This is a genomic window from Treponema primitia ZAS-2 (assembly GCF_000214375.1).
Lineage (GTDB): Bacteria > Spirochaetota > Spirochaetia > Treponematales > Breznakiellaceae > Termitinema > Termitinema primitia.
Window position 1 is genome coordinate 922102 of the sequence record NC_015578.1, and the last position, 57671, is coordinate 979772.

Annotated in this window: 46 protein-coding genes (2 of these 46 only partly in view); 22 read left to right on the top strand and 24 right to left on the bottom strand. The window is 55.1% G+C overall.

Going from position 1 to position 57671, the window contains the following annotated elements:
* A protein-coding gene (locus TREPR_RS04155) for a Holliday junction resolvase-like protein (RefSeq protein WP_015707036.1) crosses the window boundary here: on the bottom strand, positions 1–364 show its 5' portion. Its footprint begins 71 nt before the window's first position; only the first 364 of its 435 coding nucleotides appear in the window; the start codon lies at positions 362–364; its stop codon lies off the left edge, out of view.
* Between the two features lie 194 nt (positions 365–558).
* Between TREPR_RS04155 and TREPR_RS04160 the strand changes: the two genes are divergently transcribed.
* The 3 genes from TREPR_RS04160 (at position 559) to TREPR_RS04170 (ending at position 5429) form a co-directional block, all read left to right on the top strand.
* The gene (locus tag TREPR_RS04160; RefSeq protein WP_041611007.1) at positions 559–1569 is read left to right on the top strand and encodes a cadherin-like beta sandwich domain-containing protein; all 1011 of its coding nucleotides are present in this window, start codon (positions 559–561) and stop codon (positions 1567–1569) included.
* 156 nt (positions 1570–1725) lie between these two features.
* A complete protein-coding gene (leuS, locus tag TREPR_RS04165; protein WP_015707039.1) occupies positions 1726–4215 on the top strand; it encodes a leucine--tRNA ligase in 2490 nt (829 codons plus the stop codon).
* Positions 4216–4238: 23 nt separating this feature from the next.
* Entirely contained in the window at positions 4239–5429 is a 1191-nt protein-coding gene (locus TREPR_RS04170) for an MFS transporter (protein WP_015707040.1), read from the top strand.
* Between the two features lie 252 nt (positions 5430–5681).
* On the opposite strand, the gene TREPR_RS04175 is transcribed toward TREPR_RS04170, so the two are convergent.
* Together TREPR_RS04175 and aroF are read right to left on the bottom strand one after the other, a co-directional pair.
* The gene (locus tag TREPR_RS04175) at positions 5682–6548 is read right to left on the bottom strand and encodes a prephenate dehydrogenase (RefSeq protein WP_015707041.1); all 867 of its coding nucleotides are present in this window, start codon (positions 6546–6548) and stop codon (positions 5682–5684) included.
* Positions 6549–6560: 12 nt separating this feature from the next.
* Positions 6561–7586, bottom strand: a complete 1026-nt coding sequence (aroF, locus tag TREPR_RS04180; protein ID WP_015707042.1) for a 3-deoxy-7-phosphoheptulonate synthase — start codon at positions 7584–7586, stop codon at positions 6561–6563.
* A gap of 797 nt (positions 7587–8383) precedes the next feature.
* On the opposite strand from aroF, the gene TREPR_RS04190 reads away from it, so the two are divergent.
* Positions 8384–10966: a prolyl oligopeptidase family serine peptidase gene (locus tag TREPR_RS04190; RefSeq protein WP_081468632.1), complete on the top strand. Its 2583-nt coding sequence runs from the start codon at positions 8384–8386 to the stop codon at positions 10964–10966.
* Positions 10967–11318: 352 nt separating this feature from the next.
* Here TREPR_RS04190 and TREPR_RS04195 read toward each other — a convergent pair whose 3' ends face one another.
* From TREPR_RS04195 to TREPR_RS04235, 9 genes are all read right to left on the bottom strand, one after another.
* Positions 11319–12389, bottom strand: coding sequence for an ABC transporter ATP-binding protein (locus TREPR_RS04195; protein ID WP_015707045.1), 1071 nt, complete (start codon positions 12387–12389; stop codon positions 11319–11321).
* Positions 12379–14166, bottom strand: a complete 1788-nt coding sequence (locus TREPR_RS04200) for an ABC transporter permease (RefSeq protein ID WP_015707046.1) — start codon at positions 14164–14166, stop codon at positions 12379–12381. The genes TREPR_RS04195 and TREPR_RS04200 overlap by 11 nt, the downstream gene beginning before the upstream one ends.
* A complete protein-coding gene (locus tag TREPR_RS04205) occupies positions 14136–15182 on the bottom strand; it encodes a thiamine ABC transporter substrate-binding protein (RefSeq protein ID WP_015707047.1) in 1047 nt (348 codons plus the stop codon). Before TREPR_RS04205 ends, TREPR_RS04200 begins: the two co-directional genes overlap by 31 nt.
* Before the next feature lie 328 nt (positions 15183–15510).
* Positions 15511–16224 (bottom strand): nickel pincer cofactor biosynthesis protein LarB, encoded by a 714-nt coding sequence (gene larB, locus TREPR_RS04210; RefSeq protein WP_015707049.1) that lies wholly within the window; start codon positions 16222–16224, stop codon positions 15511–15513.
* Positions 16205–17611, bottom strand: coding sequence for a nickel pincer cofactor biosynthesis protein LarC (larC, locus tag TREPR_RS04215; RefSeq protein ID WP_015707050.1), 1407 nt, complete (start codon positions 17609–17611; stop codon positions 16205–16207). Before larC ends, larB begins: the two co-directional genes overlap by 20 nt.
* Positions 17612–17620: 9 nt before the next feature.
* A complete protein-coding gene (gene larE, locus TREPR_RS04220) occupies positions 17621–18451 on the bottom strand; it encodes an ATP-dependent sacrificial sulfur transferase LarE (protein ID WP_015707051.1) in 831 nt (276 codons plus the stop codon).
* Positions 18452–19025: 574 nt separating this feature from the next.
* Positions 19026–20231, bottom strand: a complete 1206-nt coding sequence (locus TREPR_RS04225) for an MFS transporter (protein WP_015707052.1) — start codon at positions 20229–20231, stop codon at positions 19026–19028.
* Positions 20231–20710: a DUF3842 family protein gene (locus TREPR_RS04230; RefSeq protein WP_148257230.1), complete on the bottom strand. Its 480-nt coding sequence runs from the start codon at positions 20708–20710 to the stop codon at positions 20231–20233. Before TREPR_RS04230 ends, TREPR_RS04225 begins: the two co-directional genes overlap by 1 nt.
* Positions 20694–21218: a nitroreductase family protein gene (locus tag TREPR_RS04235; RefSeq protein WP_015707054.1), complete on the bottom strand. Its 525-nt coding sequence runs from the start codon at positions 21216–21218 to the stop codon at positions 20694–20696. The genes TREPR_RS04230 and TREPR_RS04235 overlap by 17 nt, the downstream gene beginning before the upstream one ends.
* A 262-nt stretch (positions 21219–21480) precedes the next feature.
* Here TREPR_RS04235 and hisG point away from each other — a divergent pair, with 262 nt between their 5' ends.
* From hisG to TREPR_RS04280, 9 genes are all read left to right on the top strand, one after another.
* Positions 21481–22335, top strand: a complete 855-nt coding sequence (gene hisG / locus TREPR_RS04240; RefSeq protein ID WP_015707056.1) for an ATP phosphoribosyltransferase — start codon at positions 21481–21483, stop codon at positions 22333–22335.
* A 37-nt stretch (positions 22336–22372) separates the two neighbouring features.
* Positions 22373–22999, top strand: coding sequence for an imidazoleglycerol-phosphate dehydratase HisB (gene hisB / locus TREPR_RS04245; RefSeq protein ID WP_015707057.1), 627 nt, complete (start codon positions 22373–22375; stop codon positions 22997–22999).
* Positions 23000–23012: 13 nt separating this feature from the next.
* Complete coding sequence (gene hisH, locus TREPR_RS04250) at positions 23013–23642, top strand: imidazole glycerol phosphate synthase subunit HisH (protein ID WP_015707058.1); 630 nt, start codon at positions 23013–23015, stop codon at positions 23640–23642.
* A 27-nt stretch (positions 23643–23669) separates the two neighbouring features.
* Positions 23670–24470, top strand: a complete 801-nt coding sequence (hisF, locus tag TREPR_RS04255; RefSeq protein WP_015707059.1) for an imidazole glycerol phosphate synthase subunit HisF — start codon at positions 23670–23672, stop codon at positions 24468–24470.
* On the top strand, positions 24464–25780 hold the full coding sequence (gene hisE, locus TREPR_RS04260) for a phosphoribosyl-ATP diphosphatase (protein ID WP_015707060.1): 1317 nt from the start codon (positions 24464–24466) through the stop codon (positions 25778–25780). The genes hisF and hisE overlap by 7 nt, the downstream gene beginning before the upstream one ends.
* Entirely contained in the window at positions 25777–26838 is a 1062-nt protein-coding gene (gene hisC, locus TREPR_RS04265; RefSeq protein WP_015707061.1) for a histidinol-phosphate transaminase, read from the top strand. The genes hisE and hisC overlap by 4 nt, the downstream gene beginning before the upstream one ends.
* 41 nt (positions 26839–26879) lie before the next feature.
* Complete coding sequence (gene hisD, locus TREPR_RS18120; RefSeq protein WP_015707062.1) at positions 26880–29048, top strand: histidinol dehydrogenase; 2169 nt, start codon at positions 26880–26882, stop codon at positions 29046–29048.
* Between the two features lie 2 nt (positions 29049–29050).
* Positions 29051–29551 carry a Cys-tRNA(Pro) deacylase gene (gene ybaK / locus TREPR_RS04275; RefSeq protein ID WP_015707063.1) on the top strand — a complete coding sequence of 167 codons (501 nt, stop codon included), beginning with the start codon at positions 29051–29053 and terminating at the stop codon, positions 29549–29551.
* Positions 29552–29872: 321 nt separating this feature from the next.
* Positions 29873–31069, top strand: coding sequence for a hypothetical protein (locus TREPR_RS04280; RefSeq protein WP_015707064.1), 1197 nt, complete (start codon positions 29873–29875; stop codon positions 31067–31069).
* 72 nt (positions 31070–31141) lie between these two features.
* Here the strand turns inward: TREPR_RS04280 and radA are convergent, their stop codons facing one another.
* The 4 genes from radA to htpG form a co-directional block, all read right to left on the bottom strand.
* Positions 31142–32506: a DNA repair protein RadA gene (gene radA / locus TREPR_RS04285; RefSeq protein WP_041611011.1), complete on the bottom strand. Its 1365-nt coding sequence runs from the start codon at positions 32504–32506 to the stop codon at positions 31142–31144.
* A gap of 631 nt (positions 32507–33137) precedes the next feature.
* Positions 33138–34313: a pre-peptidase C-terminal domain-containing protein gene (locus TREPR_RS04290; RefSeq protein ID WP_015707067.1), complete on the bottom strand. Its 1176-nt coding sequence runs from the start codon at positions 34311–34313 to the stop codon at positions 33138–33140.
* A 122-nt stretch (positions 34314–34435) separates the two neighbouring features.
* Positions 34436–35104, bottom strand: a complete 669-nt coding sequence (locus tag TREPR_RS04295) for a cyclase family protein (protein ID WP_015707068.1) — start codon at positions 35102–35104, stop codon at positions 34436–34438.
* A 1-nt stretch (position 35105) separates the two neighbouring features.
* Positions 35106–37013 carry a molecular chaperone HtpG gene (gene htpG / locus TREPR_RS04300; protein WP_015707069.1) on the bottom strand — a complete coding sequence of 636 codons (1908 nt, stop codon included), beginning with the start codon at positions 37011–37013 and terminating at the stop codon, positions 35106–35108.
* Between the two features lie 275 nt (positions 37014–37288).
* On the opposite strand from htpG, the gene TREPR_RS04305 reads away from it, so the two are divergent.
* The 3 genes from TREPR_RS04305 to ccsA are packed head-to-tail and all read left to right on the top strand — an operon-like array spanning position 37289 to position 41227.
* The gene (locus TREPR_RS04305) at positions 37289–39724 is read left to right on the top strand and encodes a response regulator (RefSeq protein ID WP_015707071.1); all 2436 of its coding nucleotides are present in this window, start codon (positions 37289–37291) and stop codon (positions 39722–39724) included.
* A 2-nt stretch (positions 39725–39726) separates the two neighbouring features.
* A complete protein-coding gene (locus tag TREPR_RS04310; RefSeq protein ID WP_015707072.1) occupies positions 39727–40437 on the top strand; it encodes a cytochrome c biogenesis ResB family protein in 711 nt (236 codons plus the stop codon).
* Positions 40438–40441: 4 nt separating this feature from the next.
* Positions 40442–41227, top strand: a complete 786-nt coding sequence (gene ccsA / locus TREPR_RS04315; RefSeq protein ID WP_015707073.1) for a cytochrome c biogenesis protein CcsA — start codon at positions 40442–40444, stop codon at positions 41225–41227.
* A gap of 45 nt (positions 41228–41272) precedes the next feature.
* Here the strand turns inward: ccsA and TREPR_RS04320 are convergent, their stop codons facing one another.
* Both TREPR_RS04320 and TREPR_RS18125 read right to left on the bottom strand, forming a co-directional pair.
* Entirely contained in the window at positions 41273–43702 is a 2430-nt protein-coding gene (locus TREPR_RS04320) for a radical SAM protein (protein ID WP_015707074.1), read from the bottom strand.
* A complete protein-coding gene (locus TREPR_RS18125) occupies positions 43699–43905 on the bottom strand; it encodes a hypothetical protein (RefSeq protein WP_015707075.1) in 207 nt (68 codons plus the stop codon). Before TREPR_RS18125 ends, TREPR_RS04320 begins: the two co-directional genes overlap by 4 nt.
* A gap of 131 nt (positions 43906–44036) precedes the next feature.
* On the opposite strand from TREPR_RS18125, the gene ptsP reads away from it, so the two are divergent.
* The 4 genes from ptsP to TREPR_RS04345 are packed head-to-tail and all read left to right on the top strand — an operon-like array spanning position 44037 to position 48964.
* The gene (gene ptsP / locus TREPR_RS04330) at positions 44037–45776 is read left to right on the top strand and encodes a phosphoenolpyruvate--protein phosphotransferase (RefSeq protein WP_015707076.1); all 1740 of its coding nucleotides are present in this window, start codon (positions 44037–44039) and stop codon (positions 45774–45776) included.
* 8 nt (positions 45777–45784) lie between these two features.
* A complete protein-coding gene (gene der, locus TREPR_RS04335; protein WP_015707077.1) occupies positions 45785–47362 on the top strand; it encodes a ribosome biogenesis GTPase Der in 1578 nt (525 codons plus the stop codon).
* 1 nt (position 47363) lies between these two features.
* The gene (locus TREPR_RS04340) at positions 47364–47705 is read left to right on the top strand and encodes a MerR family transcriptional regulator (RefSeq protein ID WP_015707078.1); all 342 of its coding nucleotides are present in this window, start codon (positions 47364–47366) and stop codon (positions 47703–47705) included.
* The gene (locus tag TREPR_RS04345) at positions 47705–48964 is read left to right on the top strand and encodes a small ribosomal subunit Rsm22 family protein (protein ID WP_015707079.1); all 1260 of its coding nucleotides are present in this window, start codon (positions 47705–47707) and stop codon (positions 48962–48964) included. Before TREPR_RS04340 ends, TREPR_RS04345 begins: the two co-directional genes overlap by 1 nt.
* A 203-nt stretch (positions 48965–49167) precedes the next feature.
* Here the strand turns inward: TREPR_RS04345 and TREPR_RS04350 are convergent, their stop codons facing one another.
* The 6 genes from TREPR_RS04350 to TREPR_RS04375 form a co-directional block, all read right to left on the bottom strand.
* Entirely contained in the window at positions 49168–50013 is an 846-nt protein-coding gene (locus tag TREPR_RS04350) for a metal ABC transporter permease (RefSeq protein ID WP_015707080.1), read from the bottom strand.
* Entirely contained in the window at positions 50010–50879 is an 870-nt protein-coding gene (locus tag TREPR_RS04355; protein ID WP_015707081.1) for a metal ABC transporter ATP-binding protein, read from the bottom strand. The genes TREPR_RS04350 and TREPR_RS04355 overlap by 4 nt, the downstream gene beginning before the upstream one ends.
* On the bottom strand, positions 50876–51853 hold the full coding sequence (locus tag TREPR_RS04360; RefSeq protein WP_015707082.1) for a metal ABC transporter solute-binding protein, Zn/Mn family: 978 nt from the start codon (positions 51851–51853) through the stop codon (positions 50876–50878). The genes TREPR_RS04355 and TREPR_RS04360 overlap by 4 nt, the downstream gene beginning before the upstream one ends.
* Position 51854: 1 nt before the next feature.
* On the bottom strand, positions 51855–53123 hold the full coding sequence (locus TREPR_RS04365) for an acyltransferase (protein WP_245534785.1): 1269 nt from the start codon (positions 53121–53123) through the stop codon (positions 51855–51857).
* 153 nt (positions 53124–53276) lie between these two features.
* On the bottom strand, positions 53277–54224 hold the full coding sequence (locus TREPR_RS04370; RefSeq protein ID WP_052299695.1) for an HAD family hydrolase: 948 nt from the start codon (positions 54222–54224) through the stop codon (positions 53277–53279).
* A 2-nt stretch (positions 54225–54226) separates the two neighbouring features.
* Positions 54227–55660, bottom strand: a complete 1434-nt coding sequence (locus TREPR_RS04375) for a glycosyltransferase family protein (protein WP_015707084.1) — start codon at positions 55658–55660, stop codon at positions 54227–54229.
* Positions 55661–55823: 163 nt separating this feature from the next.
* Here TREPR_RS04375 and TREPR_RS04380 point away from each other — a divergent pair, with 163 nt between their 5' ends.
* Both TREPR_RS04380 and TREPR_RS04385 read left to right on the top strand, forming a co-directional pair.
* Complete coding sequence (locus TREPR_RS04380) at positions 55824–56711, top strand: hypothetical protein (RefSeq protein ID WP_015707085.1); 888 nt, start codon at positions 55824–55826, stop codon at positions 56709–56711.
* Between the two features lie 176 nt (positions 56712–56887).
* A protein-coding gene (locus tag TREPR_RS04385; protein WP_015707086.1) for an adenosylcobalamin-dependent ribonucleoside-diphosphate reductase crosses the window boundary here: on the top strand, positions 56888–57671 show its 5' portion. It continues 2747 nt past the right edge of the window; 784 of the gene's 3531 nt are visible here — the first part of the coding sequence; it begins with the start codon at positions 56888–56890; its stop codon lies off the right edge, out of view.

A 57671-nucleotide genomic window follows, 5' to 3' on the forward strand; every position in this document is an offset into this window, starting at 1 on the left:
CGTTCAGGTTTTTCCCGGTCCCGCTTTTCACTTCCAGAAAGATAACTTCGGTAATGTTCTTTTCATTCATCCCCCGGAACACAATGAAGTCCACAGGCTTCCCCACAAAGCGGCAATCCCCGGGGTCGAAGGGGAAATCCGGCAGCATGGGCGCTATCTGTTCCGAGACCAGCCCCCCCAGCACCGCCCGGGACGCCTTGAGCCGAGCCTTGACTATCCCCGCAAGTTTGCCCGACTCCCAGTCCGCCCGTTCCTGCCGCCGCCCCTGGCTGAGCCCCATGCGCCGGCCAATGAGGAGGAAGAGCAGGCAAAAAAGGGCAAACACGCAGAGGAGGAGGATGGTTTGGGGGCTCAGGGTTTTCATGGTTGCTTAAGTATACTGAACAAAGGGCGGTATGCCTACAAATTCTGGAAGGGAGGGGGCTTGGGGGGGGCTTTGGTAGACAGAACAAACTCTTGACATTTGTATTATTTACATTTTTATAAGGTTAGGTTCTGTTTATTCTACAAATGAAAGTTACATCCATATGCTTTTTAACAGAAATTATAGAGGTAATTATGAAAAAAAGGTTCAGGCTTTCCGCTGTCCTTGGGGCTGTAGTCATGATTTTGGCTATGGCGGGGTGCGAGGAATCAGGCGAAACGGTAAAAGATTTTAACGCAGCCCTTAGTGCGATTTCGGTAACCGGAACAGGGGAGGTGGCCCTTCCTTTTACGAGTGCATTTGCCAAGGGTAACCTATCTTACACATTAAACGTTCCTATTGGTACAAATGCCATTCAGATAAATCCCATACCGAGCAACACTAAATCAAGCTTTAGTGTTAATCTTCCAAACCCTATCAATAAACCAGATGGAAATATATCCACCATCACTATTGTGGTCACTGCGGAAAATGGAACTACGCAGGTCTATACGATTACTGTTAACTGGGACGTTAACAATAACCAAGACAGCAATGAAAACCAAGACAGCAATGAAAACCAAAACAGTAATGAAAACCAAAACAGTAATGAAAACCAGGACGGTAACGACAACCAAGGTGGCAGTGGCGGAGCAATCGCACTTGTTGGGCAATGGGCCTTATACGGTACTCCGTTTTATGAATTTACATCGAATGGAAAGATACTGATAGCTGGTATTGATATATCAACGACTTATACGGTGGCTACCAATAATACCATAACAGTAAAATCTTCCGGTTATACACGAGGAACGGTCACATGGTCCGTTTCCGGTGATGTGCTGACATTGTCAAATGCAGGAACCTCAGGTATTGTCCCCGGTACATATACTAAAATAACAGGTTCCAGTGGTGACCATGGCGGTACTTCCACTAATTTTATTGTAGGGACTTGGCATGGTTATTTAGGAATAGCGATTGTTACATTTACGTTTACATCTGATGGTTGGAGTATGAGTGGCAGGTCCGGTACCTATACCATGACAGATGAAGGCACTGCAGAATTAGAAGAAAGCGGCGATACGATCGGTTCCGCTATCATTTCAGGGGGTATCCTGAAGGTATCGTTATACGACGGCAGGTCCGGTTCTTTCGTTAAGTATTAAGTAGTTCCTTCTTTGTTTGCTGAATTGAGGCAGCGGTTCCAAATCATCATTTTGGAACCGCTGTTTTTTTCGGTACATCCACCGTGGCCTTTAACCCTTGAAAAAGACCCCTCCCGCCGTATATGATACCCTCATACGACAAGGAGCCTGAGAATCATGGCAAAAAAAGCCGGGGTCAAATACCCCTTTGAGACAATCGAACCCAAATGGCAGAAGTATTGGGCGGATCATCAGACCTTTAAGGCCGTTGAAGATCCGTCTTTCCCCAAGGATAAGCGCCGGTATGTGCTGGATATGTTCCCCTACCCATCGGCCCAGGGGCTCCATGTGGGGCATCCCGAAGGCTATACCGCCACGGATATCTACTGCCGTTACCTGCGCATGAACGGCTACAATGTGCTCCACCCCATGGGCTTTGACGCCTTTGGGCTGCCTGCGGAGAACTACGCCATCAAGACCGGGACCCACCCCTCGGTGACCACTGCGGCGAATATCAATCACTTCCGCACCCAGATTAAGTCCCTGGGCTTTTCCTACGACTGGGACCGGGAAGTGGACACCTCCAATGAAAAGTACTACCGCTGGACCCAGTGGATCTTCCTCAAGCTCTTTGAAAAGGGACTGGCCTACGAGGCGGAAAGTCCCATCAACTGGTGCCCCTCCTGCAAGACCGGGCTGGCCAACGAAGAGGTGAAGGACGGCTGCTGCGATCGCTGCGGGACCAAGGTGTCCCGGAAGCGGATCCGCCAGTGGATACTGAAGATCACCGCTTACGCCGAGCGGCTCCTGGATGATCTGGACGGCCTGGACTGGCCTGAGCCGGTAAAGCTGATGCAGCGGAACTGGATAGGCCGATCGGAAGGGGCGAATGTCATCTTTAAGATCGATGGGCATAGCGAAGCCCTGGAAATTTATACCACCAGGCCGGACACCCTGTTTGGGGCGACCTACATGGTCCTTTCCCCGGAACATTCCCTGGTGGAGAAGATCACTACGCCGGATCAGAAGGCCGCAGTAGGCGCCTACCTGGATGCGGCGGCTAAGAAGAGCGATCTGGAACGGACTGACTTGGCAAAGGAAAAGACCGGGGTTTTCTCCGGGGCCTATGCCGTCAATCCGGTGAACGGCGCCAAGATACCCATCTGGATCGCCGATTACGTGCTCATCTCCTACGGAACCGGGGCCATCATGGCGGTCCCTGCCCACGATGAACGGGACTGGGACTTTGCCAAAGCCTTTAACTTGCCCATTATTCAGGTTGTTTCCCCAGTTCCGCCTGGTGGAGAATCCGCAGGATTCTCCGATGGAAATACCGAAGGTATTTCCACGTGTACGGTTGCTGATGGGTGGTCGGTAAACTCTGGGGACTTTACCGGGCTTCCCACAACAGAGGCGAAAGAAAAAGTAACTGCCTGGGTTGAAGCCCAGGGCTTTGGAAAAAAGACCGTGAACTACAAGCTGCGGGACTGGATTTTCAGCCGCCAGCGTTACTGGGGGGAGCCGATTCCGTTAGTCCACTGCGAGCATTGCGGTATAGTACCCTTGCCTGAAACTGAACTGCCCCTGCGGCTGCCCGATGTCCAGTCCTATACTCCCACGGGCACCGGGGAATCCCCCCTGGCGGGGATCACCGATTGGGTGAACACCACCTGTCCCGTCTGCGGCGGTCCGGCCAAGCGGGAGACCAACACCATGCCCCAATGGGCGGGTTCCTGTTGGTATTACCTGCGCTATCTGGACCCTGACAACGATACTGCCTTTGCCGCAAAGGACAAGATCGACTACTGGGCGCCGGTGGACCTCTATGTGGGCGGTGTTGAACATGCGGTGCTGCACCTTCTCTACAGCCGCTTCTGGCACAAGGTCCTCTACGACCTGGGCCTGGTCAATACCAAGGAGCCCTTCCAGCGCCTGGTTAACCAGGGGATGATCCTTGGGGAAGATAACCTGAAGATGAGCAAGAGCCGGGGCAACGTGATCAACCCCGACGATATTGTAAAGAGCTTTGGCGCCGATTCCATGCGGGTCTACGAGATGTTCATGGGCCCCCTGGAGGTTACCAAGCCCTGGCTCACCGCAGGGCTCGTTGGGGTGTCCCGGTTTCTGGAACGGCTCTGGGCCATTGCCGAAAAGCCGCTTACTGAAAAATCCCCCACAGAAGCCCTGGGCGCGGAGCAGGCCGAAGAACTGGTACGCTTACAACACAAGACTATCAAGAAGGTGAGCAGGGATACTGGGTCCCTGGACTTCAACACCGCAATCAGCCAGATGATGGTCTATTCCAACGAGCTGGCCAAACTTGCCGAGCTCCCCCGGAGCCTCTGGGAACCCCTGGTACTGATGGTCAGCGCCTACGCCCCCCACCTGGGTGAGGAGCTTTGGGAGAAATTGGGCCACAGCGGTTCCGTATCCAAGGCGGCCTGGCCGGTCTGGGAAGAAAAGCTCACCGCGGATAACGAAGTAACCGTGGTGGCCCAGGTCAACGGCAAGATCCGGGACAAGTTTACTGCGGCAGCGGGGACGTCAAAGGAAGAGCTTGAAAAGATCGCTCTGGCCCTGCCGGGGGTGCTCAAGTGGCTGGACGGGCAGACCGTAGTAAAGGTAATCGCTGTGCAGGATAAGCTTGTTAATATCGTGGTGAAATAATACCCTCAGGATTGGTTACATAATTGGCAACATTGTTACTGTGCATTATCTATCTCGCCTTCATCAGCCTGGGCCTGCCCGATTCGCTTCTGGGGTCCGCATGGCCGGTGATGCACCGGGATTTCGCGGTCCCCCTCTACTTTGCGGGGATGGTTTCCGCTGCGGTCACCGGGGGGACCGTTATATCCAGCCTGCTCAGCAGCCGGGTGATACGCCGTTTCGGGACCGGCCGGGTAACGGCGCTGTCCGTAGCCTTGACCGCCATTGGGCTTTTGGGGTTCAGCCTCATGCCGTCTTTTTACTGGTTTGTCGTTTTTGCCCTGCCCCTGGGATTGGGTGCCGGGGCCATAGACACGGGGCTGAACAATTTTGTGGCCCTCAATTACAAAGCCCGGCACATGAACTGGCTCCACTGCTTCTGGGGCATAGGGGCGGGCTTGAGCCCGGTGATCATGTCCTGGTTCATTTCTGAGGGGGAACAGTGGCGTCACGGGTACCGGACGGTTTCCTTCGTCCTGATGGGAATAGCCCTGGTATTGAGCGCCACCCTTTTCCTCTGGAAGCCCTTTGAAGCAAAACATCAGGCAACAACGGAAGGCCCGGGGGCGCCGGGGCAAAAAAACATTTTCCGTATACCTGGAGTTAAGGCCGCGCTTCTGGGTTTCTTTTCCTACGTGTCCATGGAGGGGATCATCGGCGTTTGGGGGCCCACGTATCTGGTTATGCGCCGGGGGATAAACCCCAATACCGCAGCCCAATGGCTGTCCCTGTACTTTCTGAGCCTCACCATAGGCCGGTTTTTATCAGGATTTGTGAGCGCCTTCCTCAATAATATAAAACTGATCTACCTGGGCTGCCTCTTTATTGCCCTGGGGGTAATCTTTCTTGCCCTGCCCCTGCCGCCGGTCTTTTTGCTCCTTGCCTTTCTGCTCATCGGCTTCGGTTATGCGCCGGTTTTCCCCTCCATGCTCCACGAAACCCCCCGGCGTTTCGGCCCTGCCGTTTCCCAGGCCATCATGGGCTGGCAGTTCGCCCTGTCCTACATCGGCGCTTCCTGTACTCCCATGCTCACCGGTTTGATCATCTCCCGGATCAGCATGGGGCTCTACCCCTTTCTGTTCGTGATCTACCTGGCCGTGCTGGCGGGAAGTACTGCGTTTATCGGGGTGCTGGAAAAACAGGGGAAACTGGCAAATAAACTTGACCCACAATAAGCAGTAAGAAGAATTTCACCACGAAGGGACACAAAGGTGAATAGGAAAAGATCAGAGGACTACAATCCAGTATTTTTTTGGGACTGAGTATACGCTACGTGCAACGCAGTTCCCCGCGCTACTTGCAACGTAGTTCCCCGCGCTACTTGCAACACCGACTTTAGTCGGCAAGTTCCCCGCGCTACTTGCAACGCAGTTCCCCGCGCTACTTGCAACGCAGTTCCCCGCGCAGTTATTCCACCCTGATAAACTCTACCCGTTCATGGCGCTTCGCCTGTCCCTCACCGCAGCCAGCCTTTGTTCCAGCCCTTCTCCCTGCCCGCCAGTGATAAGCGCCTTCAGGGAGTCCAGGCTCCCTTCAAACTGCTCTATGCGCTGCAGTAATTCTGTTTTATTTTCCAGGAATAGTTCTGCCCACATGGGTGCGTTGAGCATGGCGATCCGGGTGAGGTCCTCAAAACTGCCGCCCCCGAAGCGGGTGATTTCCGTGTCAGCCTCGCAGTCTATCAGGGCTGCGGCGATAACATGGCAAAGCTGGGAGGTAAAGGCTATCTTCCGGTCGTGTTCCTCCGGCGTAGTCTCAGTAATCCTGCCGAAACCCATGCGGTGAATCAGGGCTTTCAGGAATTCCAGGTTTTCCGGTTTGTTCTGCGCCAGGGGGGTGAGGATGTAGTTTTTCCCCTGAAAGTTACAGTGTTTCGCGTTGGCAAAGCCCCCTTTCTCGCTGCCCGCCATGGGGTGACCGGGGATAAAGTCCAGGTCCGGCCGCAAGGTCCTTTCCACCGCTTTGACGATGTTGCCCTTAATACCCGCAATATCCGTGATGAGGGCGCCTGGGCGGAAGGCTGCCATCCAGGTTTCCAGGAACCTGAGCAGGGTGGAGGGATTGAGGCAGAGGAAGACCAGATCGCACTGCCCCAGTATTATTGTGGGGTCGTCTTTCCCCATGAGCAGCCCCTGGTTGATGACCCCCTGAGCTTTAGCCGCCTCCAGGGTTTCGCCGTCCGCCTCCAGTGCCAGGATGCGCCGGGGCCCCAAGGGCCTGAGCGCGAGAGCTATTGCGCCGCCCATGAGGCCTAATCCCACGATACCCACAGTACAGTCTTCGATAAGTTTCATTATCGTTCCTTTTTATATTATTTTTTCTTCCAGGGCTGCATATTTCCGCAGAACTGTCATGAGCGAATCGAAAGCGTCCGGGGTAATGGACTGCTCCCCATCACAAAGCGCCTCCTCAGGGTTGTTGTGCACCTCGATGATGAGCCCGTCCGCCCCTGCCGCAATGGCCGCCTTTGCCATGGTGGGAACCATCCAGGCAAGCCCTGTGGCATGGCTGGGGTCCACGATCACCGGGAGGTGGCTCTTCCGTTTTAAGGCCGGAATGGCGCTGAGGTCCAAGGTGTTCCGGGTAAAGTTATCAAAGGACCGTATGCCCCGCTCGCAGAGGATTATCTGATCGTTACCCCCGGCCATGATGTATTCCGCAGCCATGAGCAGTTCAGTGATAGTACACGCATAGCCCCGCTTGAGGAGTATGGGTTTGTGGCAGCGGCCCAGTTCTTTGAGCAGGGTGAAGTTCTGCATGTTCCGGGCCCCTACTTGGACAATGTCAACTTCGTCAAAAAGTTCCAGTTGGTGGATGGCCATGAGTTCCGTCACAATGGGAAGCCCGGTTTCTTTCTTCGCCTCCAGAAGCAGGTCCATCCCTTCGCAGCCCAGGCCCTGGAAACTGTAGGGGCTGGACCGGGGCTTGAAGGCGCCCCCCCGGAGAAAAGTGGCCCCTGACTGTTTTACCGAATTGGCTATGCCCACTATCTGCTCCCGGGTCTCCACGGAACAGGGGCCGGCCATGATCCCCAGGCTTCCCGCCCCTATGCTCCGCACCTGGCCCCCGGCAACCGGAATATCGATCCGGGTATCCAGGGGGTGAAAAGCCCGGTTAGCCCGCTTGTAGGGCTCCTGCACCCGGACAACCTTTTCCACCAGGTGGTGGGCCTGAAGGCTTTCTTCGCTGATCCCCGTGGTGTCCCCCACCAGGCCCAGGACAGTCTGGGAGGTTCCTGCCGAATAGTGAACCTTGACCCCCCGCCTTTCCAGCAGGGCGGTAAAGTTTTTGATGTCCTCCTGGGCGGTTCCCGGTTTAATGGCAATGATCATGATCTGCTCCTTGGCAATAATTTTCCGGCGGCCATACAACCGCCAGGGCGCAAAAAAAGGGAGGCCCCTTGGCAATACTCTTATTGCCCTGGAGTCTCCCTGGTTTACAGGTTATGGGTGTTTAGATCAGCTAAACACCCCAGGCTCCGCGGGGTTTGAGGACAGATAATAATAGTAGAGGTAGGCCTGGATAAGGGAGGCGGTTTTATCTGTTCGGAAAGACGCGGAACTTTTCAATATTTTTCCTTTCAGGGATACGTTATAACAGAACGGCGGAAAATGTCAATAGCCTGTTGTATTGGGCGATCTGTTTTTCACCGTACAAACCTGATAAACCCCTCATCAATACGAAGGGTCACAGTGCTGTCCTTTGGGGACAGGCTGGCCCGGGGTCCGGTTTCCACGGTGCAGGGCAGGCCTCCGGGAAGTTCCAGTTCCAGGCTAAGCCGGTCCCCGGTGAATCCGCTGCCCCGGTAAACTGCGGTACAAGCAGCTTCCCCGGAAGCCGGCAGGGCGGCGGCAGGCGGGTGAACGGTTAATGCGTCCGGGCACTTGCCACCTTGGGTGGAGGGTCCTATTCGAGTAAATCGTTTCTGACGCAGAATAGCACGATAAGCCGCTCCCTGATGGCATTCTTGAGGTAATTTTAAAATCGATTCTAGTACTAAAGTACTAGATATTTATCAGAAAACAGTACTTTGGTAACATTCGGTGCGAAAGGACAGTTTTTCCTTTCCAATAAATGTAATCCGTGGTATAATTTAACTGGTTTTAATCAAATTTATTGGAGGAAAGAAATGAAAAGAATTTGTATCGTTTTAGCATTGTTGTCGGCAGCTATTGCTGTGTTTGCTGGCCCTGCTAAGGACAACGAAAGTCGATCTGGCAGTGCAATCACCGGTATAACGGTTAATACAACCGTACACGGAGACGGGCAAAAGATTGAAAGTATCACTATTATTGCAGAAAACCAAAGGGTTTTGCAGGGACTTACCGCTGGAGATTTTAAATTCACCGGTAATACCGGCGGCTGGGGCAGTAATTTCCCCGTAGGCAGCGATCCCGCGGACCCGATGGCCTATGTAACCCTGTACGGAGCGAATCAGGCCAGCCCTGAACGGACTCCGGTTATTGAACCCTTTACGCCGGATATAAGCGGCATCGCAGTTGATGGAAATAAAATTACCCTTAGGGTGTCAAATTTTTCTCCAAAGCTTTATTATGTAAAGGATTTTACCATAGAGTGTACCAATAAGGATTTAAGCTTTTCCAACCGGATTCTGCCTGTACTTGATAATAGCGGCAGGTTTGGTAATTCCAACTCAAAAGTAACAGTGGTTACTCCCACGGCGGACGAATTTGCTTATATCAAGGTTTCCAAAAGCGGCTCGGAGCCGACGGACTATAATTACTTCCTGTTTACTCCCCGGGGAGCAGGCAGCAAACCCCTGCCCCTGGTTCTTTCGAATCATGGTTCGGGGGATCAGATGACTCTGGTTGCTAACCGGGTTACCCTTGCCTGGGCGGAACCGGGAGTTCAGGCGGAAAACCCGTCCTATGTACTTGCGCCGGTTTATCCTCAGGGGGATTACGAAAATACCCAGGTGACGACCATCGTTAGAACTATCGCCCTTATTGAACAATTAATAGCCCAGGGAAAAGTTGATCCTGCAAGAATATACATCGAAGGGAAATCCATGGGAGGGAAAAATACGGTCAAAATTGCTTCGCTCTATCCGGATTTTTTTGCCGCCGCCCTGCCCCTTTGTCCGGCCAGTATTCTTCCCAATTCATCTTCCCAGGCAGAATATGCGGATGACTATAAAAAAATAGGAACCATCCTCAAGGACCTGCCCATATGGTTTGTTGTCGGTAGAAACGATGCCCTTTCCCCTCATAGTCAGGGTTATTACAATGCCTTGACGGCGGCTGGAAGTTATAAGGCGAAACTATTGATGTACACCCCTGAACAAATGCTTGCCCGGGGTATATTCAAAGCCCATGATAATGAAATTATCAGTCTGGAAGATTCCCGGTATTCCGACTGGTTGTTTGCCCAGAGGAAGGTAAATAAACAAACCGATGCTATTGATTACATCAGACTCAATACATGGTCTGCACCCCGGGGACACACTATCAAAACCATTGATATTTATGTAAATAATCCGGCGGTATTGTCAAACATCCGCAGCCCTGCGGATTTCGGCGGGAAAATAACCGGTAACACCTACAATTACAGCAGTCGCAGTCTGCCCAACGGAGAATATCGGACTAATACGCTGGTCCCCTATGAAGCGAAGATCAATAACGTAGTCGTTTCCGGGAATAAAGTAACACTTACCCTGGATCCTATTAAAGGGTATATCGGGGATGATCTTTCACGGGGCATCGACAACGGCGTTGGAGGGTTCAAAAAGTTTTATTACGCAAAAGATATTACTCTTACCTGTACGGCAAATAATGCCCTGAGTTTTACCAGGGATCGCCGTATTGAGGAAAACACCGGCGGACTGGCGGTTAATGATATTACCACCGAAACTGCGGACAAATTCGCCCAATTCAGTTCAAAGCATACTGCGTCTTTTGATTATAATCTTTACGCTCCCGATGGCGTGGTTACCGGTTCCATAAACGATGTTAAAGCGGAACATCCTGCGCCGCTTGTCCTCGTTATGCATGGTTCCGGAGATCAGGGTACCCTTTTGGCAAACAGAATGGCTATTGCCATCGCAGAATCCCATCCGGAAGCTTATGTCCTTACGCCAATATATGTGAATCAGAATAGTGTCTCCGGAAAAACCGAAGACTCTGTGGCAAACCAATGGGTTACAACAGGGCAGTCCATTGATCTGATTAAACGTATGATTGATATTGGTTTGGTTGACAGTAAGCGGGTATACCTTATTGGTAAATCAATGGGGGGTAAAAATGTTCAGCGTACCTATGTCAGGTATCCTGATTTTTTTGCCGCGACTATTTCTCTGTCCGGCAGCATCGCCCAGGAATTTGTCAAAGGAGATCCTGATACAACTAACGCTACCGCCGCTGATGTGACGGTTCCCGGTTTTGTAGATGTGTTGAAAAACAAGCCTTTCTACATTATATGCGCAGTCGGAGATCCCATAAACAGTTCCGACACTACTCCTAACGGCGGAAAAACTACCCAATCCCGTGCCTTGAGAGACGCTATAATTGCTGCCAATGGAGGAACCGCTCCGGGTACTTTTAAATATCAGGAATATTCCGCAGAAAATCTTACCAGGGACAATTTGACAAAAGACGGCTTATCGCCTTCAATAAAACCCCATGATGTGGAAATTATTTGTATGGAAGATCCGCAGTTCCTAAATTGGATGTTCTCTCAATCACTTTCCAGATAAGCATAATAGATTATGGTGCCGGAGGCAAACTTCCGGCCCGTAATTTTTAAACGAAGAATCCCGCTGTTTGGTGGGGTTCTTCGTTTTGATTAGAAATGTTACCGGAAGTTCGGTCAAAGAAATGGCAAATAAGCAATATATTTGCTTATTGAATAAATTTCCTGTATTGACTATGATACTCCTATGTTTCTGGCAACGACAAACATAAAAGCAGACTTCCCGCGACGGCTCCCGGCTCCATTATGCTTTAGCTAAAAATCAGCAGGGTAGTTCAGTTATTAACATTTATCTGTCTGTTATTTTGTTTCAAGGGATAATTTGGCTTCAATCTGTTCCGGGGTGTATCCCTTTTTTATCGGACAAACCTGATAAGCCCCTCATCAATACGAAGGATCACAGTGCTGTCCTTTTGGGGCAGACCGGCGCGAGGGCCGGTTTCCACGGTGCAGAGCGTACCCCCGGGAAGTTCCAGTTCCAGGCTAAGCCGGTCCCCGGTGAATCCGCTTCCCCGGTAAACGGCGGTACAAGCAGCTTCCCCGGAAGCCGGCTGGGCGGCGGCAGGCGGGTGAACGGTTAATGCATCCCGGGGTACAAAGAGCAGGGACCCTGCGGGGTCCCAGGTTGGCATATCATCTGCAGCAGGGACACGCAGTTTTCCTAAGGGGGAGCTGACCAGGGTCCCATTCTGCCCGGTTTCAAGGATGGTGCAGTCCAGGACCAGGCCTGCCCCGAAGAAGCGGGCGCCAAATTCGGTTTTGGGGGAGAGGAAGAGTTCCCGGGGGGTGCCGGTTTCGACGATCCTGCCTGAAGACATGAGGGCGATACGGTCCCCCAGGGCGGCAGCTTCCTCCCGGTCATGGGTAACAAAAATACAGGGCACAGCGGTACGGGAAGGAATCAGGCGGAATTCTTCCCGCAGGGAACGGCGCAGGGGGGCGTCCAGGCTGGAGAAAGGTTCGTCCAGCAGCAGTGCCCGGGGCCTGGCTGCCAGGGCGCGGGCAATGGCGACCCGCTGCCGTTCGCCCCCGGAAAGGGTATCTATGCGCCGATTTTCATACCCGGATAGTTTTACTATTCCCAGTACTTCGGTGACAATACGCCGCCGTTCTGCCCGGGAAATGCCGTGGATAAAGGGGCCGTAGGCGATGTTCTTTCCCGCGCTTAGATGGGGGAAAAGGGCCAGGTCCTGAAAAACCACAGAAATACTGCGTTTCCAGGGAGGAAGTTCCCCTATGTCCTCTCCGTCTATCAGTATATCCCCCGCCTCGGCCTGAATGATCCCCGCAATAAGACTGAGGGCAGTGGTTTTGCCGCATCCTGAGGGCCCGGCCAATACCAGGGTTTCCCCTTCCTTAACGGAAAGGTCCAGGGTAACCGAAAAATCTTCATAGGATTTACGCAGTCCCCGTATTTCAATAGCCATGGCTTCCCCCCTTCTGTTTTACCCCAAATTCCGACAAAAGAAAAGCGCCGGCGCAGGCGAGGATCAGCATGGTTCCCGCTGCGCAGGCAGTTCCGTAGCGGTAGGAATTTGCCGCCCGGTAGATAAGCAGGGGCAGGGTTTCCCAGTCCTCCAGGCCCAGCATCATGACGGCATTCAGTTCGCCCAGGCTGATGGCGGCTGAGAAGCCCCAGGCTGACCGGAGGCGTCCCATGCTCAGTGGTATCTCCACAGTAATGATGCGCTTCAGAGGGTTTGCCCCGAACACCGATGCTGCGTTAGAGGTATTCGGCGGTATGCTTTCCAGTCCCCGGGAAATTGAATTAAAAGCAAAGGGCAGGGCGGTAACCGCATGGAGTACCACCGCCGCCCAGAGTGACCGGGAATGATCCCTGCCGTAAAGACTGAGCCAGCCGAAACCCAGGACTATCCCGGATGAGGCCAGGGGCGCGGTGGCAAAGATACGGATCAGTGCTGCCAGGGGGGATTTTCCGTGGGCTTTGCCTGGGCTTTGGCTTACAAAGCGAAGATTCGATGCTGCCCCGGCGGCGAGTATTGCCAGGACGCTTGCCAGGGTTGCAGAAAGCCCCGCCAGGAGCAGGGACCGGAGCAGGGCGGGGAGTATGCGTTCCCCCAGGGAGAGCCACCACCGTGCCGAAACTTGGGGCAGGGCGGCCCGGGATGGTTTATACAGAAAGGATTCCAGGGGTACTGAAAGAAGGGGACCCAGTACAAACAGGAATAGTAAGACCCCGTAGACAATCAGGGCGATATGCCCGCCGGCGCTTCGGCGCTCATCGGGGAAGCGGTCCCGGATTTCAAGGGTGTTCCCGGTACGCCTTTCAATACGAAGGTACAGCATAAATACTGCGCTGGCAATAAGGGTTTCTATTAACGCAAGGGCCCCGGCATTTGAGTAATCCAGGGATAAGCGGGCATAGCGGTAAATTTCCACCGCCAGGGTTGTTGCCCCGGGGCCGCCCCCCAGGACCAATACCACAGCGAAACTGGTAAAGCTGTAAAGGAACACCAGCAAAGCCGCGGATAGTATTGATGGAAGCACCAGGGGAAACAGTATTGTTAAGCCGGTCAAAAAAGGTGTTGCCCCCATGGTTTCCGCTGCCGGGGCATAGGCTTTCCGGGCCCGGGCCATGCCGTCTCCAACCAGGCGTATCACCAGGGGGAAGTTATAGAAACCGTGGGCCAGGACAATGGCCCCGGGGCGGTACAGGATGCGTAAGGGCCCATCTTCAGCGCCGCCCAGGGCTGCAAGGAAGCGGTTTGCCCAGCCTGAGTTTCCGAAAAAGAGTACAAATCCTAATACCACCAGAATCGGCGGCATGGCAAAGGGAACGCTGGTCAGGGCCCGGATGAACCGGGTCCCCGGGGAGTTCTCCCGCAGCAGCCCGGATCCCAGGAGCCATGCTCCGGGAAGCCCCAGGCCCAGGGCCAGAAGGGCGCTCAATCCCGCCTGTCCCAGGGTAAAGAGGGTTATCCTCAGCAGGGCGGGGTTGGCCAGGGCGGAAAAAGCAGCCCCACCGGTTACCCCGGTTCCGGCAGACCCTGAGCTGCGGAAACCCGCGCTCAGGGCCGCCCCATAGGGCAGGATGAAGGCGAGCAGCACCGCTGCCAGGGGCAGCAGTGCAAAGAGAAGCGCCGCTTGCAACCCAGTATTGGTTTTAATACTATTCCGCCTACCGGTACCTATGGGGAAAATATTCCGCACTATTACTGTCCGCTGGAGAGAATCGCCGCCCACTGGTTCAAATCGGCATCCGTAGGCGCCGGAGGCCGCAGGGGCTTGTCGCTTTTAGGGTTGATCCGGTAGGAATCCGGCAGTGCCACCGGGGTAACCGGGTACATCCAATTGGTATGGGGCGCCGTATTCTGGAAAGCATCGCTGAGCATAAAGTCCAGGAACTTTTTGGCGTTACCCTTGTTTTTTGCTGAACCCAAAAGCCCCGCCACCTCAATCTGTATGGGGTGCCCCTCGGCAAATATCGCCGCCCGGTACCGGTCGCTGCTTTCGTATTCCAGGTGATACCCGGGGCTGGTGGTGTAGGAGAGCACCAGGGGCGCTTCCCCTTCGGTGTAGAGCCCGTAGCCGCTGCTCCAGCCCTCAGCAATGGTGAGGATAGAGGGCCTCAGGCGCCGCCAGTAATCCTGCCATCCGTCACCGTAGATAGCCTTAGTCCAGGTGAGGAAACCAAGCCCCGGGGATGATGTCCGGGGGTCCATTAGTATGAGTTTCCCCGCGTATTCCGGTCGGGTCAGTTCCTCCAGGCTGGCGGGAGGGTTGGGAAGCCGCTCGGAATCGTAGTTGATCGCAAAATAACTGTAATCCCAGGGGATGAGCCGGTAACTCTCATCAATGATAAGTTCAGGCAGTATACGATCCGCCCCGGCTGGCTTGTATCCCTCAAGCAGCCCCGAACTGAGGGCCTTTTCCGCCATATTCTGATCCAGCCCCAGAATGATATCCGCTCCGGCGTCCTTTCCTTCCAGGAGCAGCCGGGAGAGGACTGCCCCGGCGTCTCCGTGGTTTACCCAGCGTATCGCAATTCCGGTTTCATCCTCAAATAGTTGGGATAGCTCCGGTCCGGGTCCCCACTCTGAGTTGAAGGAATCGTAAGTCCAGATAACCAGTTCCTTTGTTCCGTTACCCTCCGCTTTATTCCGGCTGCAGTCTGAAAAAAACAGAGAAACGGAAAGTGCTAACCCCAGGACCGCAAAAAGCGTCTTGGGACCGATGGATAAAACTTTTTTTCCACCCATGATGTTACCCCTTTGGGACTTTAGTCCCGCCTGTCGGGGAGTATTACTGATCGGACCGCATTGTTTACAAACCCCGGGAGAACCCCGGTATGTTTATATAACCGTAGCCTGTCTGCATGATTTGTTCATCATGGCAAAGGGCTGCGGCTGTGTTCCCTACGCCGGCATTATCCGGATCAGGTTCAGCGGGTATGATCTCAGGCATTCCGTCGGATAAACAGGCCCCCAAAGGCCGGTGTTTCCGTAACGGTCAACCACCCCAGTACAGATAAGATTTCTACAATATAGAGTATAGGGATTAGGCGGGAAAATGTCAATGCAATGCTGCTTAGAGAATCGCTGCGGCGCCCTGGTTGATGAGATTCGCCTGGTATCCCGCGCCGAAACCATTGTCAATGTTTACCACCGAGATCCCCGGTGCGCAGGAGGTGATCATGCCCAGGAGCGCCGAGAGGCCCCCGAAAGAGGCGCCGTAGCCTACGCTGGTGGGGACCGCGATAACCGGCACGGAAATCTGCCCTGCCAGCACACCAGCTAGTGCTCCCTCCATACCCGCCACAGCCACCACTACCCGGGCCTTGCGTATATCAGGGAGACGGCGAAACAGGCGGTGTATCCCCGCAATGCCCACATCGTTGATCAGTTCTACTTTGCTGCCCAGGAATTCTGCGGACAGGGCGGCCTCTTTGGCGATGGGGAGGTCCGAGGTCCCTGCGGCTACCACCGCAATCAGGCCTTGCAAGTCGGTCTTGGGGCGGACCCTGCCCACCATGAGGATCCGGGAAATGGCGTCGTATTCGGTTTCGGGGAAACGGCTGAGTACCCGGTCCGCCAGGGCTTGGTCCGCCTTAGTACCCAGTACCGGGATGCCCTGCTCGCGCATCTTTACTATGATGGCCTCTGCCTGGTCCGTAGTTTTTCCTGAACAGAACACTACCTCGGGGTAACCGGTCCGCTTGTCCCGGTAGGTATCAATGACCGCGAAGCCCAGGGAGTCTTCGGTCCCGGAACTTTCAGGGTCTTTATTTTCCGGCAAATCCATCTTTGATGATCCTCTCAGCTTCTTCCAGTGATATATTCCGTTCCCGGGCCAGAGCGGCACGGTCTTCAAATTCTACCTTTGAGCGCAGCTTTTCTGCGCCGTAAAAAACTGTTTTTCGCCGGGCGTTTCCCAGGTCCGGGCCAAGCTGGTCCTCTTCCCGGCGGAGGGAAAGCCGTCTGACCGGGGTTTCCCGGAACCCGATGGTGGTGGATTTACGGAACAGGGTTTCCCTGAGAGGGTTGAGCTTTTCCGGGCCGGTCAAAACCGAAACAATGGTCCCGGGCCGGGACTTTTTCATCACGCAGGGGGTGAAGGTTACATCCAGTGCACCGGCAGCAAAGAGGCTCTCCATGAGGAAGCCCAGGGCTTCGCCGCTCATGTCGTCGATGTTAGCCTCCATGAGGGTCAGTTCCTCGGTTTTCCAGGGCGCCGCCTCCGCATTTTGCAACGCAGTAATGGTGTTTTTGCCGGGATCCTCTTCCCTCAGGGAAATTCTGAGCAGGTTGGGCCGTTCCATTTTTCGGGTACCGATGCCGTAGCCGGTTTTGATTTCCCGGAAACTCCGGACATCCGTAAATTCATCCACCATGGAAGCCAGGATTGCCGCCCCGGTGGGGGTGGTCATTTCCTTATTGAAGCCCCCGGTTTTGACGGGCATTCCCCGGGTAAGGATCACCGTGGCCGGGGCGGGTACCGGCAAAATCCCGTGGGCGCAGCGTACCGTGCCGCCCCCCAGTTCGACTTCCCCGCAGGTAACCCGGTCCGGCTTGATCAGGTCCAGGCATATTGCCGCGCCTACAATATCTATTATCGAATCCAGGGCGCCAACTTCGTGGAAGCTTACTTCTTCCACTGAGCGCCCATGTACCTGGGCTTCCGCTTCGGCAATACGGGTAAAAATGTCCAGGGCCCGCTTCTTTGCCCCTTCGCTCAGTGCGGAGCCCTGAATGATGGCCCGGATATCCTTCCAGGTCCTGCCGTGGCTGTGCTGGCCGCCCCCCCCATGGGTATGTTCCTGTGTAGGGTGAGGTACGTTAGTATGTGTATCGTCATGGGTATGCGAATGCGCGTCATTGTGAGTATGGTGATGGGTACCGTCATGTGTATGGGACTGTGCATCGCCATGTGTATGGGGTTGTGCACCGTCATGTGTATGGGAAGGTGCATCATCTTGGACAAGGGGCGTTTCATCCCCAAGATCAACCACCGCATGGGTTCCGGAGATGCCTCCCCGCTGGTCCCGTTCAAAACGGAGTTCCCAGCCCTCAATGCCGAGCTTGCCCAGCTCTGTACGGAGCGCTTCTGGGTCGACCCCCAGGTCCATAAAGGCCCCCAGGGTCATATCCCCGGAAATACCGGCTGAACAGTCAAAATGAAGGGTTTTCAAGGGTACTCCTTATGCCTGTACCTGGGCTATGGCCCGGTTCAGGTTTCCCATGACATAGCCCTCCAATTCTAGGGAAACATAGAGAAAACCGTAAGATTTAAGGTCCCGGGAAATGCTGTCCAGGAGTTTTTCGTCAAAGAAACGGCGCCGTTCCTCCGGAGCCACCTCGATCCGGGCAGTATCCCCGTGGGACCGTACCCGAAACTGGCGGAATCCTGCTTCTTGCAGGCGTACTTCAGCCTTTTCTACCCGCGAAAGCTTGTCCCGGTCTATCCGCTCGCCGTAGGGGATCCGGGAGGCCAGACAGGCAAAGGCGGGCTTATCCCAGGTGGGCAGATCAAAACGCTTGGACAGGTCCCGGATTTCCTGCTTTCTGAGCCCCGCTTCCCGCAGGGGGCTGAAAATCTGAAGCTCCGACAGGGCCTTAAGCCCCGGCCGGTAATCCCCCAGATCATCCAGATTTGATCCGTCAAGAACCGTGTTGATCCCCCGCTTTTTCGCTTCCTGGAGGATATTGCCGAATTCTATCTTCTTGCAATAGTAGCAGCGCTCCTTAGGGTTCGCCGCCACCTCCTCATCGATCTCAGATTCTTCTATTAGTATATGTTCAATCCCGACCTTTCCGGCCACCAATGTCGCCCCGTCGATTTCGCTCTTAGGAAGCATAGGGGATACCACAGTGATAGCGATTGCCCGCTTTCCCAGGGCTGCGGTTGCTGCGTGGCAGAGGAAGGAACTGTCCACCCCGCCTGAAAAGGCCACCGCCACGGCGCCTTTTGCGGCGATCATGGATAGGAGATCCGCGTATTTTTCATCCAGGGTTTTTTGAGATTCGGCCATAGTAATGCTCATGTATTGGTAATAGCATTTTTATGGGATACCGTCAATGAAAACTGTCCGTGTATAGCAATTCAGTTTATGATAGCTGTGTGGGGTAGTGACCGGGCGGGGTGGGGATTTCCCCCCTCCCCCTAACCTGTAGAATCCGCCTCCGTCAGCCCGCTACGCGGTCTGCTACGGCGGGGAATTCCAGAAAGAACCCACTTGCGTGGGGGAGGGGGGAGAGGGGAAATCCCCACCCCGCCCTGCCTTTATCCTCATATAGGTACCTAAAAGCGGTTGCTATGCACAATCGCATGGAATGCCTGTTTTTCCAATGTTGACTTAAGGCGCCGTGGTTGGAGGGATTGTCCGCCTGTCGCCTTTAGCCCAAGAGGTTGTTAAACACAATGGACAGAAGGCCTGTTTTCTCAATATTGACCCAAGGCTCCGGGAGGGGCGGGGATACCTCTGGGGGCGTCTATGGAATTCCCCGCCGTAGCAGACCCGCGTAGCGGGGCTGACGGAGGCGGACTCAACATGTTAGCCCCCGGAGGTATCCCCGCCCCTCCCGGAGAATAGAGCCACCTATTGGTTAAACAGGTTTCTTAATAGTCGCCGCATACACCGAATTCAGTAACCCCAAAAAAGCCGAAATGGTAAAAAGCACCTCGATACCCGTAACTTTCCAGATCCAGCCCCCCATAAGGGCGATAAAGATGCTGATCACGTGGTTTACGGATATCCCCGTGGAAAGGGTGGCGGTGACTTCCTCCTGGCTGGAAGCGATATCCTGCACATAGACATTGGTTGCCATGCTGGCCAGGGAGATGATGGCGTCCAACACGTAGTTTGCGCAGACCACCATAAAGGCGATATCCCGGGGGAAGATCCGGTGGGCAAAACCGTAGAAGAAACAAACCACCACCAGGATCAGGGTGTCGCTGACCATGATGATTTTATACCCTACCTTATCGATAAGTTTTCCGATCAGGGGGTTAAAGACGATGCCGAAGGCGGCGCTTACCGCCATGAGCAGGGAGATTACCGAGGCATCGGCGCCGTACTGGAGGATCAGCACATAGGGGGCAAAGGTGAGGAAGACCTGCTTCCGGGCGCCATAAAAGACCTCCAGCATATAGAACTTGGAGAATTTTTTGGCAAAGTAGAAACGCCGGCGCTGTACCTTTTCGGTGGATTCTTCCATGGGCAGCACAACCACCAGGGCGGCGGCCATAATGGCAAAGGATAGGGCAAAGACTACCCTGAAAAAGAGGCTATCGTTCCGGCTGTACCCCAGCTTGGCGAAGATGAAAAACAGGGCCGATACCAGGATGAACCCGGTGATCCTGCCTGCCTGATCCATGGCGCCGGTCACCCCCAGGGCCCTGCCCCCGGTTTCTTTTTTTGCCAGGTGCATTGATACGGTGCTCCGCAGGGGCAGGACAATGTGCTCCCCCATGCTGAAGAGGACCATGACAATTATCACCTGGACCTTTCCGGTTCCCACCAGGAGGAAGCTCCCCAGCCCGACAGTCAGGAATATAACCCCGATCTTGAACACCCGGTTTTCCGAAAGCCGGTACATCAGGGCAAAGATCAGTACCACCAAAAGCCCGGGGATTTCCCGGAAAAATTCCACCACCCCCCGTTCAAAGCTGGTAATGTGGACCAGTTCCGCCAGGTAATTATCCTGTATACCCCGGTACAAGCCATAGGCAATACCATATAACAGGATAACCGAAAGAAACCGGGTGTATTTAACCCCGGGACGATAAATATCTTTGAAGGATAGTTTCATTATTTTGAACCTTTTGTTGCAATTTTTTCTGCCTGGCCCATCTTTTCTTTGAGTATTTCTACGGCCTTCTCCACCATCTTCCCCAGGGGCATTGGATCAAAGCCTGCCAGGGTAAAATGATCCTGCTGGATGGGGATCAGTATCCGTTCCCCCGGAGCGGCGAGCACCGCCTGGGCCATGGCGGGGCTTATCTCCCCCATGAGGCTGTTTGCCAGCACTATCCCGATAGGGCCCAGGATGAACTCCCCCATGCCCACGGAAACCTTCACCGCATTTTCTCCGGTGGCCCCCCGGTGCGCCCCGGCCTTTACCATCCGTTCCGTGGCGGTGGAATTGGTTCCCAGGGCTACGATATCCCACTGCCCGGGCCAGTCCCGGTCAATGAGCTCCCGTATCTTACCGATGAGCTGCACCCCGATGCCGCCTCCCATGCCGTCTACAATGACAATGATGCGCTTCATGCTATTTTTGCGTTCCATAGACACCGTAATGGACCCGCCGGGGATCAAAACGGTCCGCCCCGTCCGCCTTTTTGGCGGGATACCCCAGGGGGATCACCGAAAAGGGCAGCACCGTAGGCGGAAACTTGAAACGATCCGCAAAGGCGCGGACCCGGTCCTTGTCCGGGTACCAGCCCAGCCATACCCCGCCCAGCCCTTCTTCGACAATTTGGAGGAGTATGTTCTCCGTAACCGCCGAAAGGTCCTGGACCCACCAGGTATCCTCGGGGTTTTCAACGCCCCCCAGGTCCAGGTTGACGCAAACCCCGATGATCGCAGCGGCGGAGGCGGCCATCTTGGCGTAGGGGCTCATCCCGGCAATAGCCTGCCGATCCGCTTCCCCGGTAATGACGATAAACTCCCAGGGCCGCCGGTTATGGGCCGAGGGGGCCTCCATTCCAGCTCTGAGTATACGCTCTATCTTGTCATCTTCCACCGGCTTAGGAAGAAAACTCCGTACCGACCGGCGCTGAAAAATTGAGGACATGGTTACCCCCTTGTGGTTATACTATTTAAGCATAAAGAAGGGAATTTCTCTAGTCCCGCCTTTCGTTTACTTGACAGTTTTTATCCTTTCAGCTACCCTTTCCCAATGAACCGGATTTTCGCGGCCCTGGGCCATCACCACCATCATGGATACTCTTTGCCCCCGGAATCCGGCGGCTTCGCAAGGTAGCTTGCGGAGACGTTTTAAGCGGTATTTTGACCGTGGATTCTCCGGAGTCCACGGTTTTTTTTTGGAGAAACGAATGGAAAAACTGAGGATACTGATCCCTAAGGGACGGATTTTTGACAATGTGGCGCGGCTCTTTTCCGAGGCGGGGTTTCCCATATCCCTGGCGGACCGGACTTACCGGCCGATTATCGGCGCGGACTGGCTGGATGCCAAGATCATGAAGCCCCAGAATGTGGGTGAACTGCTGGAACTGGGGAGCCATGATGCGGGGTTTACGGGCATCGACTGGATCAGGGAAAGCGGCGCCGATGTGGTGGAGCTGTTGGACCTGGGTATGGACAAGGTCCGCATTGTGGCGGCGGCGCCTGCCGGCATGGATGAGGGGGCGCTCAGAGCAAAGAAGCTGGTGGCGGCCACGGAATACGTGAACCTTGCCGGGGAATGGCTCAAACAGCAGGGCTACCAATACCGCATACTCCGTACCTATGGCGCTACCGAGGTTTTTCCCCCCGACGATGCGGACATGATCATCGACAATACTTCCTCGGGGCAAACCCTGAAGGATAACGGCCTGCGTATCGTTGCGGTGATCCTGGAATCCTCCACCCGCTTTGTGGCGTCCAGGGCGGCCATGGCTGACCCGGAGAAACGGCGGCGTATTGAGGAACTGGCCATGCTCTTTAAGGCGGTCCTGGACGGCCGGGACCGGGTGATGCTGGAAATGAACATCCCCAAGGACCGGTTTGCAGAAATTGTAGCCGGGCTTCCGGCCATGAAAAGCCCCACGGTTGCGCCCCTTTATGGGGACGAGGGCTATGCGGTGAAGATCGCGGTGAAGAAGCACGAGGTCCCGGATCTCATCCCCCGTTTAAAGAAACTCGGCGCAGGGGATATTGTGGAGTACGATTTGCGGAAGGTGGTTCCTTGATAATGAGGAATTAGGAAGTAGTAATTAGGGGGCGGATATGGCGAGGATTGCTGAGATAACGAGGAAAACTAACGAGACGGATATTACCATAAAGTTGAACCTGGACGGGACCGGGGGGGCGCGGCTGAATTATCCTATAGGGTTTATGGGTCATATGCTCAATACTTTTGCGCGGCACGGGCTTTTTGATCTGGAGGTCCGGGCTACGGGGGACCTGGAGGTGGATCAGCATCATCTGGTGGAGGACACAGGGATAGTGTTGGGCCAATGCTTCGCAAAAGCCCTGGGGGAGAAACGGGGGATACGGCGTGTGGGGAGCTGCCTCTACCCCATGGATGAAACCTTGGCCCGGGCTGCGGTGGATATTTCCGGGCGGCCCTTCCTGGTTTTTGATGCCCAGCTTTCCGGCATCCCCTTGGTGTCCGCGCCCTTGGGAGGCGGGGAGGGGACCGCCACCTTTCAGACTGATACTGTAGAAGATTTCTGGCAGGGATTCAGCATTGCTGCGGGTTTCACCCTGCACCTGGATATACTTCGGGGCAGAAGCGATCACCACAAGATAGAAGCGCTGTTCAAAGCGGCAGCCCGGGCTTTCCGGGAGGCTGTGGAAATTGATCCCCGTTCAGCGGACAGTATTCCGTCCACAAAAGGGGTGCTGGTATGACCGGGAGGGCAGTATGATTGGGGTGATTGATTACGGCGCAGGAAACCTGGGTTCGGTGATGAATGCCCTGAAGCGGATGGGCTGCGAGGCCGAATTTGTCCGGGGCCCCGAGGAGCTGTCCGGCGGGTCCGGGGCTAAAGCGCCTTACGAAAAGGTGCTCTTCCCCGGGGACGGCCACTTTGCTACCGCCATGGCTTCCCTGAAAAAATCCGGTTATGCTGCGGCGCTCCAGGAATGGATTCAGGCGGACAAGCCTTTCCTGGGCATCTGTATCGGCCTTCAGCTCCTGTTCGATAGTTCTGAGGAAGCGCCGCCTGTGGACGGCAAACCTGTGCGCGGCCTGGGCGTAATCCCCGGCACCGTAAAACGCTTCCCGGGCCGCAAGGTCCCCCAAATCGGCTGGAACCAGACCCAGGCCAGGCCCGCATCAAAACTGTTTCGGGGCTTGCCGGAAAATTCATTTTTTTACTATATACATTCGTATTATGTGGACCCGGTGGATGAATCGGCAGCCGCCGCCTGGGCCGAATACTACCTGCGCTACTGCTCTGTGGTGGAGCGGGGTGCTTTGGCAGCGGTTCAGTTTCACCCGGAAAAGTCCGGGGCTCTGGGGCTGCAGGTTTTGGAGAACTGGGCGCGGTAGAAGAACTGTGCCGAAGAGGAGGACGATATGCAAGCCAAGCGAATAATTCCCTGCCTGGACGTGGACGACGGCCGGGTGGTAAAGGGCGTCAAGTTCAAGGGCATACAGGACGCCGGGGACCCGGTGGAACTGGCCCGGCGTTACAACGATGATGGCGCCGACGAGCTGACCTTTCTGGACATCGGCGCTTCCTATAAAAGCCGGGCTACCCTGCTGGATGTTGTTCGCCAGGTAGCAGCAGAAGTGTTCATCCCCCTCTGCGTAGGCGGCGGTATACGGACCGTAGAAGATATGCGGGAAGCCATGAACGCCGGGGCCGATAAGGTTTCTGTTTGCACATCGGCTTTGCAGAACCCCGCCCTGCTCACCGAAATGGCCCGGGCTTATGGAAGTCAATGCGTGGTGCTGTCTATCGACGCCAAGCGGGTAGAGCATTCCGGAAGTGAAAAACCGAAATGGAATGCCTATTCCCACGGCGGGCGGGAGGACACGGGCATTGATGCGGTGGAGTGGGCCATAAAGGCAGTGGAGCTGGGGGCGGGGGAAATACTCCTCAATTCCATTGACGCGGATGGCACAGGGGCGGGCTATAATTTGGAACTGACCCGGGCCATCCTGGCGGCGGTTCCGGTTCCGGTGATAGCCTCAGGGGGCGCGGGTACCTTGGACCAGATAGCCAATGTGCTTCTGCCTCCGGGGGAGCAGGGTGGCGATCAATGGGGTAATGCCGACGCTGCCCTGGTAGCATCACTGTTACACTTTGGAAAAACTACGATACCGGAGATCAAGAAATACGCAGAATCAAAAGGAGTGTGTGTCAGATGGTAATCGCTTCAATAGATGTGCAAGACGGCAGGGTTGTTCAGCTTAAGCAGGGGGCGGAGCTGGTTTTGCACAGGGATAATGCGGCGGAACTGGCTGAAGAATTTGACCGCTATGGGGAAGTGGCGGTTATCGATTTGGACGCCGCCATGGGAAAGGGTAGTAACCTTGAAATGATAAAACTCCTGCTTCGCAAAGCGGAATGCCGGGTGGGCGGGGGAATCAGAAATACTGAGCAGGCAAAGGAACTGGTGAGCCTGGGGGCCCGGAAGATTATCCTTGGGTCATCGGTATTCAGAAACCCTGACAAGAAGGGCGCGGGAATAGCCGGGGGCGAATTTGCCGTTAACGTTCCTTTTTTGGAGGCCATGGTTAAAAAAATTGGAAAGGAACGGATCATCGTCGCCGTGGACGCCAAAAGCTTTGCCGAAAGGGGCGGTGAGAAAAACTACGGGATAGTGGTGGATGGCTGGAAGACCCCAACCGGCCTTGACCTTATCGAAACGGCAAAGACGGTGGAGCCCTATGCCTCGGAACTCCTCTTTACCTGTGTTGACCGGGAAGGCACCATGACCGGCATCGACCTGGAACCGGTAAAAAAACTACGCGAGGCGGTTTCCTGCGGCATCACCGCCGCCGGAGGGGTCTCTACCCTGGAAGAAATAGAATCACTGGCTGCCCTGGATTGCGATGTCCAGCTCGGTATGGCCCTGTACACCGGTAAGATCAGCCTAGCGGATGCCTTCACCGCTTCACTTAACTGGAAGAAAGGTACTCCGGCTTTGCCCGTGATCGCCCAGTCTCCGGACGGCCAGGTTCTGATGACCGGCTTTGCGGACAAAGAGGCGGTGGCGGAAACTTTTAAGCGGGGCAATCTCTGTTTCCACAGCCGCAGCCGGGACAAACTCTGGATGAAGGGCGAAAGTTCTGGGAACACACTAAGCCTGCGCCGCCTCAGGGCTGACTGTGACAGGGATGCTATTCTGGCGATAGTGGAGCCTGCCGGGCCGGTCTGCCATACCGGGGATTGGTCCTGTTTCGGGACTAACCGCCGCTATACCTGGGAATACCTCCAGTCGGTCATTGCTGAACGGTTCCGCAACCCCACTCCCGGCTCCTATACGGCGACCCTGGACGACGAACTGGTCCGGGAAAAGGTGATGGAAGAGGCCGAAGAGGTCTGTACTGCCAAGACCCACGATGAAATTGTCTGGGAATCGGCGGACCTGCTCTACTTCACCACCGCCCTTATCACCCGCTCCGGGGTAAACGTAGGGGAAGTGCTGGATGAATTGGACCGGAGGCACAAAAAGTGAGCTCATACTGGAATCAACGCACACAAAAACTGTCCCCATATATACCCGGCGAACAGCCCCGGGACGGGGAATTTATCAAACTCAATACCAACGAGAATCCCTACCCGCCATCGCCTAAGGTTATTGAGGCGATTAAGGCTGCTGCTGCGGACACCATGCGGCTTTACCCGGACCCGGTTTGCGGGGAACTGCGAGAGGCTATTGCAGGCCGCTACGGGGTTACGCCGGAACAGGTCTTTGTAGGGAACGGGTCAGATGAGGTTTTGGCCTTTGCCTTTGGCGCGTTTTTTGACCAGGATATACTATTTCCGGATATCACCTACAGTTTTTATCCGGTTTATGCTGGTTTGTGGGATATCAGTTTCCGCAGCATTCCTGTTAGCGATGATTTTTCTATCAATTACAAAGATTACCTGATTCCTAACGGTGGGATTATCTTTCCAAACCCCAATGCGCCTACCGGCAGGTCCCTGCCCCTGGAGGATATATTTGCCATTGCCAGTTACCAGGAAAAACTGGGTAAGGTACTGATAGTTGACGAAGCTTATGCAGCTTTTGCCGCCGGGAGAGTGTCTGCGGTTTCCTCAGGCGGACGGCACAACCTGCTCACGGTGCATACCCTTTCTAAGGCGTTTTCCCTGGCGGGGCTCCGGGTGGGATTTGCCATCGGCAGTGAGGAACTTATTGAAGGGCTTAACCGGGTAAAGGACAGTTTTAATTCCTATACCCTGGACAGGCTGGCCCAGGCCGGCGCTGCTGCCGCTATCAGGGACTCAGACTATTATGAGGGGATAACAGCAAAAGTAATTGCCACCCGAGAACGTGTTGTCGCCACTCTGATAGCTCAGGGTTTCACCGTAATTCCCTCGGAGGCAAACTTTCTCTTTATCCAGGCCCCGGGCAAACCGGGCCCCGAATTTTTAGTCGCCCTCCGTGAGCGGGGGATTTTGGTGCGTCATTTCAACAAACCCCGGATCGCAGATTACCTGCGGGTAAGCATCGGTACCGATGAGGAAATGGATGCGTTCCTTGCGGCTTGCGGGGAAATCGGGAAATAATGGGGAGTGAGGAATCAGGGGTGACAAATGAGGAGCGAAGGGTGAGAATATTAGTGAGCGCCGATTTTGACAGCTACTGGGAGGGGCTTTCTGTTCCCGTTACTGATGAAGGGGTGTCCGCTGCGGTTAGGGAAGTTATCGCCGGGGTGCGGAAAGACGGTGATGCGGCGGTGCGCAGTTATGCTGCCCGATTTGACCGGAGTTCCCCGGAAACTCTGGAAGTGCCCATGTCCGCCCTTAAGGCTGCCTGGGAAAATCTCAGGGCCGAGGAGCCGGAATTGGCGGCGGCACTGGAACTGGCAGCGGGACATATAAGACGTTTTGCGGAAAAGCAGAAAGCTCAGTTCGGGGACTTTGAGTATGAAATGAGCCCCGGGCTTTTTACAGGCCAGCGGGTTATCCCGGTTCAGCGGGCTGCCATCTATGTGCCCTCGGGGCGCTTTCCCCTGATCTCCACGGTCCTCATGGGGGCCATCCCCGCAGTCGTAGCCGGAGTCCCGGAAGTTATGGCAGTATCGGCGCCCCTGGAAGACGGCCTCCCGGATCGGCGCATCCTGGCCGCCGCATACATCGCCGGACTTCATCGGGTCTTCGCTATCGGCGGCGCCCAGGCCATAGCGGCCCTGGCCCTGGGTACCAAAACTGTTCCTCGCGTAGACATCATCGCCGGTCCGGGCAACAAGTATGTGGCCGCCGCCAAGCGCCTCCTCTTCGGCGAAGTGGGCATAGACTTTGTGGCAGGCCCCACTGACGTGCTTATCATCGCTGACGATACCGCCGATGTCCCGCGAACCGGCGTCTCCGGCGCAAGCAGTGCCATTGCTGTTACCGATGCTGCGGATCTTGCCGCCGCAGATATGCTGGCCCAGGCGGAACACGATCCTGATGCCCGCGCCCGGGTTTTGGTCCCCAACAGGGATTTTGCTGACCGGGTCGCCGTTGCTTTGGAAAAGCGCCTGGCGGTTTTGCCCACTGCGGAAACTGCCCGGGCATCCTTGGACGCCGGGGGGCTCATCATCGTTTATGAAACAAAAGACGAGGCCTTGCGCATTGCCAATACCATTGCTCCTGAGCACCTGGAACTCCAGGTTGCCAATCCGGAAAGCTGGGTACCTGCACTGAAAAACTACGGCAGCCTCTTCATCGGGGATATGGCAGCGGAGGTGTTGGGGGATTATTCCGCAGGGATCAACCACACACTTCCCACCTCCGGGAGCGCCCGCTTTTCAGGCGGCCTTTCGGTGCGGCATTTCCTCAAAACCGTCACCACCCTTCGTTGTGAAAAAGGTTCCGGCTTTGAGGAAGCTCGCTTGGCTGCGGAATGCATAGCTCAGGCGGAGGGCCTGATCGCCCACCGGGAAAGCGCCGCAGCCAGGAGTAAGCCATTGACCCCTGGTTCTATCGAAAACCACCGCAGCCGGGAAGGGGGCGCCCTGGTGTACCCAGTCTATTCCCGCCGATCCCGGGGCCTGTCTGTGGGAATCAACCTCTTCCCTGATGAAAAAATCTGTACTTTTGACTGCCCCTACTGCGAGGTTTTTCCGTTTAAGACAGACATTAGTTTTTCTGTCCCCCTGATGGAGCAGACTTTGCGGGAGGTTCTTTCTCAGGCCCATTCCCAATCAATAGAAGTGAAGGATATTTGTTTTTCCGGCAATGGGGAGCCTACGATCTCTCCCCATTTTCCCGCTGCTCTGGAAGCGGCGCTCCGCATTCGGGATGAACTTGTTCCCTGGGCTGCCCTGGTGGTGATCACCAACGCCACAGGATTACTGAACGATCGGATCTTTGAATTATTGCGTTCTGCCGCTGCCGGAAAGGCCGCTCTCAGGATCTGGCTGAAACTGGACGCAGGGACCGAAGCCTGGTACTCCCGGATGGACCAATCTTCAGTCCCCTTCGACAGTCTCCGCGCCCGGATACGGGAGTTCGCCGCCCTGGCCCCCTTTACCGTGCAGACCATGATCTGCGCCATAGACGGCGCCCCGCCATCGGCTGAGGAGGCCACAGCCTGGGAGCGCCTGGTTCTGGACCTTGCCGGGGGCGGTAAGATCCGCTCGGTGCAGATTTACGGCAAAGCCCGCCCAAGCCCTGGCGACCCCCAGGCTTCCCAACTGCCGCTATCCTTCCTTGAAGAACGGGCCGCGTCCCTCAGAACCGCCCTGGGCGGGTCCGGAAGGGACGCCATACCGGTGGAGGTTTTTCCCTGATAATGCCCAAACCTAAGCCTGTAAAGACCAATGCCCAGCGGCTCCTTGACGCCGCGGGAATCCAATACACCATTGCGGAATACCAGGTGGATGAAGGGGACCTTTCCGGGGTCCATGCGGCGGAACTCTTGGGCATACCCGCGGAGCGGGTCTTTAAGACCCTGGTCTTACAGGGGGCAAGCGGCGCTTATATTGTGTGCTGCATCCCCGTGGCGGAGGAATTGGACCTGAAAAAGCTGGCCCGTCTGGCGGGTGAAAAAAAAGCCGACCTTATCCCCCAGGGAGAACTCCTTTCCATTACCGGGTACATCCGGGGCGGCTGCTCTCCCATAGGCATGAAAAAGCAATTCCCAACTTATATTGATGAAACTGCGGAACTTTTTGAAACCATCGCGGTCAGCGCCGGGGCTCGGGGCTGCCAACTCATCCTGGCCCCGGGGGATCTTATCCGCTATAGTGCCGGAAGCTTAGCGGATTTAAGCTTCCGGCCCGGACCTGGATGATATCCCCCTGCCTGTAAGGGGGATTCCCCATTCGGACAGAGTTTAGTATTTTGTCATGTATCGATTCCGATTTTCCACAAAAAGTTGTAACATTTTTTCCCCATACTTCACCGGTGAAAAATGCGCCTTTATTTAATTCATTATATTACAATGAATTACATCTTGATAAAAAAAATCATAAAAATCCCTAAAAGCTTAAAAAAAAGGATAAAATCTTGACATAACAAAATACTTAAGGCTATACTGTAAACAAACGATAAAGGGACCACAGGTGATCGTAGATTACCTTCTCTTATCATATATAGGAGGATTTGACTAATTATGAAGAAAACGTTAGTTGTTTTATTGATCCTTGCGGTCGCAGGGAGTCTTTTTGCTCAGGAATTAAAATTGAGCGGGGATGTAAGTACCGGCTTCGAGTCAAGCTGGACTGAATATTCCAGTAGCAAAGCCTTGGAAGGCACAAATAAGAAGAAGGTCACCGATGAAAACGCAAGATTTTATAGCTATGCCGCCGACAATGACAGCGCCGCGTTGCGGGCTCGGCTCACCGGGGTTTATACCAATGGAAATGTCAGTGCCTATTTCCGCCTGAGGACCAAAGAAGCTGCTGGCTCTGAGACCACCCCTGAGCTGGCATATTTCTATGCTAAGGCAAAGGCCTTTAATATCCTTGAGCTTTCCGCCGGTAATATCAACAATACTGCCTGGAACACCGGAGGCGAAAATGACGCCGATGTAGGTGAAGGCGTTGGCGTCCTGGCACAGCTTATCCCTATTAGCGGCCTTAACGTTGGTGCTGGTATTTATATGCCTAAAGCAGCTTACAGAGATCAGCTTGCCTATTCCAACTTTACCTACGGTATCGCTTATACGGCGCCGAAGCTTGTTAAGGTAGCCCTCAGCGGCCGTACCGCAGGGCAGGAATTTGATCGGCTTGATGCAGGTGTATCAGTTTTAGCTATCAATAACCTTGGGTTTATCGTGGAAGCCTTAAGTCATAACATTAATGCGGAGACCCCTGCTTGGCAGATTGACCAAGTGATTTCTTATAATATCGGTAAGCTTGATTTTGGTATTACGGTGTGTGAATTCCTCGGTAACTATGCTGACCCCGACATAGATTATTTCACACCCCTTGGTTTCGACGAACCCTATGTTAATACTTTGTATGATGGCCTCGCTGATGATGGGGATTATAAATTAGGGTATAAATTCAACCCCTGGGTCTCCTATAATCTTGGTATAGTTGTTCCCAAGCTTTCAGTGGTCCTTGGCGGCGGTGGCATCAATAAGGAAACTGGCCGTGTTCCCGGGGATGTGAACTTCTTTACCTATAGCATAAACCCCAGTGTGCTCCTCCAGGTAGCTCCTACTGCTTCTGTTGAGTTTGGTTTTGATTATACCAATGCAAACTATGAATACGCTTGGAAATCCATTGGAACAACCACTATTGAGCATCCCGATGTTACGGTTGGTAAGACCTCCTTTACTGTAGACTTCCGGTATACCTTCTAATCCTTGTAATACCTGAATAAAAAAACCGGCCCATGTGGGCCGGTTTTTTTTCCTCTTACCTGGTAGCTAATCTCATCCAAACAAAGCTTTTATCGCAGATTTTAAATCCCCCACTGCATTCAGCCCCCCGGTTTCCCCGCTTTCCTGACGGTCTATGGGGCCCAGGAACTGTTCGAAGCCCAGGCTTCGGGCCGTTTTGATCCGCCCCGGGAGGCGCCTGACCGGACGTATCTCGCCGGCCAGAGACAATTCCCCGGCTATGGCAGCGTCTGAGGGGAGGGGAAGCCCGGTTCGGGCGGAGTAGAGGGCCATGGCCAGGGCCAGTTCTACCCCGACCTCGGCGATCCGAATGCCCCCGGCCACATTGACGTACAGGTCGTGGTCCGAAAGCCGCAGATTCAGGTGCTTTTCCAGGGTGGCTGCCACCCTGGAGACCCGGGCAGAGTCGATGCGGTCGGAAAACACCCGGCTCATGGCGCCCTTGGCGGGTACTGCCAGGGCCTGAATCTCCACCAGCAGGGTCCGGGAACCCTCCAGTACCGCAGCGGTGACCGTACCCGGGGGCAGTCCCCCCTCACGCTGTACCAGGAAGAGCAGGGAGGGGTCCGCCACCGGGGAAAGCCCCCGTTCACCCATGACAAAAATGCCGATTTCGTCCACCGAGCCGAAGCGGTTCTTGGTCGCCCTGAGAAAGCGGCTGTCCCCTTCATTTGAGGCGGCCCCTTCAAAATACAATACCGTGTCTACCATGTGTTCCAGAGTTTTGGGCCCTGAGATCAGCCCTTCCTTGGTCACATGGGCCACCAGAAACAGGGCGGCGTCATGCTCTTTGACCCAGGAGATGAGTTCCCAGGAACAGTACTTCATCTGGTTTACCGTGCCCGGTGCGGGGCCAGCTTCGTCGCTGTGCAGGGTCTGGGCGGAATCCACCATGATGATCACCGGTTTAACCGCCTCCAGGATGGTTTCGATTTCCGAAAGCCTCCCGGTGCAGCAGATTTCGATATTGTCCCCTTTTAAACCCAGGCGGTCCGCCCGCATACGCACCTGCCCGGCGGATTCTTCCCCGGAAACATAGAGGACTCGGCCCCGGGTTTCAGCAGATGCCGCAGCCTGGAGCAGCAGTGTAGACTTCCCAATCCCCGGTTCGCCCCCCACCAGGATGGCGGATCGTTTCATAATGCCCCCGCCCAGGACTCGGTCCAGTTCTCCGATACCACTGCCGATACGGGTCCCCTCCTGGGGATCCACCGACGACAGGGGGTAAGACTGGGGCGGCGCCGAGCGTCCCGGAGAACGGCTTCCCCCCTGGCCTGAGCTTACGGGTGTTTCAATAAGGGTATTCCACTCCCCGCATTCAGGACAGCGGCCCAGCCACTTGGGTTCCTCGTGGCCGCAGCCGGTACATTTGAAGATGAAGGCTTTCTGCTTTTTCATAGCTGGGTTAGTATAGCAAGAAATTCCCAGTTTAACCAATAGCGGCTCTTCTCTCCAGGAGGGGCGTGGGCGATCCTAGGGGCTAACATGTTGAGTCCGCCTCCGTCAGCCCGCTATGCGGTCTGCTACGGCGGGGAATTCCATAGACGCCCCCAGGATCACCCCCGCCCCTCCTGGAGACATGGGTCAACATTGAAGGAAAAGGTATTCCGTACCATTGGGTATAGCCATCATTTGAAAGAATATTTTACAGTTATCCGCAGTAAAATTGTGCTATACAAACGGTAGGGGGTGCCGTAGACCACGGCTACACATAACGGTATGCAATACATGGGGGCTTTGGTTCAACATTGGGGAAACAGGTATTCCGTAGGTTGGGTGCAGCCTACCGATTTAAGGCATCCCTTATAGTTACCTACAGCAATGTTTTTTAAGGTAGGTGTATGGGAATAGAGGCAGGGGCGGGAGGGCAATACCTCCGCCCCCCGTCTCTGGAATTCCTCCCCGGAGCAGACCCGCAGGGGCTGACGGAGGGGAATTCTACAGGTTAGGGGGGTGGGGGTATTGCCCTCCCGCCCCGGTCACTAACCCAATACAGTCATCATAAACAGAATAGCTGTGAGAGAACGAGCTATTGACCCGCCGATACGCTCAGAGTATACCTGCTATCTTCCAGGGGGTCCTTATCAAGTGGGGTGATCCTGAGATAGTAAGTTCCCGGGCTGAGGGTGACCTTAAGATAAGCATCCCAGAACCCTCCTGAATCGTCGTCTTCGGTGATCTTCACCCCATCGGCATCCATCAGTTCAAGAAAGGTGTCCAGATAATTGTCCGCAGCGGTGGTGTGGATTTCGTAGGTTCCCTGGCGGGTAATTTGCAGCCGGACCCAATCCTCGTCAAAGGCATCAAGGAAGTTTCGCTCTTGGGAGGTGCCGATCTGTATATCCTTGGCCCGTGCCATGGTATCGTCGTTTTCATATTGATCGGCCTTAACCGGGTCCCGGAATTCGCAATGGAGGGAGTACCGGCCCAGGGCGCCCTGGTAGGTGCTGACCATGATGTAGACCGTTCCCGGCGCCAGAATATCAACAACAATTTTGGCATTTCCCTGGTCTCCGGAATCATCATCCTGGGCTATACGATCTTCCCAGTCATCGTAGACTGAAAGAAGGGTGTCCATGGTTCCTTCGGTGTAAATTGTAAGACGGCCCCTGCCGGGAATCGGGAGGCTGTACCAGTCGATGTCCTCGGGATAGGTGAAATAACCCGTTATGGCGGACCCCATGGTAATCGGCGTTGCTTCGTCCTTGGTGTTGTTCGGTTCCGTGGTATCTATCAGCAGGGTTTCCACCACATACCGGAAGCGGTAGGGGCCGGAGGCATTTTCCGTGGCTCCAGCCAGCCTGACCCCGGCTACCTTGATGGTATAGCTGATCCCGGGTTCGACAAAATATTCGATCCTAGCATTCTGATTATTCCCAACATCGTCATTTTCTTTTAGTAAGGTATCACCCCTGTAGAGTTCCATAACCGTATCGGTATTCCCGTCGGTTTCCGCTACCAGGAGCCCCTCAAAAGTGGGGGTAAGGCTAAACCAGTCTTCATCATTTGTATGGAGGGTCCTTTCGAGCCACCTAAGGGGCTCGACTGGGACGGGCTTGTGTTTGCTGTCCGGTTCATAAAGATCCGGCGCTATCTCATTTTCTTCCCCAAGCTCGCTCCCGGGCTCTACCTGGGGAGTTCCTGCACAGTTCTGTAATAATAGCAAAAACAGTAAAGCAGTATATAATCCCATCCTTTTGAGCATGGTTTTCTCCATTTTTATCAAGGGCAAATTTCAGGACGGAATAAGGCGTCACTGTCGGATCTGTTCTTACAGATTATCGGCGAATTTTACTATATTATTGATAATTGCATGGTTTAACCGGGCTATTCTTCTTCGGCAATAACCGTAACCGGGGTGCTGTCCGCCCCGCCGATGAAAAAGGGCAGGGCAAATACCCGTTTTAAGGCGTTTTTATCCACAAGCCCCAGGTTTACGTCCTCAATGGGGCAAATAAAATGGCCCTTCTCACCCAGTAGTATGCGGTGGGCTTCATTGCCCGCCTCCTGATCCCGGTAGGAGGCGATGGAAACAAAATCTATGGCCAAGGCTTTGAGGCTCTCAAAGGCTGTTACCAGGTATTCGGCGCAGTCTGGGGTGATACAGGGCCCCTCGGCCCCATAGCGAGCCGGGTCCCTGTCCCGGTATTTTGAAAAGCCGGTCCGTAGCATCAAGAGGTCTGCCCGGGCCAGGGCATTTTCATGGGGGCGCAGGTCGGCGGCCCCGATTTTTTCATGTTCCGACTTGGGTATGTCCAGGAGCAGGGGTCGCTCATAGATGAAGTAATCCAGGGGAAGATCGGCAATCTTTGCCCCGCCGCTTATATAGTGGTTGGGCCCGTCAATATGGGTGCCGCTGTGGTTGTGAAAGTGAACCATGCAGGTGTTTGCCGCGTTTCCTTTGGCAAGGCTGGAGAATTCTTCCAGGGCCAGGGCCGGGTTCCCGGGCCAGCCGGGGGAGTCGCCGCTGAGAGTATATGAAAGCAGTTTAAACATATTAAACCAGCAAGCGGTTCAGCCGCTTTACAAAATCCGCAGGGTCCTTGATCTTGACCCCTTCCACTAACAGGGCCTGATCCAGAAGTACCCCGGACACATCGGCGATGCGCCCTTCGTCCTCGGTATCTTTCAGGGCGACTACGATGGGGTGGTCGCCGTTTACTTCCAGGATGGGCTTAATCTCCGGCATCTCGGCCTGGCCCATGGCCTTGAGCATCTGGGCCATCTGCATGGTGGGGTCGTTTTCGTCCGCTACGATACAGGAGGGGGAATCGTGGAGACGGCGGGAAAGTTTTACGTCCTTTACCCGGTCCCCCAGGGCCTTCTTGATCTTTTCGATCACCGGCTTGATTTCCTTTTCAGCGGCCTTGTCCTTCTTTTCGCCCAGCTCCTCGTCCGCCCCGGCCCGGTTCACCGCCTTGATATCCCAGTCCTTGTACTTGCCCACCGAAGGGATGACGATGTCGTCGATCTCGTCGTCCATGATCAGGACTTCGATCTCCTTGGCCCGGTATGCTTCCAGCAGCGGGGATGCCTTGAGGGTTTTTTCGTCCCCCCCGGTAATATAGTAGATGTTCTTTTGGTCCGCCTTCATCCGGGAGGCGTAGTCTGCCAGGCTGGTCCAGCCTTCGGTGGTGGTGCTCTTGTAACGGACCAGTTCCAGGATCGCCTCGCGGTTGGCGTAGTCCTGGTAGAGCCCTTCCTTCAGGGGTCGGTTGAATTGGGAAATAAAGGTTTCCCACTTTTCTTTATTGTTATCCGAAAGGGTTTTGAATTCACCTAGTAGTTTTTTTACCGAACCGTTTTTAATGTTCAGGAGCACTTTGTTCTGCTGGAGTATCTCCCGGCTTACGTTCAGGGGGAGGTCCTCGGAATCGATAACACCCCGGACAAAGCGCAGCCAGGTGGGCATGAGCTCCTTGTCGTCGTCGGTGATAAAGACCCGCTTTACATAGAGCTTGACCCCGGGTTTGTAGTCTGCATTGTACATATCAAAGGGGGCTTTTTGGGGAATGTAGAACAGGGTGGAGTATTCCAGGGTCCCTTCAGCTTTTGTGTGAACATAGAACAGGGGTTCCTCGGTGTCGTGGCCCAGGGTTTTGTAAAATTCGTTGTAGTCCTCTTCCTTGAGCTCCGACTTGGACCGCCGCCAGATGGCGGTTCCGGAATTGATCCGGTCGGTCTTGGTTTTGGAGCCCTTTTCTTTGCCCTTGTCATCGTATTCTTTTTCGTCGTAGGTCAGGTAAATGGGGAAGGCCACATGGTTGGAGTAGCGCTTGATGATGTCCTCAATGGACCAGCGGTTGGCGTACTCGGCCCCTTCCTCGGTGAGGTGGAGGATAACTGTGCTGCCCTGGGTATCCCGCTGGCTGGGCTCGATATCGTAGCCCTCTTTCCCGTCACTGGTCCACTTCCAGGCCTTGTCCTCCCCGGCCTTGCGGCTGATAACCTCGATTTTATCCGCCACCATAAAGGCTGAGTAGAAGCCCACCCCGAACTGGCCGATAAGGTTGGAGTCCTTCTTGGCGTCCCCGGCCAGCTTTTCCAGGAAACTGCTGGTTCCCGACCGGGCTATGGTGCCCAGGGAATCCGCCAGATCCGCCTCGTTCATACCGATACCATTATCCGCGATGGTCAGGGTCGAACCGGTCTTGGGGGAGCTTGCGGCCGGCGAAGCTGGGTCCGAGGGGTCGGAGTTCACTTTATTGAAGGAAATGTCGATCCGGGGGTCAAAGCTGATGGATTTGTAGGCATCATCAGCCACGGTAAGGTATTTGAGCTTGTCCAGGGCGTCGGAAGCGTTGGAAACAATTTCCCGGAGAAAAATTTCCCGGTTGGAATAGAGGGAATGGATGATCAGATGCAAAAGCTTGCTGACTTCGGTCTGAAACTGGTGCTGTGCCATAGGGAGACTCCTGTTTGTGATAGATATTTGAAAATGGTACTATTTTAGGGAATATACGTTCCTGATCATAAAATACTACAATCAGCCCGGTGGGGGCAAGAGAAAAATATGCGGTCCATATTGAGAAGGGAAGGCGGCTACTTGGGCTCAATATATAAATATATATCGATAGAAAAATATCAAATATATGCGAATTATATTTTTACTATTAATATACTAATGTGCTGCACATACTCTATTGCTTTCTATAATATTATAGGAATATACTGAATAAAATGGTACATGAACAGAACCAAAAATTAAAAACCGCTCGCAAAATGGTTCCCCTCTATATTGCTGCGGTGATAGTTTTCTGGACCTTCAGTGTAGGGGTTTCCCTGTGGCTTAATATAAGCCGTACCTACGAACACGCCCGGGGCGCCGCCTTGATCCAGGCGCGGACGGCCTTTGAAAAGGACATCATGTACCGCCGCTGGGTTTCCGCCCTGGGCGGCGTCTATGGCAAGATCGGCGATGCCCTCCCCCCCAATCCCTATCTGTCCACGGATCCTACCAGGGATATACACGGGCCGAATAATGTCCCCATGACCAAGATAAACCCTGCCTATATGACCCGGCTGGTGCATGAAATGGGGGAGCTGGCATCGGGGGTTAAAGGGCATATTACCAGTAATAACCCCATACGGCTGGGTAATGAACCGGACCCCTGGGAAAAAGAAGCCCTCTATGAGCTTGAAAACACGGGAAAAACTGAAGTAATCGCCGTACAGGAGCAGGATGGCAAGGAATATCTTCGTTTTATCGGGCCCCTGGTCACTGAAGAATCCTGCCTTTCCTGCCATGCCTTTCAGGGGTATAAGGCAGGGGAACAGCGCGGGGGGATCAGCGTAGCTGTACCTATGACCCCCTTTATACAGTCCGCCAACTCCACCGTAAGTTTTCTGTGCATTTCCCATGGAGCCCTCTGGTTTTTCGGCCTGGCGATTCTGCTTTTGTTAAATAAGCGGATTGTTATGCACATAGTGGCCCAGGATGAGGCGGAAGATCAGCTGCGCTCCCTGGCATCGGAGCTTGAAGACCGGGTAGAGGAGCGCACCAAGGAATTGCAGGTGAGCCAGCAGGCTGCGGAGCGGGCCAACATGGCTAAAAGCGAATTCCTTTCCAACATGAGCCACGAAATCCGTACCCCCATGAACGCCATCATCGGCATGACTACCATAGGAGGGCGGGCAGCTAATACTGAACGGAAAGACTATGCCTTTGGAAAAATACAGGATGCTTCCCAACACCTGCTGGGGGTTATTAACGAAATATTGGATATGTCAAAAATTGAAGCGAACAAACTGGAGCTATCCTTTTTGGAATTCAATTTTGAAAAGATGCTGCAAAAAGTTGTCAATGTTATTAACTTTAAGGTAGAAGAAAAGCATCAGATTTTTTCGATACACATTGATAAAGCCATTCCTCCCGTACTAATAGGGGACGATCAACGGCTGGCCCAGGTCATTACCAACCTATTGGGCAATTCGGTAAAATTTACCCCCGAAGGGGGCGCCATTTCCCTGACCACCAAATTGATCGCCGGAGATGAAAGCCAGGGGGATGATGCTGAATACACGGTACAGATTGAAGTGCAGGACAGCGGCATTGGCATCAGCCCGGCACAGCAGGATAAACTTTTCACCTCCTTCCAACAGGCGGACAGCGGTACCTCCCGGAAATTCGGCGGTACCGGCTTGGGCCTGGCCATCTCAAAACGTATCGTCGAAATGATGGGCGGCCGTATCTGGATAGAGTCGGAACTGGGCAAGGGTTCCACCTTTATCTTTACTGTTAAAGCCCGCCGGGGCAAGAGTGAATACAAATCTTCCCTGGCTCCGGGAAGGAATTGGGGCAATATACGGGTACTGGCGGTGGATGATGCGCCTGAAATCCGGGAGTATTTTGCGGAAATTGCCCAGCGCTTTGGATTTGCCTGCGATGTTGCCCCGGATGCCGAAGAAGCCCTCACCCTGATCCAAAAAAACGGCGTGTACGATATCTACTTTGTAGACTGGCAGATGCCCGGTATAAACGGTATAGAGCTTTCCCGGAAGATCAAGGAACATCAGGATTCTAAATCCGTAGTAATAATGATTTCTTCCACCGAATGGGACCTTATCCAGGATGAAGCTAAAAAAGCAGGGGTAGATAAATTTTTACCCAAGCCCCTGTTCCCTTCACCCATTGCAGATCTCATCACCGAATGCTTGGGCCAGGGGGCAGCTCCCAGCGGGGAAACAGGGACGGAGGAAGCTGTTTCGTACAAAGGTCGCCGTATCCTTTTGGCGGAAGATGTGGATATTAACCAGGAAATTGTGCGTACCCTGCTTGAACCCACGGAACTGGAAATTGTCTGCGCCGGGAATGGGAAAGAAGCGCTGCGCATATTCAGTGAGGATCCCCTTGGTTTTAACATGATTTTTATGGATGTGCAGATGCCGGAAATGGACGGCTTTGAAGCAACCCGCAGTATCCGTGCCCTTGAAAATGCTCCCAATGCCAAAACCATCCCCATAGTTGCCATGACCGCAAATGTATTCCGGGAAGATGTGGAACGCTGCCTTGCTTCGGGCATGAATGACCACGTAGGGAAACCCTTCGATTTTGAAGAGATTCTTGAAAAACTGCGAAAATACATTCCACCGGCTGCCCATAAAAAAGAATCCTGAAAATGGTAAAGAAGATCTTTGCCATCCTCAGATCCCTTAAACTTACTGCGGTATTAATTGGATATTTTATCATAACAAGTGCGGTTTCGACTTTTATACCCCAGAAAAACTCCTTGGAAGGCCCCCAGCCACGGTTTTTCAGTTCCCCGGCTTTTCTAATTCCTGTGGTTTTGTTTTTTATCAACCTGCTTTCCTGCACGGTTTTCCGTTTCCGCCGGGAGTTGAAAAAAAGTAAACCAAATTTCGGCCCGGACCTGCTCCACGGAGGGCTGCTCCTTTTTATCATCGCCGCCTTTTTAAGCGGTTTTAACCGTATTGACGGATCAATTACCCTGTCCAAAGGCCAACAGGCTATTCTGCCCAACGGCAGCATCATCTTTCTTGATGGGCTTGAATATGTGCAGGACGAAAACGGCAGACCCCAAGCCTGGAAAAGCTATCTTTCGGTGATTCAGGATCGTGAAGTGGCCATTGAATCCTATCCGCTTGAGGTAAATCATCCCCTCAAGGTTGGGGGATTCTCACTGTACCAGTATTCCTACGGTGTTAATAGCGAAGGGGAATATACGGTTCTCCGGGCGGTGTGGGACCCCGGCTATGCCATGGTGGTGATTGCATTGTTTATATGCGCCGCCGGTATCTGCATTACCCTGTTTGTTAAAATGAAGAATTTTCACCAAGGCCGGCAAAGGCCAAATTTTCAAGGAGAATAAAAGTATGACCATCATATCTACTGCCGCCTGTATTGTTTTGGCGATCGCCGTTATTATTCAAATAGTTTTTCTGTTCAGAAAAAACGATGATGCTGTAAGCCGGTGGTTAGTGCTTCTGGCCGCCCTGCTGCTTTTGACCGTATCCATAATCAGGAGCATACAAATACGGTTTATAGCCCTTACCGGGACCTTTGAGTCCCTGATCTTTTATGCCGCAGTGATTTGCATAATTGCCTTTGTGTATAAAACCCAGCGGCGCATTCACCGGAGTAAAATTATCAGTTTTATTTCTGCGTTTATCGCCCTGGTGTTTCTGGCCATTGCCAGTTCCCCCCTGACCGGCAAGGAAGCTCTGCTGCCGGTTCCCAGTTTGAGATCCTCCTGGCTATTGCTCCATGTCTCTTTTGCATTTATCGGGGAATCCTTTTTTGTAGTATCCTTCGCCGCAGCCCTGGCTGCTCTCCTCACCAAAACAGAAGAAAAGCGCCTCTCATATGATAAGATTACCTATACTGCCATAGCGGTGGGTTATCCGGTGTTTACCGCCGGGGCGCTTATTTTTGGCGCTATCTGGGCTCAGAAAGCCTGGGGTATATGGTGGAGCTGGGACCCAAAAGAAACCTGGGCCCTTATTACCTGGCTTGTGTACACTTTCTATTTACACTTGCGCCTTATTTCCAAAAAAACCGGTAAAATTATTTCCCTTGTTGCGGTGATAGGTTTTCTGTGCACTGTTTTTACATTGTTCGGGGTTAATTATCTTTTACCGGGATTGCATAGCTATAAATAGGCGCTAAAATGTCTGTTCTGCTATAGGGCGGTTAAGCGCTTGGTGTCAATATACCACAAGCCCGCTGCTCCGTAAAATTTTCCAGGCTTTCTCTGTCGCTGTTCCCAGTATCTTTTCCAGCCGCCTGTAGAAGTCCTCCACGGCAAGCCCTTCCCCCCGGGCCGTTTCCTCCAGCAGGGTTTGTACCGCAGCGGCCTGTTTTCCGGTCCCGGTTTGTAGCCGCCGGTCCTCCAGGCGCCAGCGCCACCGGAGTGTGCTGTTTGCAACGCCGACTTTAGTCGGATAGTTCCCGGGGCTATTTTTTTTACCGGCCTGGATCAGCGGCCGGGACCCCAGGAAAAGTGTCTGCTCAGCTCGATCCGCCGGAACTGCGGTATGCCGGTCTCCGGCGCCGCATTGTCCCGTTCCGGGGCTTCCCGGAACAGCCGCCCGGTCCCGGTCCCGGCTGCGGGCATATTCGTCCAGTAGTTTTTCTACGGTGTCTGGCGAGACCTCAGGTTTGGGGACCCTGAGCGGGGGGAATGCAAATTCCGGCGGCTCCTTGGCGTCCCCGGCCATCCAGGAGGAGAGGAGCCGGTCCAAGGGTTCGGTGAATTTGTCGAAGTTTTCTTCCCCCTCAAAGGACAGATCGTTCAGGGCGAAGATGTTCCGGATACTGTCCGTTTTGTTCCCCTCCACCTTAAGGCCCGGATGGAGGCCCCGCTCCCATTCGGTGTAGATCCGGGAATGCCGGGTGAGAACAAATTTGTGCCAGAAAGCCGAATCCAGGAGTCCTGCGGCGAAAAGCTGCCGCAGTATTTCTGCGGAGTCCATAATTTCTTTGTCACTCTGATCCCAATATCCGTAGATGAGGTAGGCATGGGTCAATATGCCCGCTTCCTTAAAAGCTGCGCAGGTCTTTACCAGGTCTCCCATGTTTATGCCCTTGCGGAGGCGCTTGAAACCCCCTTCGGTGGCCACCTCGATCCCCCCGGATACCCCCACCAGTCCCCCGGCGGCAAGAATGGCCGCAGTATCACTGTTAAAGCCCCGGTCAAAGCGGATGTTCCCCCAAAAAATCAGGGGCAGTCCTGCTTCCCGGTTCAGCAGCGCCAGGCGCAGCAGGGAAGCTGCCGGGGCAGCCTCGTCTACCAGGTGCAAACCCCGGACGCCGGTCTTTTCCGCCTGGTCCTTCAGGTGTCGGAACAGGGCGTCTGTATCCACAGGCTCAAAGCCCCGGATATAATCGAGCCCCACATCGCAGAAGGCGCAGGAATGCCAGTAACAGCCGTGGGCCAGGTAGGCTTTGAGCCAGTGCCCGTCGGACCAGAGCCGGTGCATGGGGTTGGCGTCATCCACCGGGCGGAGGTAGCGGGAAAAATCGATGCCCGCATAATCGGGAAAGACGGTTTTCACAGAATCCCGGTCAAGAGCCTCGAAGCGGGCGGTATCGGCGGGGACAGAGCTTGTGGAGGTATCAGCGATTCCTGGCCCCCGAAGGATTCTGTCTCCTGGGCGGTATAGCGTTTTATACAGTAGGGCCTCTCCGCTGACTGTCCCCGGTTCAGCTCTGTCCCCAATCCCGGCGTGTTCCAGAATGGCTGCCAGGGAACCATAACCCCGGTCAAAGGAAAGGTAATCGAAGTAGTCAAAAACCCGTGGTTCTTCCATGAACCGCAGTTCCGTGTTGATATAGCCGCCCCCGGCTATGGTAGTAACCCTGTCCCCATACCGGGCTTTGGCGGAAGCTGCACAGACCAGGGCGCCGGCCAGGCAGCCCGGGAAGGGGATGGTCATCCCGATTACCAGGGGCTCCCCAGCTCTGTCCCCAGCCGAGCCAATGAGGGTATCCAGGCTGTCCCACTGTTCCTCCAGCAGGGGCCGGTAGAATTCCCCCAGGATGTAGCCGTCCAGGCCCTGTTCAAGAGCCGTAAAATCCCGGAAACCGGCGCCGCCGCTTTGCCCGGAATAGCGGACCAGACTGAAGGAGGAATCCAGGGTAACGGTGATAAAGTCCGCCATATCCTCCAGGAGCTTGGTGGCCAGCAAAGGAGCGGCGTCCGGTGAGGGGTTCCCGTCCAGGGCATCTAGGCAGGCATCGAACCGGGGGCCCCCGGGAAGAACCCCGTTTGCCAGGGCCAGGAGGTGGCCGAATTCCCGGTCCCTGCCGCGAAGAAAGTCACCAAGCCGGTCAATGCAGGAAAGCCAAAGTTCCTGTTCAGAGAGGAATCGTTCTATAATGCTGCGCGGGGAACTTGCCGACTGAAGTCGGCGTTGTAAGTAGCGCTTGCCCCCAGCTACAGTATCCGCCGAACCATCTGCGGCGGCGAAGATTTTTTTCAGCCCGGCCCGGCAGAAGATCCTTTCAAAAAGACCCATAGAGTGATCGAAGACCAGGGCCTGGAAGCCCCGTTTTTCAAGAAAACTTTTCAGGTAGTAAGGCGCGGGGTAGGGGGAATTGAGCTGCACCAGGGGCGGCTGGATCAGGCAGATCATGAGAAACCTTCCTTTAGCTGGAACGCAGGGCAGTGGCGACCGGTGGCCCGGAACACCTCAATCGAAGGCAGGTTCCGGCTCTTGATGCCAAAAACTCCGCAGGACCGAGGAAACGAGGGGTCCCAGCTCACCTTGAAGTAGACGCACTTGAGGCAGTCCGGGGCGCGGGGCTTGTCAACTGGGCGCTCATCGCCGTTTGGCACCTGAAAAACTCTCCTGTTATAGGGAGTATACCCATTATTGGTTCGGTTTTCTATTGCAAAAATAGCCCCATGCTTTGACAAGCTGCCACACCTTTGACATCCACCCCCATTCCGGGCTATCCTTCACTACCATGAAAAAACTGAGCGGCGTTTCCGTCTCCCCGGGTATTGTTATCGGGAAGTCATTCCTGTACCAGGGGAATGACTTTTCTGAAATCCCCCGGTATGCCATTGGGAAGACCCAGGTTGAAGCCGAATGGCGTCGTCTCCAGGCGGCCATTGAAGCGGCGGTGGCGGATGTGCGTGCCCTGCATGACAAGGCTTCCCGGGAAATGAGCAAGGAGAAGGCTGCCATTTTTGAGACCCACCTGCTCATGCTGGAGGACCCGGAGTTCCAGGATCAGATTAAGGGAAAGCTGGAGACAGACCGGGAAAACATCGAGTGGGTGGTCTGGGATGTTTCCCGGGAAATCAGTTCCAAGCTCATGGACTCCGGGGACGCCTATCTCCGGGAACGGGCGGTGGACATTGCAGACGTATCCCGCCGGCTGATGCACAAACTCCTGGGGATAAAGGAATTTTCCCTGGCGGATCTGGCCGAGGATGTGATCCTGGTGGCCCACGACCTCCTGCCCTCGGAAGTGCTGACCATGAACAAGGACCGGGTAAAGGGGATCGTGACGGATCTTGGGGGGCGCACTTCCCATACCGCCATTTTGGCCCGGGCCTTTGGGACCCCTGCCGTGCTGGGGCTTTCCACGGTTACCAAGGAAATCAACGCCGGAGATACCCTGATTGTGGACGGCAGCGCCGGGCAGGTTATTATCAACCCCGGAAAGCCCGCCCTTACCAGATACCAGGATGCAATAAAACAGTACCACAAGTCCCGGGACAAATTCCTTTCCACCGTAGACCTGCCCGCGGAAACCAAAGACGGGCACCGGGTCAGCCTCAAGGCCAATATCGAGATCCCCGAAGAAGCCGCCCAGGTGATACGCTACGGCGCCGAGGGCATAGGGCTTTACCGATCGGAATTCCTCTTCCTTACCCCCGGTCAGGCGGCGGAGGAAGAGCGGCAGTACCAGGCCTACAGCGAGGTACTGAAAGCCATGGGGGAACTGCCCGTGACCATCCGTACCCTGGACGTGGGGGGGGACAAGGTATCCCCCAACTTCAAATCATCGGATGATAAGAATCCTCTGCTGGGCTGGCGGGCCATTCGTATGTGCCTGGCCCTGCCGGACTTTTTCAAAATCCAGCTCCGGGCCATTTTACGGGCCAGCGTTTACGGGAATGTGAAGATCATGTTCCCCATGATCTCCGGTGTTGAAGAGCTGGAGCAGGCCCTGGCTCTGCTGAAAGAGGCAAAGGCGGAACTCCGGCAAAAGAAACAAAAGTTTTCCAAAAAGATCGAAGTGGGGACCATGATTGAAATACCCTCCGCAGCCATGACCGCCGATGTCCTGGCCTGGAAGTCGGATTTTTTCTCCATAGGAACCAACGATCTCCTGCAATACACCCTGGCGGTTGACCGGGGCAATGAAAAGGTGAGCTACCTTGCCCAGCCCTTTCACCCGGCGGTGCTCCGGCTCCTGAAGATGACCATCGACGCCGCCCACGACAGAGGCATCAAGGCCGCCATGTGCGGGGAGCTTGCCGGGGCGACCTTTGCAGTTCCCATACTGCTGGGGCTGGGGCTGGATGAATTCAGCATGACCGCCTCCGCCATCCCCCTGGTCAAACAGATCGTCCGTGGAACAACCATGGAAAGCTGCCGGGCCCTGGCTGAAAAGGCTCTGGCCAGCAGTTCCTATAAACAAACAGAAACCCTGGTCAATTCCTGGCTGGCGGAACATTTTCCCAATAAGTGAAGGCCCCAATGGAATTTAACCCCGATCTAAAATACCGGAAGCTCCCCACGGTGGTTCTTGCGGGCCGTCCCAATGTGGGGAAATCCACCCTTTTCAACCGTCTGCTGCACCAGCGCCGGGCCATCACGGATCCTACCCCGGGAGTAACCAGGGACCCGGTTGGCATGGACACTTTTATTGCCGGCAAGCCCCTGCATCTGGTGGATACCGGGGGTTTTAAACTTGACAGAAAAGCTAATGGCGGCAGGGATGTTCCCGAGGACGCCCTGGACGATCTGGTGGTAGAAAAGACCATGGCTGCCCTGGAAAGCGCGGACCTGATCCTCCTGATCCTGGAAGCGGGTGAACTTACCCTGGAAGATGAGGAATTTATAGCATTATTGCGGCCCTATCAGAACAAGCTTCTGGCGCTGGTGAATAAAACTGAGGGGGGCCGCCGGGAAAACGAATCCTGGAACATCCTGTCCTACGGCTTTGACAAGGTGATGATGATCTCCGCCGAACATGGGGATAATGTGGGGGAGCTGGAAGAGGCCATTGTCGGCGCCCTTGATTTTTCCAAGGTAGAAGAGGATGATCCGGACAAACGGCCCATCAGAATCGCTATTTTAGGAAAGCCCAACACCGGAAAGTCCACCCTGTCCAACCGGCTCACCGCCTCTGGGGCCTCCATCGTAAGCGATATACCCGGCACCACCCGTGACGTGGTGGAGGGTGTTTTCCGGTACAAGAACCGGGACTTCCAGGTCCTGGACACCGCAGGTATACGCCGCCGGAGCAAGGTTACTGAAAACATCGAATACTATTCGGTGAACCGGGCCATCAAAACCCTGGACGATGCAGACATAGTGTTTCTCCTCATTGACGCTCAGGAGGGCCTCTCGGATCAGGATAAGAAAATTGCCGCCCTGATAGACGACCGGGGTCGGGGGGTAGTCATGGTCCTCAATAAATGGGACACCATGCCGGATCTTAAGAACACCTTTACTGCGGTCCAGGACCGGATACATTTCCTCTTTGGCCAGATGGAGTACGCACCTATAGTGCCGGTGAGCGCCTTGGACGGCGCCGGGGTGGACACCCTGCTGGACACGGCGATCAAGGTGTATGCCCAACTCAACCTGCATACCGATACCGGGCCCCTGAACCAGGCCCTGGAACGCTGGCTGACTGAGTCACCCCCGCCTTCGGGCCCCCAGAACCGCTTCAAGCTCAAGTACGCCGTCCAGGTTTCGGACAACCCGGTACGCTTTGTTATTTTCGCCTCCCGCCCCAAGGCGGTGAGTGAATCATATATCAGTTACCTCAGGAACAAGCTGCGCCGCGACCTGGGCTATTCCCTGATCCCCCTGGGCGTAGAAATCCGGCTTTCCGCCAAAAACGACCCGGCAAAGAAAAACGCCTCTGCCAAGGGTTCACCCCGGCGCGGGGCTAAGCCCGGCCTGTCCAAGGCTCATGCAAAGTCCAGTCGTTCCAGGGCCCAAGCGGAAAAGCCCCCCCGGTCCAAGGCTCAAGCAGAATCCGCCCAAGCGAAGTCCGCCGGCCCCAAGGCCCCGGTGAAACCCGCGCGGTCCAAAGGGAGCTGACATGGCGGCCTACGGGATTGGGGATATGGAAAAACTCCTGGGGGTTAAGGCCCACGTGATCCGCTATTGGGAAAAGGAGATCCCCCTGATCCAGCCCCGAAAAAATCCCGGAGGCCGGCGGGTATACGCCAAGCGGGACTTGCTTATCCTTTTCCGCCTGAAGTACCTTCTCTACGAACGGCATTTTACCCTGGAAGGCGCCCGGGATCAGCTTTTCCGTGAACTCACCGGAGGCGGTGATGCCGGGGCTGCGGCAAAGCAGGACCTCAAGGCCCTTATCGAAGCCCTGCGCAGCGATCTGGTAGACCTGTACTTCCTGGTCCACAACAGGGAACAGCCCTGATGGAAACCCTCTTTTCCCCCTTGCCGGAGGAAAGCTCCCGGCTCCTGGATTCACTTCCCGCACTTATCGACCAGGTCTTCCCGCTGCCGAGAAAATTCCGCTCAGGGTTACCCGCGGATGTGGCGGAACTTTCCCGGCTTCTCACCAGCGGCCGGGGTGACCGGAACGAATCCTACCTTGGGGAACCCCGCTTCCTATCGGCGTACCTCCGTTACTTTCTCCCCTGGAATTGCTGCCGCCTTGCCCGGCTCCTCCCGGCTCTGACCCTGCCCTTTGGCGTCCGCAAAGTGCAACGAAATTCTCCGCGCAGTAATACTGATGGTATTTCCCTGGGTAATGCTGATGACGTTTCTTCCGGTAATGAGGCAATTGCTATTACCGACCTGGGATCGGGTCCTCTGACCCTGCCCATGGCCCTCTGGATATCCCGGCCCGAGCTCCGGGAACTTCCCCTGGAATTCCGCTGCCTGGATCGCACCGGCCCTGTCCTGGAAGCTGGAAAGAAACTGTTCGCCGCCCTTGCCGGGAAGGACACACCCTGGCGCATTAAAACTATCAAGGCTTCCTTAGGCGATCCTATCCGCTTCCCCAAAGCAAACCTAGTTACCGCAGTAAATCTGTTCAATGAATTATTCTGGAAAATCCCCCAGGTAGATCACCGGACCCTTGCGGGCTTTACCGGAAAGAACGCCCGCCTACTTTCGTCCCTGGCCCTGGAGCAGGGTTCCATCCTGGTTGTTGAGCCGGGCGTCCCCCGGTGCGGGGAATTTATTTCCCTGCTCAGGACAACGTTTGCCGAAACGGGCAGACTCCCCCTTGCGCCCTGTCCCCACGGGGAGCCCTGCCCGGTCCCGGGGGACCAGGTAGGCGCCAGGTGGTGCCACTTTGCCTTCGATAGCGGGGACGCCCCGGCTGACCTGCGCCGTCTGTCAGAAGCCGCCGGCCTCCCCAAAGAACGGGCCGCCCTGAGCTTCCTCCTAGCCGGCCCGGTAAGCGCCGCACCTGAACCCGCAGTAAAAGTGACTGAGACCCCTGGGTTAGAAACAGAAAAACTAACCCTGCGTATCATCTCGGATCAATTCTCTCTGTCCGGAGGAGGCGCCTGGGGCCGCTACGGCTGTTCTTCCAGAGGATTAGTTTTAGTATCAGGAAAAAAGCAAGAAACCGAGGGCCTGGAGTCAGGAACCCTGATAAGCCTAGCTGTCCGGGGTCCGGAGCGGCGGGATGGGAAGAGCGGCGCTTTGGTGTTGCAGCTTTAGCCATAAAACCGCCCATCGACCAAGCGCCTCCTACAGCCCAGTAATACCATTGAACCAAGGTGCCGGGGGGGTGGGGATATCCTTCGGGGGCGTCTCTGGAATTCCCTGCTGGAGGAGACCTACCGGGCTCCGTAAGCAGACTCTACAGGTTAGCCCCCGATGGATATCCCCGCCCCCCCCGGCATTTCGGGTTTACTGTCCCATTACCGACGCCGTAAAACCCCTCGAACCGCCCCGGTAATAAGAAACACCGCCCCTGCCAGCATTACTGTTATGGCTCCCACCGGAAGATCAAAGCTCCATCCCAAAGCAAGCCCGCCGGCTGAGAACAGGGCTGAAAAAACGCAGCTTAGGATCATCATCCCTGAAAGGCTTTTAGCCGAGTACCCTGCGGTTCCGGCCGGCAGGGTTAGCATGGCGATTACCATTACTATTCCTACAAAGGTCTGGAGCAGCACTATTGCTACGGCAGTAACCGTAAGCAGTATCAGAAAGAGTGTCGTGGTGGGAACACCCCGGACCCGGGCGAATTCTTCGTCAAAGGAAGATGCTTCAAGCTGGGGGTAAAAGCGCCAGGCCAGGAAGAGGACCAGAATGTCTAGTATAGCCATGAGGATAAGATCCCTGGTAGAGATGAGGAGTATGTTGCCGAAGAGGTAACTTGAGGGGTCCGTGTAGCCCGCCGTCTTGGCCATGAAGAGTACCCCGGCGCTCATCCCGATGGCCCAGATGGAATTGATCACCGTGTCCTCCCGCTGCTTGGCCTTGAGGGACACCACCCCGATGAGGCCCGCTGAGATGACCGCGAAGATCAGCGCCCCCGCCATGGGGGGAAAGCCCGGAACCAGGCCTGAGGCGGAAAGGTACAGGGCCATGCCTATGCCCCCCAGGACCGCATGGGAAACCGCCCCGGCCAGGCTGGCAATGCGCCTGACTGTTACGATGGAGCCCAGCACCCCGAAGAGCACCGATGAGAGGAGCCCCGCTAAAAGGGCGTTCCTGATAAAGGGGAAGGCTGGGTTAAGCAGGGCCTCGATAAAATCGCTCATTTGTGTATTTCCTCTTCGTCGCAGATATCCCCAGGGAGGCTTTCCCCATGGACGATCCGGGCGCCTAGGGCTCCGGCGTCATGACCTTCCCCGGCAACTTCGGTGCGGTGCTGGACTATGCCGTATTCCGCCCCGGCTTCCCGGCTTCCCATGCAGAGTACCCGGTCGGTCAGTGAGGAGACAAAGCCTGTGTCGTGGGTCACGATGAGGATGGTAGTAATTCTGCCCCCTTCGCCGGCCTTGAGTTTTCCCAGGGTGGCAAAGAGACGTTCTTCGCTTTCCCTGTCCATGTTGGCGGTGGGCTCGTCCAGGATGAGAATTTCCGGCTTGGCAGCCAGGGCCCGGGCAACCAAAACCCGCCGCCGTTGGCCGCCGGATAGGGCGGTGTAGGACCGTTCTGCCAGATCCGCTATCTCGGCCTGTTCCAGGGCTTCTTCCACCGCGGCCTGATCCACAGCGCCGAATTTCCGGGACAGTGGGGACAGGCGGCCCATCTTCACCGCTTCCCGTACCGTAATGGGGAAGCTCTGGTCGTTGGCGGCCTGCTGGGGCACATAGCCCACCCGGTTCCGCGCTCCCGGAGTGAAGCGGGCGCCGAAAAGTTCGATCCGCCCTCCCTGGGGCTGCTCCAGGCCCAGGAGCAGTTTTAGTACCGTGGTTTTTCCCGAACCGTTGGGGCCCACCAGGGCGATGAACTCCCCCTGGTGTATATGGAAGCTGGCGTTTTCCAGCACCTTCCGACTGGAAGGCTCCTTCCTACCGGAAGACGCCTTCCGGCTGTCCGAAGCACCGCCGTAGGAAAAGGATACCCGGTCAAAGCGCAGGCTTATCTGCCGATCCCGGGGATGAGTAAGATGGCTGTTCACTTTTTTGCCTCCTCAAGGGATTTTAGCAGCAGGTCACCCATGTCACGGATATTGGCGAGCCAGTCCGGGGCCAGGGGGTCCAGGGCTGCGATCACCGCCCCCGCTGCGGCGGCCACGGTCCGGGCGCTTGCCACCGGGAATTGGGCCTGGACAAAGATCGCCGCGGCCCCTTCGCGCCGGGCCTTTTCTATTAAAGCGTTCAGTACCCGGGGAGTGGGCTCCTTGCCGCCGGTTTCTACCGCCTCCTGGGTAATGCCGAATTCGTCCAGGAAGTACCCGAAGGCTGGGTGGTACACAAAAACTGTTCTCCCTCGCAAAGGGGCAAGTTTGATCCCCAGCTCCGCGAACTCCTGGTCTATATCTGCAATCAGTTCCTCGTAGTTTTTCTGATAGTAGGCGGTGCCATCCCCGTCTATGGCAATGCAGGCTTCCAGTATATGCCCAGCCATGATCTTGGCAGGCTCCTGCCCAAGCCAGGTGTGGCGGTCCAGGCTTCCCTCATCGACATGATCGACGTCTCCATCATCATGGGCTTCCAGGGTTCTGAACCGTACCCCCGCAGTACCGTTGATGATCCGGAGATTGGGAAACAGGGCTTCTATTTTGGGCTTGAGGCTCAGTTCAAATTCTGTGCCTGAAAGAACCCAGGCCCGGGCGGCGGCCAGGTCCGCCATCTGCTTGGGCCCGGGCTCGTAGCTGTGGGGATTTTGTCCCGGGCCAACCAGGGTCAGTATCCGCAGCCGGTCTGTGCTGGAAACTTCGTTGCACGTTCCGGAGACCCGGCGGGCAAACCACTCTTGGGGGATGGTGCTCACCGCCAGCACCGGCGTGTCAGGGGCGGGGGCTTTTTTTTGGGCGCCCTTTGTAGTATTTTCTCCACAGCCGTTGAGGGTGAGAATTATTAGAAAGCAGAAAAGCGAAAATCGGGTTACGATTGTAGTACGCCCTCGCACTGCGAGTAAAGGAAGGTTCATACTATTCCTTTTCGGTTTCATTCACTTCCTTGATACAGTTCAGGTAGGACTGTAGCAGATCATCCATCGCCGTTTGAATAGTTGCCTTCCGGTCCTTCTGGTAAGCGGGAAGCCGTTCCGTTAAATTGATGGGCGCCGCCGCCTGGATGATCACCCGCCGGGGATAGATATTAATATTGCGGGTCGCGTAGGAGCCCCCCATGGTACGGTTTGCAAAGTCCCAAAGGTTTTGGGCAAATTCTATCTTTTCGTGAAGCGGAGCGTTTTCCTCAGGCAGGGCGGAATGGAAATACCAGATAAAGTCCACCACTTCTGTGTGACGACAGGCATGCCAGGCTTCCCCCGCAGCAAGATCAAGCTGGGCCCGTTCAAGTCGGGGCAGCCCTTTGAGGGTATCCCTGCCGGGCAGAAATATCCGGTCCCAGCAGATCTGGCGGATCAGGTACAGCCGGGATATGGTCTCCCCGCTGGTGGGCTTTATTCCCAGGATCTGTTCCGCCCTTCTCAAACCGGCTTCGATAATAAGGGTAATCCGATCCGGGACGGTCCTGTTTTCATCCCTGGCAATCCCGTAGCGGCTTTCATTTTTCGCGATAAGGTAATCCCGGCAGTTCCGCAGCCTAGTGGTAAAATCAGGGACCTCCTCTTTTTTATACAAAGCGCTGAAACCGGTAAACTTTTCAATCCGCTTCATCAGCCATTTGAGACAGATTTTCCCCCATATTCCATAACGGAAATGGATGGATACCGGCAGAATCTCTACGGGGAAGGATTTCCCCGCCTGTATAAGCCGTTCCGCCACGCTAAAACCAATGCGCATGGTTCCCTGCTCAAGGTTTAATACCCTTTCCACATTGTAGGTGACCTGCCCCTCCGGCGCCATGGCCAGGGGATAGGGGCCGCTCAAAAGGTCCTGGTAGATTCGGCCCAAGCCCTGGGAATCTATTTTTGCATGGTAGATTGGCATGGCCCCCAACCCGGGCATTACCAGCCGGGCCACCCAGCCCCCCCAGCGAAGCACCTCGTAGCCGTAGATAAAGAGGGCTCGGGGACGTTTTGCAAAGGCAATCCCCTCTTTTTTGGCCAGAGCGCCAAGCCGGAAGAGGATAAACCAGGTCAGCAACTGAGGTTCCCCTCCATTGGGGTGCCGGAATGCCATGATACACCGGGTGTCCCCCCGGAGCGCCCGCTCAAAGGCTCCAAAAAAGTGTTTTTTTCCCCCCAGGAACACCCGGGCTACGCCAAAGAAAAGAAACAAATAGGGCCGCATAAGAATTTTCATGAGAAAAGTTATCAATTTGGAAAAGTTTGGCTCGGACACTTTTATATCAGGAAAGGCCTGTATTACCGGCATCGTATAGGGCTTATACATATTTATCCATAGTATATCAGGAAATGGCGCTTCTTCAAGCGATTCTTTGCATCAAAATCCCAGTAAACCGCCAATATCCCCCAGGTTCCGGATCACTGCGGCGGGTCGGGTGTTTCCTGCCAGAGGGTGGCCCTCCCGTAGGCGCAGGGAACGGGCATCCCCGGCGAAAAGCAGGGCCGTAAAGCCCGCCCGGGCTGCGGCGTACACATCGTTGAGCATATCGTTTCCAATGTAGAGGGCGTGCCGGGTATCCAGGCCCAGGGATTCCAGGCAGCGGACCGGGGGGGTAAAAAGAGCGGGGGAAGGTTTTGCCTCCCCCAGTTCATAGGAGTAGATCAGCAGATCCGGATCAAAGCCCAGTTTTTCCGGGAGGGCGCCGAAGAAGGCTTCGAACAGGAGGGGGGTAAAGAACTGGGCGTTGGAGATGAGGCCCAGCCTGATTCCCCGGGCTTTCAACATTTTCAAGGTTTCCCCGGCGCCGGGCATGGGGGAAACCGGATTGACCGCCAGTTCATAACGCAGTGCCAGTTCCCGGGCTGACAGGGGCAGCTTCTCTGCCCCGGCAAGACCGCCGGCAGCTCTGTCCCCGGCGGGGCCGCCGGCGGGGCCGTTGCACCGGTTTAGGAAATCCGCCCAGATTTCCTCCACCCGTACTTCCGGGTAGGGAGTTTTTTCGCCCAGCTCCCCATGCAGGCGTTGTACTTCCCGGTGGAAATGGTCCCCTAGTTCCTGGGCGGTGCAGCCCAATTCCCGGGCAAGGGCTTCCAGACGCTCATTACTGGCAGCTCTGTCCCCGGCGCCGGAAATATCCCCCGCTGCTGAGCTGAATAGGGTCCCGTATACATCGAAGATCACCGTGTGAATACCTTTGAAGGGGAAGGCGCCGCCGGCCCTGGGGGGGAACAATAGGGCTTCCAGATCCGCCGGCAGGGTGGGGGGCGGAAGCGCCGGGGGAACCGGGCTTTCCCGGATCAGGCGTAAGAGGCCGGGATCAGCCATGGTCAATCATGGCCAACCCCTACCAGGGAGAGCCGCAGGGGATCCAGGTAGAGTTCGAGCAATATGGATTTTGAGATTTTATGGGTCACCTGGGTATCCAGGACCGAACGGTAAGTTTCCCGCAGCAGTTCAAGGATGGTCTGCCTCCCGTAGGAATCCAGGATATGGAGACGGTTTGCCTCGATCAGATCTTCATCCGGGCGCCAGCTTTCCAGTTCTCCCAGGAAGGGATTCACATCCGCGATATCCCGAAACACCGACTTGTTGGCATCCAGCACCCGGATGATGCCCTCCTGGGTTTTTTCGTCCAGCCTGCTAAAATCCACCAGGTCCCGGGAAAGCAGATCGTTTCCCAGCATATTGATGGTATGCCGGGGCGGCACAATCCCGAAGGACTTATAGACCGAACTCATGGCATATTCCATCTTTTCCCGGAGTATGCTCGGGGAGATATACACCATGGGAATGTTCAAAGCGGAATACAGGGAGTTGAAGCGTACCCCGGAACTTTCAAAATCCTTGCAAACATAGTCGATCCGTCTGCCCAGAACAGCCCTGCCCGCAGTCCAGGGTTCCAGGAAGCTGAAGCCGAAACCCTCCTTTACCGAGCAGCTGATCACCCCCTCGGCGCTGCCGTAGAGGTCCTCCAATGAACTGTCCTGGCCCGCGTTGAATTCCACGGGCAATCCCAATTCCCGGGCAAAGTTCACCCAGGCATTGTAAATTTGAAAGTCCTTTTCCATGGTGGGGGGCAGGGTGATGGCTACGGTTTTCCCCTTGGGGATAAACAGCGAAAGGAGCAGGGCTTCCCCCAAGTTTTTGCGCTGAATCCCCCGGACCGGGTACAGATAGCGCTTCCGCTCCAGGCCAGGTGTAGCCTTAATGGGGTGGACCTCATTGGGCAGCAGGTGGAGCCCCTCGGTTTTGAGCCCCGACCGGTGCAGAAAGGAATAATCCCGGCTGTTTATCACCGCATAATGGCAATTTGCGGGGTATTCTTCTTTGCCCACATACACATCGGGCCGGAAATCCTCGGCCAAATCGTGGTTTTGCAGCAAAAGCCCCCCATACCGCTCTTGCAACAGGGCCAGAGCCGGGAGCAGGGCTGTATTTTTCCGTAAAAGGGGGTTATGGACATGGATAATATCCGCCTCCCGCCCCCAATGGGCCTGCATGGCCCGGGTAATAGCCGCAGCCAGGACTACCCCACGATCCTTCAGCCATTGTTCCTGGCCTTCAGGGGGGGGAAGCGGCTGTTCCCGGTCATAGCGGAGTTCCTCCACCAGCACCTGGTTCAGATCCGGCGCGTCCGGGTTCAGCACCCCGGTGATAATCAGCGCATCATCCCCGCCCTCTATCAGGGCCCGGGCCTGATTCAGAATCACCGAAGTAACTCCCCCCCGGCGCAGATGATAGTGGATTAAAGCGATTCGCACCCCGGCTCCTTTGCCGGTTTCAGGCCGGCTTTCTTAACATTGTATGCTATGTATGGGAAGCGGACAATTAGGATTCGCTTTTTTGTCGCCATTAAGGCAAATTTTCCAACCCATTAAAGCAAATTTGCCAAACACCCCCTAACCCTGGTATAGGGGGACTTCTATGCCCAGGCCAAGAAACAGCAAAAAAGAGAAATCCTCAGGCAGGAATCCGGGGTCCCGGGTTTCAGGATCGAAGCTCAACTGGCACTCCGCTTTTTTCCAGGCCATACAGCGTGAACTGGCGGACTACAAGGATGCCCTGGAGTTCAGGCATGAGTACCAGCTCACCGCCGAGCCCCTCAGGATAGATATGGTCATAATAAAGAAACCGCCGGCCCTCGCTATCAGCAAAAACATTGCCCGGATATTCCGCGCGGAAAACTTGGTGGAGTACAAAAGCCCCGGGGACTACCTTTCGGTCAGGGATTTCCATAAAGTGTACGCCTACGCCAACCTCTATGCCGCTATTACCCCGGGGATACGTTTTTCCGACTTGACAATCACCTTTGTGGAAAAGCGGCATCCCCGGGAACTCATCAGGTACCTCACCAATGAACGCCATTACACCATAGAGGAACCCTGGCCAGGCATTCACCTGGTACAGGGGGATTATCTCCCCATTCAGATCATCGAGTCCAAAAAACTCTCCCCCCGGGAGAACCTCTGGCTGAAATCTTTAAGCGATGACTTGGAAACTGAGGAGGCCCATGCTATACTGAGGGAAGATGTAACGCAGGATATAGGCTTGGATGCATACCTACAGATTTTGTACCAGGCTAACTCTAAATCTTTTTGGGAGGCAACTGAAATGCCAAAAAAAGAAACATTTGAAGAATTCTTTACTAAAGTCGGTCTTATCCCTGAATGGCTGGAACGGGGCAGGGAACAGGGGGCTATAAAGATAGCCCAAAACCTCTTGAAGGAAGGGATGTCCGTTGAAAAAACGGCAAAGATAGCGGAGCTGCCTGTCGAAAAGGTCCGTTCTTTGAAACTCCCGGCTAAGGTTTAGGATACCCGGAGGCAGCTGAAATGCGGAGCTGCCTGTCGAAAAAATCCGTTCTTTGAAAGTCCCGACAAAAGCTTAGTACAAAAACCCTCCTAGCGTCTTGAGCATACCCCTTATATAGTGTATCATGTAAAAAAGTTACACCATATATATAGCCCTATATATGGTAGGGAGGGATAATGAACTATCAAAGGCTGTTTACGGAGCCCCGGAGCGGGCCCTATAAAGATATACAATGGGAAAAACGGCGGAGTGAAATCCGCAACCCCGATGGTAAGGCCATCTTCGAAGAAGATACGGTGATCGTGCCCTCCTTCTGGAGCCAGATCGCCACGGACATTATCGCCCAGAAATACTTCCGCAAGGCCGGGGTCCCGGCGGATAAGGCTTCGGCGTGGAAGGACTGGGCCGGTGATAGTCCCGGCTTCCCCCTGCCCGAAGACGGCGCGGAACACGACAGCCGCCAGGTTTTCCACCGCCTGGCCTATACCTGGATGGACTGGGGCAAAAAGAACCGCTACTTTGACAGCGATGAAGATGCTCGTACCTTCTACGATGAAACCTGCTATATGCTGGCCCATCAGTTGGCGGCCCCGAACAGCCCCCAGTGGTTCAACACCGGGCTTTACGCGGTCTACGGCATAGACGGCCCCGCCCAGGGGCACTACTACTTTGATCCGGAAGATCAAAAACTGAAAAAATCCGATAGCGCCTACAAGCGGCCCCAGCCACATGCGTGTTTCATCCTCTCCATCGAGGACGACCTGGTCAATGAAGGGGGCATCATGGACCTGGTGACCACCGAGGCCCGGCTTTTTAAGTACGGTTCCGGCACGGGGTCCAACTTTTCCCGGCTCCGGGCGGCGGAGGAGAAGCTCTCCGGCGGCGGGGTGTCCTCGGGGCTCCTGTCTTTCCTTAAAATCGGGGATCGGTCTGCCTCGGCGATCAAGTCCGGGGGCACCA

Excerpts from the sequence above, each read along its gene's own strand:
- TREPR_RS04160 (WP_041611007.1), top strand. The coding sequence starts at position 559 with ATGAAAAAAAGGTTCAGGCTTTCCGCTGTCCTTGGGGCTGTAGTCATG.
- leuS (WP_015707039.1), top strand. The coding sequence starts at position 1,726 with ATGGCAAAAAAAGCCGGGGTCAAATACCCCTTTGAGACAATCGAACCC.
- TREPR_RS04175 (WP_015707041.1), bottom strand. The coding sequence starts at position 6,548 with ATGAAACTTATCGAAGACTGTACTGTGGGTATCGTGGGATTAGGCCTC.
- aroF (WP_015707042.1), bottom strand. The coding sequence starts at position 7,586 with ATGATCATTGCCATTAAACCGGGAACCGCCCAGGAGGACATCAAAAAC.
- TREPR_RS04190 (WP_081468632.1), top strand. The coding sequence starts at position 8,384 with ATGAAAAGAATTTGTATCGTTTTAGCATTGTTGTCGGCAGCTATTGCT.
- TREPR_RS04195 (WP_015707045.1), bottom strand. The coding sequence starts at position 12,389 with ATGGCTATTGAAATACGGGGACTGCGTAAATCCTATGAAGATTTTTCG.
- TREPR_RS04205 (WP_015707047.1), bottom strand. The coding sequence starts at position 15,182 with ATGGGTGGAAAAAAAGTTTTATCCATCGGTCCCAAGACGCTTTTTGCG.
- larB (WP_015707049.1), bottom strand. The coding sequence starts at position 16,224 with ATGGATTTGCCGGAAAATAAAGACCCTGAAAGTTCCGGGACCGAAGAC.
- larE (WP_015707051.1), bottom strand. The coding sequence starts at position 18,451 with ATGGCCGAATCTCAAAAAACCCTGGATGAAAAATACGCGGATCTCCTA.
- TREPR_RS04225 (WP_015707052.1), bottom strand. The coding sequence starts at position 20,231 with ATGAAACTATCCTTCAAAGATATTTATCGTCCCGGGGTTAAATACACC.
- TREPR_RS04230 (WP_148257230.1), bottom strand. The coding sequence starts at position 20,710 with ATGGAACGCAAAAATAGCATGAAGCGCATCATTGTCATTGTAGACGGC.
- TREPR_RS04235 (WP_015707054.1), bottom strand. The coding sequence starts at position 21,218 with ATGTCCTCAATTTTTCAGCGCCGGTCGGTACGGAGTTTTCTTCCTAAG.
- hisG (WP_015707056.1), top strand. The coding sequence starts at position 21,481 with ATGGAAAAACTGAGGATACTGATCCCTAAGGGACGGATTTTTGACAAT.
- hisB (WP_015707057.1), top strand. The coding sequence starts at position 22,373 with ATGGCGAGGATTGCTGAGATAACGAGGAAAACTAACGAGACGGATATT.
- hisH (WP_015707058.1), top strand. The coding sequence starts at position 23,013 with ATGATTGGGGTGATTGATTACGGCGCAGGAAACCTGGGTTCGGTGATG.
- hisF (WP_015707059.1), top strand. The coding sequence starts at position 23,670 with ATGCAAGCCAAGCGAATAATTCCCTGCCTGGACGTGGACGACGGCCGG.
- hisE (WP_015707060.1), top strand. The coding sequence starts at position 24,464 with ATGGTAATCGCTTCAATAGATGTGCAAGACGGCAGGGTTGTTCAGCTT.
- ybaK (WP_015707063.1), top strand. The coding sequence starts at position 29,051 with ATGCCCAAACCTAAGCCTGTAAAGACCAATGCCCAGCGGCTCCTTGAC.
- TREPR_RS04280 (WP_015707064.1), top strand. The coding sequence starts at position 29,873 with ATGAAGAAAACGTTAGTTGTTTTATTGATCCTTGCGGTCGCAGGGAGT.
- radA (WP_041611011.1), bottom strand. The coding sequence starts at position 32,506 with ATGAAAAAGCAGAAAGCCTTCATCTTCAAATGTACCGGCTGCGGCCAC.
- TREPR_RS04290 (WP_015707067.1), bottom strand. The coding sequence starts at position 34,313 with ATGCTCAAAAGGATGGGATTATATACTGCTTTACTGTTTTTGCTATTA.
- TREPR_RS04295 (WP_015707068.1), bottom strand. The coding sequence starts at position 35,104 with ATGTTTAAACTGCTTTCATATACTCTCAGCGGCGACTCCCCCGGCTGG.
- htpG (WP_015707069.1), bottom strand. The coding sequence starts at position 37,013 with ATGGCACAGCACCAGTTTCAGACCGAAGTCAGCAAGCTTTTGCATCTG.
- TREPR_RS04305 (WP_015707071.1), top strand. The coding sequence starts at position 37,289 with ATGGTACATGAACAGAACCAAAAATTAAAAACCGCTCGCAAAATGGTT.
- TREPR_RS04310 (WP_015707072.1), top strand. The coding sequence starts at position 39,727 with ATGGTAAAGAAGATCTTTGCCATCCTCAGATCCCTTAAACTTACTGCG.
- ccsA (WP_015707073.1), top strand. The coding sequence starts at position 40,442 with ATGACCATCATATCTACTGCCGCCTGTATTGTTTTGGCGATCGCCGTT.
- TREPR_RS04320 (WP_015707074.1), bottom strand. The coding sequence starts at position 43,702 with ATGATCTGCCTGATCCAGCCGCCCCTGGTGCAGCTCAATTCCCCCTAC.
- ptsP (WP_015707076.1), top strand. The coding sequence starts at position 44,037 with ATGAAAAAACTGAGCGGCGTTTCCGTCTCCCCGGGTATTGTTATCGGG.
- der (WP_015707077.1), top strand. The coding sequence starts at position 45,785 with ATGGAATTTAACCCCGATCTAAAATACCGGAAGCTCCCCACGGTGGTT.
- TREPR_RS04340 (WP_015707078.1), top strand. The coding sequence starts at position 47,364 with ATGGCGGCCTACGGGATTGGGGATATGGAAAAACTCCTGGGGGTTAAG.
- TREPR_RS04345 (WP_015707079.1), top strand. The coding sequence starts at position 47,705 with ATGGAAACCCTCTTTTCCCCCTTGCCGGAGGAAAGCTCCCGGCTCCTG.
- TREPR_RS04350 (WP_015707080.1), bottom strand. The coding sequence starts at position 50,013 with ATGAGCGATTTTATCGAGGCCCTGCTTAACCCAGCCTTCCCCTTTATC.
- TREPR_RS04360 (WP_015707082.1), bottom strand. The coding sequence starts at position 51,853 with ATGAACCTTCCTTTACTCGCAGTGCGAGGGCGTACTACAATCGTAACC.
- TREPR_RS04365 (WP_245534785.1), bottom strand. The coding sequence starts at position 53,123 with ATGCGGCCCTATTTGTTTCTTTTCTTTGGCGTAGCCCGGGTGTTCCTG.
- TREPR_RS04370 (WP_052299695.1), bottom strand. The coding sequence starts at position 54,224 with ATGGCTGATCCCGGCCTCTTACGCCTGATCCGGGAAAGCCCGGTTCCC.
- TREPR_RS04380 (WP_015707085.1), top strand. The coding sequence starts at position 55,824 with ATGCCCAGGCCAAGAAACAGCAAAAAAGAGAAATCCTCAGGCAGGAAT.